The organism is Kribbella sandramycini (assembly GCF_013131805.1).
Classification (GTDB): domain Bacteria; phylum Actinomycetota; class Actinomycetes; order Propionibacteriales; family Kribbellaceae; genus Kribbella; species Kribbella sandramycini.
The window spans coordinates 620,775-676,989 of the sequence record NZ_JABJRC010000003.1; the positions used below are offsets into that span (position 1 = coordinate 620,775).

Sequence of the window (56,215 nt, forward strand, 5' to 3'; positions counted from 1 at the left end):
GACCCCGAGCACCGCGCCGACCTGGCCGATGCGCTGATCGAGCTCGGCCGCGTCGACCTGCTGATCAACAACGCCAGCTACCTCGGCCCGAGCCCGCTGCAGAAGCTTGCGGACGCCGACCTCGACGAACTCCGTCGTGTCCACGAGGTCAATGTGGTCGCGCCCATTGCGCTCACCCAGGCCGTGCTGCCGCAGCTCGCCGCATCGGCCGGGGTGGTGATCAACATCAGCTCCGACGCCGCAGTCGAGGCGTACGAGGGCTGGGGCGGCTACGGCGCGACCAAAGCCGCCCTCGACCACGCGTCGCGAGTACTGGCCGAAGAGCACCCCGCACTGGCGGTGTACGCCGTCGACCCAGGTGATCTGCGGACGGCGATGCACCAGGCTGCCTTCCCCGGTGAGGACATCTCGGACCGGCCCGAGCCGGCAACCGTCGTACCGGCGTTTCTGCGGCTGCTGGACCAGCGGCCGGCCAGCGGGCGCTATCGGGCCGCAGAGTTCGCTCCGGCGGTGACGTCATGACGATCCATCCCCATACCCGTTTCGAGCTGCCCGATGCGCTGAACGCGACCGAACCGCCGGAGGCGCGCGGACTGGCGCGGGACCAGGTGAAGCTGTTGGTCGCGGAGGGGTCGACCGTCACACACACCAGGTTCGACAAGATCGGTCAGCACCTGCGACCGGGAGACCTCCTGTTGGTGAACACGTCCGCCACCCTGCCCGCCGCAGTGGATGGAACGTGGATCACCGGCGCCGGCGTCGCGCCAGTGGTCGTGCACTTCTCCACAGCCCTGGACGACGGCAACTGGGTCGTCGAACTGCGCAACGGCGGCACACCGATGTTGGGCGGCACGTCAGGCGATCAGGTGGAGCTGCCGCGCGGGATCCTCACCCTGCTGGCGCCGTACCAGCGGGACTCCACCCGGCTGTGGATAGCGAAACCGCCAGTGCGGGATGTGGTCGGCTACCTGCAGCGCCACGGCCGACCGATCACCTACAGCTATGTGAATCGCCGGTGGCCGCTGGCGTCGTACCAGACCGTCTTCTCCAGAGATCCGGGCAGTGTGGAGATGCCGAGTGCCGGTAGGCCGTTCAGCTTCGAGCTGGTCAGTCAGCTCGCCGCACAGGGCGTACTGATCGCACCGATCACGCTGCACTGCGGTGTCTCATCGCTGGAGAGCCATGAACCGCCACTGCCCGAGCGGTACGACGTCCCGGCGCACACGGCCCGGTTGGTGAACTGGGTCCGCGCGAACGGCGGCCGGGTGGTCGCCGTGGGCACCACAGCGGTGCGGGCGATCGAGTCGGCCGTGACGGACGACGGCTCAGTCGTCGCTGCGCGCGGCTGGACCGATCTCGTCCTCGGACCCGACCACCAGGTTCGGGTCGTCGACGGGCTCGTCACCGGGATGCATGCGCCCGAGGCCTCGCATCTGCTCCTGCTGGAGTCCGTCGTCGGCGGGGAGACGGTGCAGCGTGCCTACGACGCGGCCCTGCAACAGGGATACCTCTGGCACGAGTTCGGCGACACCAGCCTGCTGCTGCGGTGACGCCGCCGGTTGGTACTGCTCATTACCGGGCCGTGCGCGTTTGTCCACATGGCGTGGGCTCATGGCTCTATTGGAGGGCGCGCACGGGTACCTGTCACCCGGTTTGATCCAACCGAGCGGAAAATGTGGCCTAGGCCGTATTAGTTACCCGCGGGTCAGCGGAAGGCCTTGTTCCGGCGGCGGTTGGTGTCCTGGAGGAAGAGCCAGCCGAGGCCGGCGCCGGCCAGGAAGCCGCCGAGGTGACCCTGCCAGGAGATGAACGGCAGCAGGAAGGTGAGCAGGGCGGTGATGCCGACGTACCCGACGATCCAGCTGACGTCGAGGTTGCGGGAGCGCTCGATCACCAGCAGCGCGCCGACCAGACCCAGGACGGCGCCGGACGCGCCGACCGTCGGCATACCGGGTGCGCTGAACAGCCAGACCACGACGCTGCCGCCGAGGGCGGCCCCCAGGTAGAGCAGCGTGAAGCGGAGCCGGCCGAGCATCCGCTCCAGGACCAGGCCGAACTGGTAGAGCGCGAGCATGTTGGCCAGGATGTGCCAGAGCTGGAAGTGGCTGAAGTCGCCGGTGATGAGCCGCCACGGCTCGGCCGCCACGTACATCGGAGTCAACGGCAGGCTCGCCCGCGCTTGTGGGCTGACCTGGAGAACGACGAACACGAAGATGTTGATCGCGATCAGCACGAAGGTGACGAGCTGCCCGTTCGCGCGCTGGATGCCGCCCAGCGACGTCCGGGTCCGGGGGATCGACTTCACGCCGTCCGAGAAGCACTGCGGGCATTGGAAGCCGACGGCCGCGCTGTTCATACAGGCGGGGCAGATCGGCTTGTCACAGCGCTGGCAGCGGACTCCGGCGGGCCGGTCCGGGTGCCGGTAGCAGACGGTCCCTGTCACGGGGCGGAGTCCTTTCAACAAGACCGAGGTGCGGGGCCGGGAAGGCCGGCCCCGCAGGTGGGATCAGGCGTTCTTGCGCTCGATGACCACGTTGTTGATCACGATCGGGTCGATCGGCCGGTCGCCCGGGGCGGTCGGCGCGGTGGCGATCGCGTCCACGACCTTCTGCGACTCGGCGTCGACGACCTCGCCGAAGATCGTGTGCTTGCGGTTCAGGTGCGGGGTCGGGACCACGGTCACGAAGAACTGCGAGCCGTTGGTGCCCTGGCCGAACTGGATGCCGGCGTTCGCCATCGCGAGCAGGTACGGACGGTCGAACTGGAGCTCCGGGTGGATCTCGTCGTCGAACTGGTAGCCCGGCGTGCCGGTCCCGGTCCCGAGCGGGCAGCCGCCCTGGATCATGAAGCCGTCGATGACGCGGTGGAAGCCCAGGCCGTCGTAGAACTTCTCGTGGCTCGGCTGCCCGGTCTGCGGGTCCGTCCACTCCTTGGTGCCCTCGGCGAGCCCGACGAAGTTCTCCACGGTCTTCGGCGCGTGGTTCGGGAACAGCCGGATGACGACGTCACCCTTCGTCGTCTGCAGGGTCGCGTACAGCTCTTCGGCCACGGGTGTCACTCCTAGTCGGTTTACCTACTGACAGCGTCGATCCTGTCATGCGACCCCAAAAATCTCCGCACCTGACCCACGGGGTTTGACAACTGGGTACGCGTACGATGCAGACAAGACCGGATTTGTCCAGAGTTGTATCCGTGGCGAGGGCCGCGCACGGCATGAGGAGGGAACCGTGGGTTTGAGGAAGTCCAAGGGCAGAGTCGAGACCGCGAAGGACCGGGTTCGGCCGTTCGCCGAGTCGGCGTCGGATCGGATCGGACCGGCCGTTGGTCAGGTCCGTGACCACCTCGGCCCGGCCGTGGGCACCGCACGGGAGAAGGTGTCGCCGTACGCCGAGAAGGCTGTCGAGCGGGGCGCGCACCTGGCCCATGTCGCGGTCGAAAAGGCCGGCCCGGTGATCGATGACGCGCTGGCCAAGGTCGGCCCGGCCACCGAGCAGGCCGCCGAGAAGGCGCGTGAGCGGTTCAACGACGACGTGCTGCCGAAGGTGACCGCCGCGCTGGCGTCGCTGGCCGCGGCCGCCGAGCCCGTCGTCGAGGAGACGACGCGCCGGGGCAAGGCCACCAAGGCCGCGCTCCGCGGTGAGATCGACGCGCCGACGAAGAAGAGCCACAAGCTGCGGACGGCGGTGCTGTTCCTCGGGCTCGGCGCGCTCGCCGCGGCGGCGCTCAAGAAGCTGCTGACCCCGCCGGAGCCGGCCTGGCAGTCGACCCCGACCAGCGGCCGCGACTACAGCTCCGCCCCGGCGCCGCGACCCGACACCGCGACGTCGAACGGGCACGCCAAGGCCGACGCCCCGAAGGCCGACGCGCCCAAGCCCGAGGCCGCCAAGCCGGCGGCTCCGAAGGCGGACACCCCGAAGGCGGCGGAGCCGAAGGCCGAGGCCAAGGCGGACGCCAAGGACGAGGCCGACGTGAAGGCGGCGTCCAACGGCGCGGCCAAGAAGACCACCACCGCCCGGAAGTCCACGGACCCCAAGCCCACGGACTCCTGAGTAGGTACCGCAACGACGAAGGCCGCGATCCCCACCTGGGGGCCGCGGCCTTCGTGTGTGTCGAAATCAGTTCGGCAGGGGTTCGTCGGCGTCGTGGTCGGGCCGGGCGATCGAGTAGCGGCCGGCCGAGAGCAGTTGGGCCGCGTAGCGGTGAGTGATACAGGGGTAGGTGCCGCCGCAGTCGGTGCAGACCGCGTGGTTGCGGTGCAGCCAGGGCAGGACGCCGAAGCGGCGGATCCAGGTCAGTGGCTCGCGGTCGGGTGCGTGCGCGTGGAGAGCCGACCGGGCGGCGTCCTGGATTTCGGGCGCGGTCCAGTCCTCGGCGCTCTTGTCCATCAGCGCGCTCAGGTCGGGGTGGAGGTGGGCGGTCGAGCGGGTCTTCGTCATGTGGGCGTCTTCCGAGGCAGGAGGTGGCGCGACTGAAACGATGGCTTGAAACGTGACGAATCAGTCGCGATTAGCAACGGTAGTCCTGTCGTGTCCAACGAGGCGCGCCGAAAGAGGCTATGTCGGTGTCAGATCTTCGTCAGGTTTCGGAGCGTGTACAGCAGATGCACACTCAGGTCCATCGGTCTTCGAAGCTGATCCGGGCTTCCAGCTCGAGCAGATGCCGCTTGGTGGGGATGCCACCGCCGAAGCCGACCATCTTGCCGCCGGCGCCGACGACCCGGTGGCAGGGCACGACGACGGGGAGCGGATTGCGGTTGCAGGCCGTGCCGACGGCGCGCGCGGCCCCGGCGTCGCCGACGATCCGCGCGACCTCGCCGTACGTCTGCATCTCGCCGTAGGGGATCTTGCTCAGCTGACCCCAGACCGCCCGCTCGAACTCCGAGCCGCTGCGCACCGAGAGCGGCAGGTCGAACTCCTGCAGCTCGCCCGCGAAGTACGCCGTCAGCTGTTCGGCCGCTCGCGACAGCAGCGGATCGGATGCCGCCGGCCGGTCGAGCCGCTGGAACGTGACCCGGCACAACCCGGCATCGTCCACCGCGAGTGACAGCTCGCCGATGGGTGAGTCGACCACTGACCAGCGCATGGGCACCATCTTCCCCGTCGGCACGGACACTTTCCGCGACAACCTGATGTCCTCGCCCGGTCACAGGGTGTTGTGCTATTTCTGATCCATGGCGACCCGGCCGCAGCAACCGCCGCTGGACCGATGGTTCTCGTCGGAGCGCACGCTGGGCGTGGCCGCGTCCGTCCTCGTCGTCGCCGTCACTCTGACCACCTGGGCGACCGCCTGGTCCGACTGGTACTCCTACCAAACAGTCGTTCGGTACGGCGACGATCACGACCAGCTGGCCGAGGCGGCGATCGTCTCCGGTCTGCTCGGGATCGTCGCGGGCGTCGTCCTGTTCGCGTCGGCCGCCGTCTTCATCGTCTGGCTGTGGCGGGTCCGCTGGAACGCCGAGATGTTCTGCCGCGGCGAGCACCGGTTCACCCGCGGCTGGGTGCTCGGCAGCTGGATCTGCCCGGTGGTGAACCTCTGGTACCCCAAACAGGTCGTCGACGACATCGTCGCGGCCAGCGATCCGCGGACGCCGCCGCGGACCGAGTCGCTGCGCGACGTCCCCGGCACCCGGCTGGTCTGGGTCTGGTGGATCACCTGGGTGGTCGGCCTCGTCACCGGCAACATCGTCCAGCGCGGTGTGCTCGGCGGCGCGACCGAGGCCCACGACCTGCGGACGAACGTGATCCTGTCCACGATCTCGGCGATCTTCACCACCGCGGCCGCCGTCCTCGCGGTCCAGCTGATCGCGCGGATCGACGAGCTGCAGACGAACCGGCCGTGGGTGCCCTGGTGGGCGGCCGGCGAGCGGGAGTCCGGCTTCCAACCTCCTGCGCGGTAAACCAAACCGTTACACGCCGTCGGATGCCTCGTTACAAGAGGTGATGGCCGTACGAAAAGAACACGTTAAGTCGATACCCTCCGTGCTGGGACCGACTCCTCAGGCGTACCTACTTCGTGGTATCAATGTGGCTCGGTCATGCGGGGGCAGGTTTTGGCCGAGACGCCGAACAGACGGAGTTCCAGCAACGCGAGGGACGCACGACGTGAGCCACCCGCAACCAGCAGTTCTGTCTGCTGTACAGAACCAAGAAGAAGAGTGGCAGCCGCACGCAGCTGAAGAGTTCCAGCAGATCGGGACGATCGGAAAGATCGCCATCGGCCTGCTCGGCGCGTCGACGGTCACCCACCTACTCTCCACCTGGTCCGACTGGAACACGTATTCCGTCGTCCACCGCTACCTCGGCGGGATGCCGAACGTCGACGACGCGGATCTGAACCGCGCCGACGCCATCGCCAAGGTCACCGCGGTCCCCAACGTCATCATCTCCGTCGCCGCCGCCGTGGTCTTCGTGATCTGGCTGTGGCGCGCCCGGGTGAACTCCGAGGTCTTCTGCCAGGCCGATCATCGCCGCAGCCACGGCTGGGTGCTGGCCAGCTGGTTCTGCCCGGGCCCGAACCTCTGGTACCCCAAGCAGATCGTGGACGACGTCTGGCTCGCCTCCGATCCGAAGACTCCGGTCTACACCGACGACCTGCGCCGATTCAGGACTCCGACCCTCACCTCTGTCTGGTGGGTCGCCTGGATCGGCGCTCTCGCGTTCGACGTGGTCGTCCGCCGCTTCCTGATGTGGATGGAGGCGACCGTCGGGTCGCTGCGCGGGATCGCCCTGGCGGGCACGGCGTCGCTGCTGCTGACCGCGGTCTCCGCGGTCGCCGCGACGATGGTGATCCGCAAGATCACCGCGATGCAGACCGAGCGCGAGTGGGTCCCGTGGTGGGACCAGCGCGAGCCGAAGCTGACCGCGGTCCCGACCTACGCGAACGACGACACCGACGAGCAGCCCGCGATCGCCGAGCCGATCGCCGCCGCGGCGCAGGTGCTGCCGTCGTCCCCGACCCGTCGGCTGGAGCGGCAGCCCGAGCTGCAGCTCGCCGGTGGTGGCGCGGCGACGCCGCCGCCCGCGGCCAGTCCGTTCGCTCCGGCCGCCAGCGCCTTCCCGGCCGAGTCCTTCCCGGGTGACGGCGCGGCCGCCGAGGAGACGCCGAAGTGGAGCCCGTTCGCACCGGTCGCGCAGAGCTGGCAGGACGACGACAAGGACGCCGGCCCGTCGACGGAGCAGTTCGACGCCGTGTCGACCTGGCAGGACGACACCGGCAGCACGGCCGAGCAGACGGCGTACCAGCCGCTGAAGCCGTCCTGGAACGAGTACCTCAGCGGCGAGCCGCAGGCGGACCCGCTGACCGCGTCGACGACGAGCCGCTGGCTCGACGAGTCGCCCGCCGTCCAGCCGGTTGCCGACCCGTACGCGTACCAGCCGCAGCAGCAGGCCGACCCCGAGCCGTCCTGGGCGAGCAGCTACTCGGAGCCGTACACCTCGTACGAAACGACTTCTGACTACCTGACCTCGACGTCCTCCCCCGCGGAGGCCGAAACCGCACCCGAGCCTGAGCCCGCGCCCGTTGCGCGCGCTGGTCGCCGGGCCGCTCGGGTCGCGGTGGACAGCCCGTCGACGGTGCAGCAGCCGGCCGCGGAGTACTACGAGCCCGCGCCGGTCCTACCGACCCACGGCGAGGACTACCTGACGCCGTCCAAGCCGCTGCCGCAGGTCCCGTCGTACGGGCCGGAGCCGTCGTCGTACCCGTCCGAGAGCCCGTCGAGCTACGAGTACGGCGCCGCCGCGTCGTACGAGTCGTCGAGCTACCAGTCGTCGTACCAGGAGCCGGCTGCGCCGTCGACGGACTACACGTCGTCGTACACCTCGGAGTACTCGAGCAGCTACGACTCCGGTCAGTACGGCTACAACTCGGACTACACGAGCACGAGCTACGAGGGCGGCTCGTACGAGTCGTACACCCCGACCAGCTACAGCGGCTCGGAGTACACCACCTCGTCCGAGACCTCCTACGACAGCTACACCCCGAGCTCGTACTCCAGCGACTCGTACACCTCGCAGTACTCCGAGCCGGCCACGGACTACTCGTCCTACGGCCAGCCCCAGCAGCCGGCCGAAGAGCCGGACCCGAATGCCCCCCGGACGCACCCGCGCCGGCGCTGGACCTGACAGATGGCCTTCGCCTTCTCCACGCTCGGCTGCCCGGGCGCACCGCTCGACCAGGTCCTGAAGCTTGCCGAAGGCAACGACATCGGCGGGTTGGAGTTGCGCGCCGCGCCCGACGAGTTCACCAACACCGCGCTGACCGCGGCCGAGCGGCGCACGCTCCGCAACCGGATCGAGGACGCCGGCCTGGAGATCCTCGCGATCAGCAGCTACGTGAAACTCTGCGCCGTCGAGGAGCAGCCGCTCGACGCCCACCTCGAACTCGCGGCCGATCTGGGCGCCCGCGGCGTCCGCGTCTTCCCCGGTGACGACCCCGGTACGCCGGATTCCCCGTCGGCCGGTGAGATCCGTGCCCTCGACCGGGTCACGCAGGCGGCCAAAACCTCCCGCATCCTGCTCGAGACCCACGACTCGCACTCGGCCGGCGCCAAGATGGCCGCGCTGCTCACGCTGATCGACAACTCGGTCTCCGACCACAACGTCCGCGTCATCTGGGACAGCGCCCACACCTGGTCCCACGGCGAGACCCCGGCCGAAGCGTTCGCCCTGCTCCGCCCCTGGCTCGAGTTCGTCCAGATCAAACAGTCCGACTCGGCACAGGCCTACAGACCGGTCGCCGTCGAAGCCGGCGACTACCCGATCCAGCAGCTGCTCGAAGCGCTGGCCGGCTCGGAGTACCCGCTCTCCCTGGAGTGGGAAACCAAGTGGCATCCCCACCTGCCGCCGCTCGAAGAGACGCTGCCGGCCGTCACTCGCTGGCTGTCAGTGGCTCCGTGAGGTAGTGATTGATCGCGGGCGCCAACGCGGCGACCGCGGCGTCGTGGCTCAGCGCCGCGACCGGTGGCAACTCGAGGATGTAGCGACAGAGCGCAAAGCCGAGGGCCTGCGTTGCGACCAGGCCGGCTCGGGTCGCGGGGTCGTCGACGGCGAGGCGGGCCAGCGCCGGCGCGAGCTGGGTGGCGAACAGCTCCCGCATCCGGTCGGCGGCCTGCGGGTTGGTGACCGCACTGCGCAGGAGCGCCTTGAGCGTGTCGTCGTCCTCCCAGCGGACCAGGAAATGCCGGACGAGCGCCTCGCCCGCGCCGGGGCCCGGCGATAGCGCCGGCAGCCGCAGGTCGAACTCGGCGGCCGCGGCGAACAGCTTCTCCTTGGTCCCGAAGTAGCGGATCACCATCGCCGGATCGATCGCCGCGTCGGCCGCGATCGCGCGAATCGTGGCGCGCTCGTACCCGTCACCGCCGAACCGCTCCCGCGCGGCCGCGAGGATCGCCGCCCGCGTCCGGTCCGATTTCCGCTCCGTCATGGTCCGCAGCATATGCCAACAAGCGTTGACTTTCTCCATCGGTCTTCCTACAGTAAAAGTCAACAAGCGTTGACAAGGGAGTTGGCCATGGATGTCGTGGTGGTGGGTGCGGGACCGGTCGGGCTCGCGGCGGCGGCCGCGCTCCGGCAGCAGGGGCGCAGCGTGCTGGTCGTCGATCGGTTGGCGGCCGGGGCGAACACCTCGCGGGCGGCGGTGATCCACGCGCGGACGCTGGAGATGCTGGAGACGATCGGCGTCAGCAAGCGGCTCGTCGAGCTCGGGTTGCCGCTGCAGGACTTCACGATTCGCGAGGGTGAGCGGGTGCTGGTCCCGGTCAGCATGCGCGAGCTGCCCAGCGCATACGCCTACACGCTGATGATCCCGCAGTCGACGACCGAGCAGGTCCTCCTCGATCGGCTCGAAGAGCTCGGTGGTTCGGTGCTCCGCCCGCGGAGCGCGGCCGCGCTGACCCAGGACGCCGACGCCGCGCATGTCACGCTCGACGACGGTCAGGTCATCGACGCCCAGTACGTCGTCGCCGCGGACGGGATGCACAGCACGATCCGTGAGCTGGCCGGGATCACGATGCCCGGTGACACGCTCTCGTTGTCGTGCAGCCTGGTCGACGTCCGGGTGGACGGCGGGCTGCACGCCGACGAGGTTGCGCTCTACTTCGCAAAGGCCGGCCTGCTCGTGGTCGCGCCGCTACCGGACGGCTCGTTCCGGCTGGTTGCCGAGGTGGCCGATGCGCCGGAGCATCCGGATCTCGCGTTTGCCCAAGGGCTGATCGATGCGCGGGGCTCGAAGGCCACGGTGACAGAGGTGGTCTGGGGATCGCGCTTCCGGATCCACGAGCGGGTCGCCGACAGCTACCGCGCGGGCCGGGTGCTGCTCGCCGGCGACTCGGCCCACACGCACAGCCCAGCCGGCGGCCAGGGCATGAACCTCGGACTCCGGGACGCGATCAGCCTGGCCGGCGCGCTGTCCACCGCGCTCGCGACCGGCGATGAGCGAGAGCTCGACGAGTACGCCGTCCGCGGGCGGGCCGAGGCGGTCCGGGTGATCGCGCTCGCGCATCGGCTGACCCGACTGGCGAACGTACCGCGGCCGGTCCGTCCGCTGCGGAACGCCGTCCTCCGAGTGGTCGCCGGCTCGACCGACGCGACCCGCGGGATCGCGCGGCAGCTTGCGGGTTACCGGTAGCGCGAAGGTTGTCCCTCGCCACCTGGACAATCGCTTCCGCCTACCCGGTGTGACCTCTACCCTCCAGTTACCGCATGCAATGCCTCAACTACTGGAGGTCATCGTGTTCCGTCCCGCCCGATGGACTCGACTTGTTCCCCTCGCGCTCGCGGCGGTTCTCGCCGTGGGCGCCGGGAGCCAACTGCCTGCTGCCGTGCAGGCTTCGGCGCCGCCGGATCGGAAGCTGGAGGCCGCCGAGGCCGGCGAGCTGATCCAGTTGCTTCGGGTGAACACCCCGACGCAGGCCGACCGGAAGCGGCTGACAAGTCTGGATCTCGACCTGGCCGAATCGGCCGGTCCCGGTTTCGTCGACGTGGTCGCCTACGGCAGCAGCGATCAGCGCCTGCTGCGGTTGGCCGGTTTCACCTGGAAGACACTCGAGGACGACCTCGAAGGCGCCGACCGGGAGCGGGAGAAGGCCGACGCGGAGTACGCGCAGGCCGTGAAGAGCCGGAAGATCCTCGCCACCTTGCCCAGTGGCCGGACGTCGTACCGGCAGCTCGCGGACTTCAACAGCAACCTGGCAAGCCTGGCGCAGCAGTACCCGACCAAGGCCAAGCTGATCACGCTCAAGGAGAAGTCGCTCGAGGGCCGGACCGTTCAGGGGCTGGAGATCTCGCACGACGTCGCGACCAGCAGCGGCAAGCCGGTGTTCCTGATGATGGGCCTGCACCACGCGCGGGAGTGGCCGTCGGGTGAGCTGACCATCGAGTTCGCGTACGACCTGCTGCAGAACGACGGCACGAACGCGCGGATCACGAACATCCTGGCCAAGTCGAAGGTGATCATCGTCCCGGTGGTGAACCCGGACGGCTTCAACCTGAGCCGCACGCTCGGCTACGAGATGAAGCGGAAGAACTGCCGGATCACCAACGGCCAGCTACCGACTGCCGGCCAGTGCGCGCAGTCGTCGAACCAGTCCCGCGGTGTCGACCCGAACCGGAACTACTCCGGCTTCTGGGGCGGCCCGGGCGCCTCGACCAGCCTGACCTCGGAGACCTACCGCGGGCCGGGCGCGTTCAGCGAGCCGGAGACCCGCAACATCCAGTCGCTGGTGTCGGCGCATCAGGTGACCACGCTGATCACCAACCACACGTACTCCAACCTCGTCCTGCGCCCGCCGGGCTACGCCAGCGCCGCGAACACCCCGGACGAGACGGTCTACAAGTCGCTCGGTGACCAGATGGCCGCGCAGAACGCCTACACGAGCCAGAAGTCCTACCAGCTCTACGACACCACCGGCACCACCGAGGACTGGTCGTACTACGCGACCGGCGGCCTCGGCTTCACCTTCGAGCACGGCGCCAGCAGCTTCCACCCGGCGTTCTCGAACGTGGTCAACTACTACTTCGGCTCCGGCAGTACGGCGGGTAAGGGCAACCGGGAGGCGTACCTGATCGCCGCCGAGTCGACGATCAACCCGGCGCGGCACTCGGTCATCACCGGGAGCGGCCCGGCGGGCGCCGTCCTGCGGCTGAAGAAGTCGTTCACCACCAAGACGTGGAACGGCACGCTGTTGCCCGACGTCCTGGAGACCACGATGACCGTGCCGGCGGGCGGCAGCTACACGTACCACGCCAACCCGTCGACCCGCCCGATCACCATCCAGAACGGCGGCGGCACCGAGTCGTGGACGCTGACCTGTGAGCGACCGACCGGTCAGGTCCTCGAGACCCGATCGATCACCGTCGCCCGCGGCGCCGGCGTCACCGCCAACCTGACGGCCTGCGCAGCAGCCTTCTAACCGGCGGTCGACTCCCGGATCTCCAACGTGTACGGGACGGTGAGGCTGCGACGTTCGGCCTCACCGCTCCCGGCGATCCGCTCCAGCAGCAGCGCGACGGTATGCTCGGCGAGCCACTCCTTGTCCGGGGAGATAGTGGTCAGGGACGGCGAGTGGTAGCGGCCGTCCTCGATGTCGTCGAAGCCGACGACCGCGACGTCGCCGGGAACTGACAGCCCGGCGTCGGCCAGGGTGCGGAGCGCGCCGAGTGCGAGCAGGTCGTTGAAGCAGAAGACCGCATCGGGCGGCTCGGGCAGCGCGAGCAGCTCGCGCATCGAGGCGGCGCCGTCGAGCCGGTGGTAGCCGGTGCCGGCCAGCTCGAGCGCCGGGTCGTGCGCGATACCGGCCGCCTTGAGCGCCTTGCGATAACCCTTCCGCCGGACGGCGCCCGTCCCCGAGGCGCCACCGCCGCCGACGCCGATCGCGGCGATCCGCTGACGGCCCAGCGAGATCAGGTGCGTGGTCGCGTCGAAAGCCGCTTGCACCGAGTCGACCGCGACATGGTCGAACGTGCCGCCGGTCGTCCGCTCGCCGAGCAGGATCAGCGGCTTACCGCTCGCGGCCGCGCCGATCTTGGCCGGCGTGCTGGTGATCGGTGAGAACACGATGCCGTCGATCAGCTGACCGCGCATGCCGTCGAGCACCAGCTGCTCGGCGGCGGACTCACCCTCGGTCTGCTCGATCAGCACGGTGATCCCGCGCTTCTTCGCCGCCCGGCTGAAGGCGGCGCCGAGCTCGGCGAAGTACGCCGAGGCCATCTCCGGGATGGCGAGCGCGATGAAATCGGAGCGGCCCTTGCGCAGCGACCGGGCGCTCACGTTCGGCCGGTAGTCGAGCGCGGCGATCGCGGCCTCGACCTTGGCCCGTGTGTGCGCGGTGATGTGCGGGTAGTCGTTGATGACATTGGACACCGTCTTCACCGACACCCCGGCCCGCGCCGCCACGTCACTCAGCCTGGTCGCCATCCGTACCTCCAGTCACAGCCCGTTGCAGTCACAGCCTGTTGCCCGAGTCTGCCACGCTCGGAAAGGCTGAGCCGTTTACAGCGGATATCAATCGTTGTAACAATCCTCGGTAATCGTTGTAATGCACCTTTCTGCAGGAGGTTTCGGGTGGCGCGGCTGGTAGTGGATCCGGCGTTCGTCGTCGGTGCGGTGGACCGGCGGTTGTTCGGCTCGTTCGTCGAGCACATGGGGCGCTGTGTGTACACCGGCATCTACGAGCCGGAGCATGTGACGGCCGACGCCGACGGTTTCCGGCAGGACGTGCTGGAGCTGGTGCGCGAGCTCGGCGTCACCGCCGTCCGCTACCCCGGCGGCAACTTCGTCTCGAACTACGACTGGGAGGACGGCGTCGGCCCGAAGGACCAGCGGCCGCGCAAACTCGACCTGGCCTGGCGGGCGATCGAGCCGAACCAGTTCGGCACCGACGAGTTCGTGGCCTGGTCGGGGAAGGCCGGCGTCGAGCCGGTCTGGGCGGTGAACCTCGGCACCCGCGGGATCAAGGAGGCCGTCGAGCTGGTCTCGTACACCAACTTGCCGGCCGGGACCGAGCTCCCCGATCGCCGGGTCGCGAACGGCCACGAGGCGCCGTACGGGATCAAGGTGTGGTGCTTGGGCAACGAGATGGACGGCCCGTGGCAGATCGGCCACAAGACCGCCGAGGAGTACGCGCGGCTGGCCGAGGAGACCGCGAACGCGATGCGCCGCGTCGATCCCGGCCTGGAGCTGGTCGCCTGCGGTTCGAGCAACTCCGGGATGCCGACGTTCGGCGAGTGGGAGCGCGTCGTCCTGGAACGGACCTACGACCTGGTCGAGCACATCAGCCTGCACGCTTACTACGAGCCGCGCGACGGCGACCAGGCGAGCTTCCTGGCCGCGGCCGAGGACATGGACCGGATGATCTCGTCGGTGATCGCGACCGCCGACCACGTCAAGGCGCTCAAGCGCAGCGACAAGGAGATCACCTTGTCGTTCGACGAGTGGAACGTCTGGCGCCAGCAGGACTTCCCCGGTGAGCTCGGCCTCGGCATCCGCGAGGTTGGCCCGCTGATCGAGGACACCTACACCGTGGACGACGCGGTCGTGGTCGGCAGTCTGCTGATCACGCTGCTCCGGCACGCCGACCGGGTGAAGATCGCTTGCCTCGCGCAACTGGTCAACGTGATCGCCCCGATCCGCACCGAGCCGGGCGGCGCCGCCTGGCGGCAGACGATCTTCCACCCGTTCGCGCTGACCGCGAAGTACGCCGGCCCGACCGTGCTGCGGACCGCGGTCGACGGGCCGGAGGTGGAGACCGCGAAGTTCGGCAAGGTCCCGGCGCTGTGGAGTACGGCGACCTACGACGAGCGCACCGGTGAGATCGCGATCTTCGTGGTGAACCGAAGCGAGACGGACAAGATCGACCTGGAGATCCCGCTCGCACCCGGCCTGACGGTGACCGAGCACCTCGCCCTGTACGACGACGACCGGGGGGCCGTGAACTCGGCCGCCGATCCGGACCGGGTGACCCCCCGGCGGATCGACGGAACCGAGCTCGTCGACGGCGTCTGCACCGCCACGCTGCCGCCGGCTTCGTGGCACCTGATCCGCCTGACTTAGGGGGTGTTGAGAAACTCCAGACCTACTGCGGGGCACTCGGCACGGCACCTCGCCGCACGGGTGCAAAGGGCACGATGCTCCGCATCGAGCCCTCCGCCCCCGCGCACCGAGCCACCGCACCGAGCACCTCCTCGCTACGGCCTGGAGTTCCACAACACCCCCTTGAGAGGAGACCCCTGCCCGTGCCTCCGAAGAGACTTCTGGCCGCCGCCGTGGCGGTCGCGACCGTCGCCGCCGGTACGTCGGCCGCCACCGCGGCGCCTGATCCCGGCGTCAAGACCACCAACGCGATCTCGTCGAGTTTCGCCGACACGTTCGCCGACCCGGCGATCATCCAGGGCCGCGACGGCTACTGGTACGCCTACGCCACCTCCGACCCGCTGGTCTCGAACGGCCCGTTCGGCCTGATGCACATGGCCCGGACGAAGGACTTCGGCTCCTGGGAGTACCTCGGCACAGTCTTCAACGAGCAGACCAAACCGGCGTGGGCGGCGCCCGGCTCGTTCTTCTGGGCGCCCGACATCCGCTACTTCGGCGGCCGGTACGTCATGTACTTCACCGTCACCGACACCGCGGCCAACCCCGGCGGCGATCCGGCGATCGGGGTCGCGACCGCGCCGACGCCGTCCGGGCCGTGGACGGCGACCGACGGGCCGGTGGTCACGCCGAAGCCCGACGGCAACGGGGGCTACTTCGGGACGATCGACCCCGCGATGCTGACCGCGGCCGACGGCAAGCGCTACATGTACTACGGCGGTTTCTACGGCGGCATCTCGGTCACCGAGCTGACCCCCGACGGTCTGCACGCGGTCGGCGAGCCGACCCAGGTGACGATCGGCGACCGGTACGAGGGTTCGTACGTCGTCTATCGCGACGGCTGGTACTACCTGACGGCGTCCGCGATGAACTGCTGCGCCGGGCCGACCACCGGCTACTCGGTCTTCGCCGGTCGCTCGCGCTCCCCCAAGGGCCCCTTCGTGGACGCCGACGGCGCCGCGCTGACCGACTCACGCGTCGGCGGGACGACGGTCATCACCCAGAACGGCAACAAGTGGATCGGGCCCGGCCACCACGCGTTCATCACCGACGCGGCCGGTCAGGACCACATCGTCTACCACGCGATCGACCGCAACAACGCTTGGCTGACCGACCCGTTCGGGATCAACCGGCGGCCGATGCTGATCGATCGGATCGACTGGATCGACGGTTGGCCGCGAACGCGAGCAGGCGCCGGGCCGTCCGAGGGGCCGGTGCCCGCGCCGACCACGGGCTCAGGGCTGGGGATCAATTCGACCGACCCGGCCGGTGGACTGCAGTTGGCCGCGAGGCGCCCTGGTGACGCGCTCGGCGGTCCGACGGCGGCGATCTCCGGAGCGGCCCAGACGCGGCGGTCCGCGCCGGCCGGTTCGCTGCGGGTCGAGGCGGATGTGAAGCTGGGTTCGTCGTTCAGCACGGTGCTCGGCGGTAACCAGGTCGTCGCTTCGGTTGCGCGGGGCAAGGTCACTGTGACGGTCGGCCGGCGGACGGCGTCCGCCGTACTGCCGGCTGACTTCGACCGGACGCAGTGGAACAAGCTGAGCGTCCAGGTCTCCGGCTCGACGGTGACCGCCCGGTTGGACGACGCCGGGCTGGCCGAGGTGTACGCCGAGGCGCGGCTCGACGTGCCGGGGCTGAAGCTGAAGGCGGCGCCGGTCCGGTGGATCGGGTCGGCGGAGGTGGACAACCTGACGGTGCGTCCGGTCGCCAAGCCGGTGCAGCGATTGGCCGCCGTACCGCAGACCGGGAAGCTGCTCGCCGGTGACGATTTCAACGGCGCGCTCGGCGCGAACTGGTCGTGGGTACGGCCGGACGCGGCGGCAGTCGTTGCCGATGGCAAGCTGTCCTGGCCGCTGCAGAACGCGGATCTGGTCGGCGGCGGGAACAACGCCGGGTTGCTGTTCCACACGCCGCCCGCGGGGGACAAGTGGATCGCGGAGACCAAACTGCACCTCGACACCGGTGCGGGCGATATCCGCAACTACCAGCAGGCCGGGATGATCGCCTACCTGAACGACAGCGACTTCGCGCGGCTCGGCAACGTGTCGATCTGGAAGACCCGGCAGACGGAGTACGGGCGGGAGCTCGTCGTCCGCCCGTCGGACGGCGCCACCAACTACGGCGCGGCCGCGATCGGATGTTCGGCGCCGACCCAGTGGATGCGGCTGGCGTATCACAAGAACGCGGCCGGCGAGCACGTCTACCAGGCCGGGACGAGCGTTGACGGCAAGCACTGGACGTGGGGCGCCGCCTGGGTGCTGTCGGCGCCGGCGAAACTCGGGCTCTACGCGCACGGCGAGTTCACCGGCGCGAACCCGGCCCCGATCGCGACGTTCGACTACCTGAAGTTCTACGAGAGTCGGTGAGATGACCAACCCGGTCTACGGCGACAACTTCGCCGACCCGTTCGTGCTCGCGGTGGGTGAGGCGTTCCTGGCGTTCGCCACGAACGGGCCGCTGGGCAACGTGCAGACACTCCGGTCGACCGATCTGGTGTCCTGGGAGCGCGTCGGCGACGCGCTCCCCGCGTTACCCGGCTGGACCGCGCCCGGCCGCGTCTGGGCGCCCGAGGTAATTGCCCACGACAACCAATATCTGCTCTACTACACCTCCGCCGACCCCGCCACCGGTCACCAGGCGGTCGGGGTTGCGACGGCTGATCGAGCCGAAGGTCCATATGTCGACAAATCTCTTTCGCCACTTCTCAGTCAGGCGGCCGAGGGTGGATCGATCGACGCCTCCCCGTTCCGCGACCCCGCCGGCGCGCTCTGGCTGTACTGGAAGAACGACGGCAACGCGATCGGCGTCGACACCTGGATCTACGTCCAACGACTGTCGGCCGACGGCCTGACCCTCGAAGGCCCGTCGTACCGGCTGATCAAACAAGACCTGCCGTGGGAAGGAGCACTCGTCGAGGCCCCCTACGTCGTCGAACGCCACGGCCTCTTCCACCTCTTCTACTCCGCCAACGCCTTCGACAAGCCCGAGTACGCCGTCGGCCACGCAACCGGCCCATCCCCCACCGGCCCCTTCACCAAATCCGGCGCCCCCATCCTCACCTCCCCCGCCGGCCCCGGCCACAACATGGTCCTCACCGCCTTCACCCGCGACTGGTTCGTCCACCACGCCTGGGACCCAACCCAGGTCGGCACCGACCCCCGCGGCCGCACCATGCACATCACCCAACTCACCTGGTCCGGCGACACCCCCGTCGTCACCTCGCACCCCCCACCGTCTGCTGGGTAAACCCAAGACAGCGTGGGTTGGCCAGCCAGTATCCGGTTGGCCAACCCACCACCCCCCGGGCAAGCCCACGCCCCGCCTTCCCTGGGTGAGCCGACGCCCCACCTTTCCTGGGTAAGCCCACGGCGAGCGGGGTGGGCCAGTCGCAGGCAGCTAGCCCACCCACCGCCGGTTGGGCTGGCCCATCAAACGCGTGGGTTGGCCCATGAAACGGGGTGTTTGGTGGGTGGGCCAGCGGCGGGGTGGGTGAGCTAGTCGGAGGCGGTTGGCCTACCCGCCGTTTGGTGGGTGAGCCCATCAAGCGGGGGCTGGGGGTGGGCGAGGAGGGTGGTGAGGATGGTGAGGGCTTTGTGGAGGTCGGGGGTGGTGGGGGTGGCGTAGCCGATGACCAGGCCGGGTGGGCCTGGGGTGGTGCGGCGGTAGTCGGAGAGGGGGGCCAGGTCCAGGCCGGCTGCGCGGGCTTGGGTGGCGAGCGTGCGGTCGTCCAGGTGGTTGGGGAGTAGGAGGGTGATGTGTAGGCCGGCTTCTTGGCCTACGACGCGGCCGTAGGGGGCGAGGGCGGCGCAGGCTTGGGTGCGGCGGTCGGCGTAGCGGCGGCGGTGTTTGCGGATGGCTTGGTCCAGGTAGCCGTCGCGGAGCATGGCGAGGAGGGCGGCCTGCATGGGCCAGCCGGGCCAGTCGCCGGAGTCGGCGCGGAAGGCGGCCAGGCGGTCGACGGTGGGCGCGGCGGCGACGAGCCAGCCGAGGCGGAGTGCCGGGCTGAGGGTTTTGGAGAGTGTGCCGAGGTGGACAACGCGGTCCAGGTCGAGTTGGGCCAGGGCGGGCAGTGGCGCGACGTCGAAGCGGAACTCGCTGTCGTAGTCGTCCTCGATCAGCAGTGCGTTCGTCCGCCGCGCCCAGCGGATCAACTCGTTGCGCCGGGCAACGGGTAGCCGACCGCCGAGCGGGTATTGATGGGACGGCGTGACGTAGACCGCGGCGAGGTCGTCGGGAAGTTCGGCGACCCGTAGGCCGTCGCGATCGACCGGGACGTCGACGATCCGCAGGCCGTGGTCGCGGGCGGCGACGACCGCGTTCAGGTAGCCGGGGTCCTCGATGGCGATCCGGTCGCCGGGGCGCTGGGTGACGGTCAGCAGCAGGCGGAGCCCGTGCACGGTGCCGTCGGTGATCAGGATGTTCTCCGGCGCACAAGCGATCCCCCGGACGCGACCGACGTGCTCGGCCAGCGCCGTCCGCAACGCGGGGAGGCCGGCGGCGTCGTCGTACCCACGCGGTGGGGATTGGGTGGAGACCTCGCGCCAGGCGCGGCGCCAGCCCGGGTCGGGCGTTGGGTCGATGTACGGGATGCCGGGCCGCAGTGTCAGCAGTTCGCGCTCGGGCTCCGGGGCGGACGCCGTCCGTCGGCGCTCGGCCGGGCGTAGCGGCGCGACGTCCGTGACGAACGTGCCCGCGCCGGTGCGACCCTCGATCCATCCTTCCGCCTGCAACTGGTCGTACGCCGCCTGTGCCACGGCCCGCGCCACGGACAACTGCTTGGCCAGGTCGCGAGTGGACGGCAAGCGATGCCCGGCCTGCAGCCGGCCGTCCAGGACGGCAGCCCGGAACTGCTCGGCCAGTTGCAGATGCAGCGGGAGCGAACCGGATCGGTCGACGACCAGCGGGAGTGAGGTCTGCACGGAATGGACTACCGATTTCCTCGATGAATGGACCGTGTCAGCATGCCACTCGTCCCTGACCCTGGAGACATGACGACCAGATTGCAGCCGACTGCCCGGACCACTCTGCGCCGTTCCAAGGAGCGCGCCGCCACCGAGCGGCAGGCCCTGTACGACGTCCTGACCGACGGCATGTTCTGCCACCTCGGTGTCGTGGTCGACGGCGACCCGCTGGTGCTGCCGACGGCGTACGGCGTCGACATCGACCGCGGGCCGGACGGGACGCTCTATCTGCACGGGTCGGTGGCCGCGCGGAGTGTGGTGGCCGCGCCGCGGCAGGCGGTCTGTGTGACCGTGACGCACGCGGACGGGCTGGTGCTGGCGCGCTCGGCGTTCCATCACTCGGTCAACTACCGGTCGGCGGTGATCTTCGGCGTCCCGCGGCTGGTCGAGGACCCGGACGAGAAGCTGCACGGGCTGAACCGGATCGTCGATCACCTCGTCCCCGGGCGGTCCTCCGCGACTCGCCCGCCGAACCGCAAGGAGCTGGCGAAGACCTCGGTCCTCGCACTCGATCTCACCGAGGCCTCGGTGAAGACCCGCTCGGGGCCTGCCAACGACGAGGAGCAGGACCTCGACCTGCCCTACTGGACAGGCGTGATCCCGCTCCACGTGATCGCCGGTGAGCCCGAGAACAACCCGGACTGCGACCTACTCGTCCCGGCGCACGTCCGCTCGCGCGCGAACCGCTTGGGCGCACCTTCTTAGGCCGCGGTCCCCTTGTTGTAGCTCTTCTGCGCCCAGAAGTAGCCGACGACGGTGATCGCGACGCACCAGCCGATCGCCTGCAGGCCCGAGCCGTCCTTGACCGGCGTACCGATCAGCAGGTGCCGCAGGGTGTCGATGATCGGCGTGAACGGCTGGTACTCGGCGAACCAGCGGACGCCGCTCGGCATCGCGTCGAGCGGGAGGAAGGTGTTGCTCAGGAAGGGCAGCACGAAGCTGATCGGCAGCACGATGTTGCTCGCGCCCTCGGCGGTCTTGCTGATCAGGCCGAGCGCGATCGCGAACCAGGTCAGCGCGATCGTGACGGCGATCAGCAGACCGGCGGCGAGCAGCCAGTCGACCACCGAGGCGTTCGGCCGGAACCCGATCAGGACGGCGAAGCCGACCACGACGGCCAGGCTGATCGTGGTCAGGACGACGTTGCCGAGCACATGCCCGGTCAGCACGGCCGGCCGGAAGATCGCCATCGTCCGGAACCGGGCCACGATGCCCTCGGTCATGTCCATCGCGGCGCCGATCGCGGGTGACATCGTGCCGGAGGCGATCGCCATCAGCAGTAGTCCCGGGGTCAGGAAGTCGAGGTAGGCGAACCCGTCGGCGCCGCCGCCGAGACCGGCCGAGAACGTGTCGCCGAAGATCAGGCCGAACAGCAGCAACATGATGATCGGCATCCCGACCGCGCCCAGCGACAGGGCCGGGTAGCGCAGGGCGTGCCGCAGATTGCGGCGCAACATCGTGGCGGTGTCGGCCACAGGGTAGGAAGCGGTGCTCATGCGCTCAACGCCTTCTCGTGAGTGGGCTGGCCCGTGACGGCGAAGAACACGTCGTCCAGGTCGGGGGTGTGGACCGTCAGCTCGCCGACCTCCAGCGAGGAGTCCTCGATGCGGGTCAACAGGTCGCGCAGCGCGAGGACGCTGCCGTCGTTCGGCACCTGCAGGGTCAGTGCTTCGGGGTTCGGTACGCCGGCCGTCAGCACCTGGCCGGCGAGCGTGAACTCCTCCGGTGAGTTGAAGCGCAGCAGCACGTGGCCACCGGGAACGAGCCGCTTGAGCTGCTCCGGCGTCCCCTCGGCGACCAGCTGCCCGTGGTCCAGGACGGCGATCTGGTCGGCGAGCTGATCGGCCTCCTCCAGGTACTGGGTGGTCAGGAAGACCGTGACGCCGGTGGCGACCAGCGCGCGGATCGTCGTCCACATGTTGTGCCGGCTGCGTGGGTCGAGGCCGGTGGTTGGCTCGTCCAGGAAGATGATCCGCGGGCTGCCGACCAGGGTCATGGCCAGATCGAGCCGGCGCTTCATCCCGCCGGAGTACGTCATGGCGAGTTTGCCGCCGGCCTCGACCAGGTCGAACTGCTCAAGGAGCTCGTCGGCCCGGGTCCGCGCCGCGCGGCGGCCGAGATGGCCGAGGTCGGCCATCATGATCAGGTTCTCCCGACCGGTCAGCAGGCCGTCGACGGCGGAGAACTGCCCGGTGACGCCGATTGCCGCGCGGACGGCGTCCGGCTCGGCAGCCAGGTCGTGACCGGCCACCCGGATCGCTCCGGCGTCGGCGGTGATCAGCGTGGAGAGGATCTGGACGGCCGTGGTCTTACCGGCCCCGTTCGGGCCGAGCAACGAGAAGATCGTGCCTTCGGCAACGGTCAGGTCGATCCCGGCGAGCACGACTTTGTCGCCGTAGGACTTGTGCAGTCCGCGGGCCTCGATCGCTGTGGACATGGTTCCTTCTTTCGGATTTCGGGCAGGGTGAACCGACCGGCCGACCGCGCGCTGGTCGCCGGGAGGTGAATCAGGGATGCCGGGGACGGACTAGATGTCGAGGTCCTCCACCGCGGGCTGGTCGGCGGCTTCTTCGACCAGGGCGTACAGGTCTTCGGGGATCAGGGCGCGTAGCTCTTCGACCGTCTCGACGACCGCGAGGGTCGCCTCGCCCTGCGCCATGCTCCAGGACTGGTCGCTGCTCCAGTTGCCGACCCAGGAGCGCCACCCGGTCAAGTAGCGCTCGTCATCGGCGTTCTGGACGAACTGCTGACGGCGATCGGCGTGCAGCACGAACTTTCCGCTCCGGCTGCGGTACACCTTGAAGGCCTCGTACCCGTTCGCGCTGGACCGACCGCCCTCGGCGATCAGCACACCCGAGAACCGCTGCTTGCGACCGGTGCCCCGGCCGACCCGCACGGTGATCTCGTCGTACCCCTCGAGGCGGCCCTCCTCCATCTCGACGTACTTGCGCAGTGCGATCGAGATGGCCGAGGAAAGGTTGCCGGCGAGCTCCTGGGCGCGTTTGTACACCGGCAGGTCGTCGTCCGACACGTAGATCGTCTTGTTCGGCATAAGTACAACTATACATACACCTCTACGTACAGCAAGAGCAGCAGGTGAACGATGTGGAAACTGGCTGCTTCAAACCGGACTTATCCACAGATTTCGGGCAGTTTTCGGTGGATACCGTGGATAACTCGGCCACAAGTTGGGGATAAGTCGGCCGAAACGGTGTGCACAGCTGGGGATACGGGTGTGGATAACTTCGGCTTTCGCCGGATCCGCCGTCCAGGTTTAAGGTAAGCCTTGCCTTATTTTCTGACGATGAAGGAGTCCGGCGGTGCTGACTCGGCGCAGTCTGTTACTCGGAGCGGGGGCCACGCTGGCGCTCGCCGCCTGTTCGAAGTCGGAGTCGCCCACCGGCGGCGCGACCGGCGGACCGTGGGAGTTCACCGACGACCGCGGCGTCAAGATCAGCCGGCCGACCCGCCCGACAGCGGTGGTCGCGCAGATCCAGGCGGCGGCCGCGCTGTGGGATCTTGGGCTGCGCCCGGTCGGCGCGTTCGGGAAGGCGACCAAGGCCGACGGCAGCGCGGACATCCTGGCCGGCAACGTCGACCTGACCAAGCTCACGCTGTTCTCGGAGACCTGGGGCGAGTTCGCGGTGGAGAAGTTCGCCGCGCTGAAGCCGGAGCTGCTGGTCGCGCCGATCCAGGTGCCCAAGGAGCTCTGGTACGTGTCGAAGGAGTCCGTCGCCGCGATCGAGGCGATCGCGCCGACCCTCGGTATCGACTACGTCGGGGTGCCGGTCGACAAGGTCATCGACCGGTACGCCGAGCTGGCGACCGCGCTCGGCGCCGACCTGAATGCCGAGCCGGTGGTCAAGGCCAAGGCGGAGTTCGCGGCCGCGTCGAAGGCCGTCGCCGATCAGGCGGCCCAGCAGAAGGGGCTGAAGGTCCTGTTCGTCTCCGGCACGCCGGACAACCTGTACTTCGGAAACCCGGATGCCTTCTCGGACATCGCGCTGCTCAAGCAGCTCGGCGTCGGGTTCGTCGTCCCGAAGTTCGACCCGAAGCAGCCGCACTGGGAGACGGTCTCCTGGGAGCTGGCCGACAAGTACCCGGCGGACGTGATCCTGTACGACGTGCGGAACGCGGCGCCGTTCACCACGGAGCTGGCGAAGTACCCGACCGTCGGCCGGCTACCCGCCGTCAAGGCAGGCCAGGTCTACGCGTGGAACCCGGAGACACCGACCAGTTGGGCGCAGTTCGCGCCCGCGCTGCGGCAGCTGACCGCGGACCTCGCCAAGGTGCGCCCGATCACCGGCTGAGGCCCGCGGCGCCCGCGGTCAGGAGGCGGTCAGACCCACTGGGTCGAGACGACGAAGCCGAGCGCGATCAGGCCCATACCGACCAGCAGGTTCCAGTTGCCGAGGTCGCGCATACCCGGGATGTCCTGGCCGGCCACGTAGAAGACGACCAGCCAGGCCAGCCCGAGCAGCCAGGAAGCCAGCATCAGCGGCGCGACCCACACGCGGCTGGTGGTGCGCGGCTGCTTCGGCGTCTTCTCGGCCTTGACCTTCTCGGTCTTCTTCGTCTTGCGGCTACTCGACTCGGGCACGGCTGAACTCCTTGTAAGGACGCATAAGCTGACCTCTGTCGGTCAGGCAGGCCCAGACCTGTCGGGTCCGGTCCCGGGTTAGCGTAGTGCAACGTAGTCCAGACAGCAGGTCGGAGAGCTTCCGTGCGGAAATTGAAGCGGATTTCGCTGTGGCGCGCAGGCGTGCCACTGGCGCTGCTGTGCGCCGGTCTGCTGTTCGCGACCAGCGCCACGAGCGCCCGCGGCACCGATCTGCGCCCCAGCCGGAACACCACGCTGGCCGGCCTGGTCGAGGAGCAGAGCCGCCGCAGCGCGACGCTCGTCCGCCAGCACGCCGCCCTCACCCAGGATATCGAGCGCCTCCAGACCCAGCAGGGTTCGATCGACCCCAAGCTGTCCAAGCGGCTCAAAGACCTCTCCCTCGCGGTCGGGACGACGCCGGTCACCGGCTCCGGGCTGACCGTCACGCTCAAGGACGCCCCGCGTGAGGTCGTCAAGGACAACCCCGACGTGGACGCCGACTGGCTGGTCATCCACCAGCAGGACATCCAGGCCGTCGTGAACGCGCTCTGGGCCGGCGGCGCCGACGCGCTGTCGATCCAGAACCACCGGGTGATCTCCACGACCGGGATCAAATGCGTGGGCAACTCGGTCGTCCTGCACGGCGTCCCGTACCTGCCGCCGTACAAGATCACCGCGATCGGCGACCGGCGGAAGCTGCAGAAGGCGCTCGACGAGTCGAAGTACATCAAGAACCTGCAGGACTACGTCGTGAAGTTCCAGCTCGGCTACGACGTGAAGAACGAGTCCCAGATCGCGATGCCCGCCTACGAGGGCACGCTCGATCTGCAGAGCGCGACCGTCCCCGGTTTCGAGCGGACGCCGTCGGTCAGCCCGTCCGCGACCGGCGGCCGCTGAGCCAAGAGGGTGTCTGGCGGCTCCCCGCCTACTGCGCTGCACTCGGCACGGCACCTCGCCGCACGGGGGCACAGGTGACGATGCTCCGCATCGACCCCTCCGCCCCCGCACACCGAGCTACCGCACCGAGCACATGCTCGCTACGGCGCGGAGCCGCCAGACACCCTCGCTCTGCCAGAATGGGCCGCATGCCGCGGATCCTCGTCGTCGACAACTACGACTCGTTCGTCTACAACCTGGTCCAGTACCTGCAGCAGTTGCAGGCCGAGACCGTCGTGCTGCGCAACGACGAGGTCACGCCTGACCAGGTCACGGCGTACGACGGCGTGCTGCTCTCGCCCGGCCCGGGGACACCCGAAGAGGCCGGCGCGTGTGTGGACATCGTCAAGGAGGCCGGTGGCCAGGTGCCGATCTTCGGCGTCTGCCTCGGGCTGCAGGCGATCGGCGTCGCGTACGGCGGCGTCGTGGGCCGGGCCGACGAGCTGCTGCACGGCAAGACCAGCCAGGTGTTCCACGAGGGCGCCGGCGTCCTGGCCGGGCTGCGGTCGCCGTTCACCGCGACGCGGTACCACTCGCTGGCCATCGCGCAGGACTCCGTCCCCGACGAGCTGCAGGTCACCGCGCGGACCGAGGCCGGCGTGATCATGGCCGCCCGGCACCGGGATCTGCCGGTCGAGGGTGTCCAGTTCCACCCGGAGTCGGTGCTCACCGAGGGCGGCCACCGGATGCTCGCCAACTGGCTGGAGATGTGCGGGGACGCCGGCGCCGTCGAGCGCTCGGCCGGTATGGCCCCGCTGGTCAGCTAGTCCGAACGCAACGAAGCCCCCGCCGGCTTGGCGGGGGCTTCGGCGTTCCGGGATCAGCCGCCGATGATCGGCGGGGTCTCCGACTCCGGCGGCGGGGTGTTCGACGGCGGCGGGCTCTGCGGGTCCTCCGGCAGCCGGTTGATGGTCAGCGTGATCTTGGTGCCCTTCGGCGCCTTCGTCCCCGGCTCGACGCTCTGCGCGAGCACGGTGGCCTCCGGGGCGTTCGTGTCCTCGCCCCACTTCTGGCCGGCCACGAAACCGAGCTCCTTGAGCTTGGCCATCGCCTCCTCGGCCGAGACGTTGACCAGGTCCGGCACCTCGACCTTGACCTCGCCGGTCGAGACCGTGAGCGTGAACGTCGTCCCTGAGGCGTGCTTCTCGTCCGGGTTCGGGCTGACGGCCAGGACGATCCCGGCCGCCTTCTCGGAGTCCTGTTTGACGGTCTTCGAGGCGACCTTGAAGTTGCCGGGCACGCTCTCGATCTTCTCCCGGGCCTGGTCCTCGGGCAGGTCGACCACCTGCGGTACCGAGAACGCCTGCTTGCCGGTGGAGAAGACCACGGTCACGGTCGAGTTCTCCTCGGCCTCCGACCCGGCGGCCGGCGTCGACGAGATCGCCTTACCGCGGTCGACCGTCTCACTCGGCGCCGAGGAACCCTGGGCGAACTTCAGCTTGGCCGCGGTCAGCGCCGCCTCGGCCTGGGAGGCGGTCATATTCGAGACGTCGGGGACCTGGACCTTGTTGGCCACCGGAGCGGAGGTCTGGCCGCCGCCGGCGTTGTTCCCGCTGTCGCCGTTCAGGTTGTTGATCAGCGCGTAGGCGCCGATCGCGACCGCGACGATCGCCAGGCCGAGCAGGAAGTAGGCCAGCCCGCGGTTGCGGCGGGCCCGGCTGTCCAGCTCGTCGTCGTCACCGGGCGGCAGCAGGTCGTCGCCGGTCTGCCGGAAGGCCTGCGTCGCGGCGGCGGGCGCCACCGCGGTCGGGGCCATCGCGCGGGTCTCGGAGAACGCGGCCATCGGCGCGGTCACCTGCTGACCGGCCAGCACACGATGCAGGTCCTGCCGCATCTCGTTGGCGCTCTGGTAGCGCTCGTCGCGGTTCTTCACCAGCGCCTTGAGGACGACGGCGTCGACCTCCGGCGGGATGTCGGGATCGAACGACGACGGCGGCAGCGGCTGCTCCCGCACGTGCTGGTAGGCCACCGACACCGGGGACTCGCCGACGAACGGCGGCCGGCCGGTGAGCAGTTCGTACAGCAGGCAGCCGGTCGAGTACAGGTCGGAGCGGGCGTCGACGGTCTCGCCGCGGGCCTGCTCCGGGGACAGGTACTGCGCGGTGCCGATCACGGCCGCGGTCTGGGTCATGTCCGAGGTGGTGTCGGCGACCGCGCGGGCGATACCGAAGTCCATCACCTTGACCTGGCCCTGCGGGGTCAGCATCACGTTCCCGGGCTTGATGTCGCGGTGCACGATGCCGGCCCGGTGGCTGTAGTCGAGCGCCTCCAGGACACCGGAGGTGATCTCCAGCGCGCGCTCGGGCATGATCTTGCGGCCCTCGCGGATCAGATCGCGCAGGGTCTTCCCGGTGACGAGCTCCATCACGATGTACGGGATCGTGATCCCGGAGCCGTTCGGGTCCGGCTCCTCGCCGGTGTCGTAGACCGACACGATGGTCGGGTGGTTCAGCGAGGCGGCCGACTGGGCCTCCCGCCGGAACCGGGCCTGGAAGGTCGAGTCGCTGGCCAGGTCGACGCGCAGCCGCTTGATCGCGACCGCCCGGCCCAGCCGGTTGTCGATACCCCTGCGCACTTCGGCCATGCCGCCGCGGCCGAGCGGTTCGCCTTCTTCGTACCGGCCGCCGACGAGACGTGCCTGCGATGTCATGACTTCAGCCTTCCAACCTGTCCGGAAAAACACTCAATTTGCCCACGGTAGCTGCCGCTGCCCATGGATCCCCGTTGGAAAGACGCGCTGTGAGCGCATCATTCCGTATCGTGCTCATTGGCTGAGCACCGCCTCCATCACCGACTTGGCGATCGGCGCCGCCAACTTGCCGCCGGCGATGTCGTTCCGCTCGACATTCGCCTTCTCGATCATCACCGCGACCGCCACCTGCGGGTTGTCGGCGGGTGCGAAGGCGGTGAACCAGGCGAACGGCGGCCGCTCCGGCGACGTCTGCGCCGTACCGGTCTTCCCCGCGACCTGGACGCCGGAGATCCGGGCCGGCTTCCCGGTGCCGTCGTTCACGACGGTGACCATCATCTGCGTCAGCTGCTGCGCGACCTCGGGGGTGATCGCCTGGTGCAGCGACTCGGGTTTGGTCTCCGAGACGGTCTTGAGGTCACTGCCCTTCACGTTCTGGACCAGGTAGGGCTTCATCACCTCACCCTTGTTCGCGATCCCGGCGGCGACCATCGCCATCTGCAGCGGCGTCGCCCGGACGTCGAACTGGCCGATCGCGGACTGCGCGGTCTGCGGCTTGTTCGGGTCGCCGGGGAACTGGCTCGCCACGCCGGACAGCTCCGGCAGGTGCCGCTCGCCGAACCCGAACTTGGCGGCCTGATCGCGCAGCACGTCCGGGCCGAGATCCAGACCGATGGTGCCGAACGCGGTGTTGCACGAGTCGCGCAGCGCGACCGTCAGCGTCGCGTTGTCGCTGCCGCCGCAGTTGCGGCCGTTCTCGTTCACCAGCGGCGTCGTCGTCTCCGGCAGCGGCAGCTCGGCCGGCGAGTGCACCGGAGTCTCCGGCGTGTATTTCCCACTGGAGAGCGCGGCCGCCGACGTGACCAGCTTGAACGTCGAGCCGGGCGGGTAGGTCTCGCGGACCGCCCGGTTGGTGGCCGGCTTGTTCTCGTCCTTGTTCAGTTTGTCCCAGGCGTCGCGGACCTTGCCCAGGTCGTGCGAGGCCAGCTCGTTCGGGTCGTACGACGGGCGGGTCGCCAGCGCGAGCACCTTGCCGGTCTTCGGGTCGAGCGCGACCACCGCGCCGATCTTGCCCTTCAGGCCGTTGTACGCCGCCTGCTGGGCCTTCGGGTTCAGCGTCAGCGTGACGCTGGCGCCCTTCTGCGGCCGGTTGCTGATCACGTCGATGATCCGGCGGAAGGCGAGGGACGGGTCCGAGCCGTTCAGCTCGGAGTTCATGTTCAGCTCGATCCCGGCCCGGCCGTACACGTAGGAGTAGTACCCGGTGACGGGCGCGTAGACCGGCCCGTTGGCGTACGAGCGCTGGTACTTGAACCGGTCGTCGACCGGGTCGCTCTTCGCGATCGGGGTGTTGCCGAGCAGGATCGCGCCGCGATCGACCGAGAACTGCGAGTCCCGGACGCGGCGGTTGTCGTTGCGCCCGTTCAGCTCGTCGGAGCGAAAGGCCTGCAGATACGTCGAGTTCGCCATCAGGGCGAGCATCAGGACGATCGCGGCCACGGCCAGTCGTCGAATTGCCGAGTTCACTGCTTCTGCACCGCCATCGCGATCGTTTCGTCGGACACTGGGGCGGCTGGAGTCTGGGGGCGGCGGGCCTGGTCGCTGATCCGGAGCAGCAATCCGATGATGGCCCAGTTCGCGACCAGCGACGTACCGCCCAGCGCCATGAACGGCGTGGCCAGACCGGTCAGCGGGATCAGCCCGGTGACACCGCCGACGATCACGAACACCTGCAGGGAGAACGACATCGCCAGACCGGTGGCGATCAGCTTGCCGAAGATGTCCCGGCAGCCGAGCGCCGTCCGCAGACCGCGCTCGATGATCAGGGTGTAGACGAGCAGGATCGCGATCAGGCCGGTCAGCCCGAGCTCCTCGGCCAGCGAGGAGATGATCATGTCGCTGTTCGCGTACAGGGTGAACTCGGGCCGGCCCTGGCCGAGGCCGCGGCCGAGGACGCCGCCCCACGCCTGGCCCATCAGGCCGTTGGCGATCTGGCCGCCGTCGATCGAGAACGGGTCCAGCCAGTCGGTGATCCGGCGGTGCACGTGGCCGAAGGTCGAGTAGGCGAAGAAGGCGCCGCCGACGAACAACAGGCCGCCGATGATCAGCCAGCCGGCCCGCTCGGTGGAGACGTACAGCAGGAACAGGAACAGGCCGAAGAACAGCAGCGAGGAGCCGAGGTCGCTCTCGAAGACCAGGACGCCCAGGCTGACCAGCCAGGCGACCAGGATCGGGCCGAGGTCGCGGGCGCGCGGCAGGTCGAGACCGAGGAACCGGCGCCCGGCCAGCGTCAGCACGTCGCGCTTCAGGACCAGGTAGCCGGCGAAGAAGATGACCAGGCAGACCTTGGCGAACTCACCGGGCTGGAACGACATCCCGGCGACCCGGATCCAGATCGAGGCGCCGTTGACGTTGATACCGAGACCCGGGACCAGCGGCAGCACCAGCAGCACCAGACCGACCAGGCCGAGCGTGTAGGTGAACGCCTGCAGCCGGCGGTGGTCGCGGATCACCACGATCACCGCGAGGAACAGCACCACGCCGACCGCCGTCCAGGTGATCTGCTGCGGGGCGAACGGAACGCCCTTCTCGCGCCCGATCGCGGTCAGCCCGAGGTCGACCCGGTGGATCATCGCGACGCCGAGCCCGTTCAGCAGGACGGCACAGGGCAGGATCACCGGATCGGCGTACGGCGCGCGGAAGCGGAGCGCGAGATGCGCGATCAGCGCGAGCAGGCCGATACCGGCCGCGTACAGACCGGTGCTGGCCGGGACGCCGCCCTGGGCGGTGATGCCGATGTTGACGTAGGCCCCGACCGAGACGCCGATCGCGATCAGCAGCAGGAACAGCTCCACCCCGCGCCGGGTGCGCGGGATGATCTGGATGACGGAGGTCGACGCGATACTCATCGGACGCCGTCGCAGTCGTCGGGGTCGGTCTGACCGCCCGGCGGCGGGCTGGACGGGGGCGGCGTCTTCGAGGCCGGCGGGGTGGAGACCGGGGTCGACACCGGCGGCTTGCTCGGCGGCGGCGTCGTCTTCACCGGCGGGTTGGTCTTCTTCGCGCACTCGTCCGCGGTGCGCTGCAGCTCGCTGACGATCGCGCGGGCGCCGGCCAGGTCGTCGGCCTGAATGTTGCCCTCCACCTGCTGACGGTTGTACGCCGGCAGCTTGTCGACCTGCAGCTGCGGCTGCAGCTCGAAGACCTTGGTGAGCGTGATCCCCGGGATATCGGCATCCACGCCCTGGAAGATCGCGACGAAGTCGCCGTCGGTACCGACGTAGTACTGGTCCTGCGTCCAGCGGTAGCCGAACCAGCCGGCGCCGCCGATCAGCGCCAGGATGACGACCACGACGGCGATCCGGCGCGGCCAGAGGAACCGGCGCGGCGGCCGGGGCGCGTAGCGCAGCTCTTCGGGGTCGATGTTGGCGTGGCGGCCACCGCCGCCGTGCCCGCTGCCGCCGTGGCCCGCTGCGGAGGCGATGCCCGGGCCGGTGCTGCCCTGGGCGAGCTCGGCCGCGGCGCCGACCAGCTGCGGCGCGCTGCCGCTCGCGGGCGCGGTCTCGACCACATCGGCCACGACACAGGTCACGTTGTCGTTGGAGCCGGCCTCGAGCGCATGCGTGATCAGCTCGACGACGACGGAGTCCGGCGTACCGGCGGCCATCGACGCGGCGATCACCTCGTCGGCCACGTAGTCCGGCAGGCCGTCACTGCACAGCATCAGCCGGTCGCCGGCCTGGACGTCGAGGATCTGCAGGTCGGGATCGGAGTCGGGGCGGCCGTCCAGCACCCGGAGGATCAGGTTCCGGTGCGGGTGGGTGAAGGCCTCCTCCTGGGAGATCCGGCCTTCGTCGACCAGCGACTGCACGAAGGTGTGGTCGTGGCTGAGCTGGTAGAGCACGCCCTCACGCATCCGGTACGCGCGGGAGTCGCCCAGGTGGGCCAGGCCGAGCCGCTGCCCGTCGAACATCAGCGCGGTGACGGTCGAGCCCATCCCCTCGCGCTCCGGGTCCTCCTCGACGAGCTCGGACAGCCGCTCGTTGGCCCGGTGGACGGCGCCGGCCAGCGCCTCGATCATGTCGTCGCCGGAGATCTGGGCGGTGTCCAGCCGCCGGATCACCTGGACCGCCGCCGAGCTGGCCACCTCGCCGGCTGCCGCGCCGCCCATTCCGTCGGCGAGCAGCAGCAGGTGCGGACCGGCGTACGCCGAATCCTCGTTGTTGCGGCGCACGCGTCCGACGTCGGACAGTGCGGCGTAGTCGAGCGACAGGGTCATCGAGGCAGGCCTACTTCGCGATGTTCAGCGTCGTGCGGCCGATCCGGATCGAGCCGCCGATCTCGGCCGGGACCGGGCGGGTCACCCGTTGGCCGTCAAGGTACGTGCCGTTCGTGGAGCCGAGGTCCTCGACCCACCACTGACCCTCGGACAGGAAGAGCCGCGAGTGCCGGGTGGAGGAGTAGTCGTCGTCGAGCCGGATCTGACAGTCCGAGCCGCGGCCGATCACGATCGGCTCCTCGACCAGGGTCGCGCCGACCCCGGCCTGCGGCCCGTCGGCGATGGTCAGCGAGCCCGGCAGGCCCTTCCGTTTCTTGACCGGTTTCGGGGCCTTCGGCGTCCGGGTGGCGGCCGGCACGGCGGGGGCCGCGGCCCGGCTGTCCACCTTGGCGCCGAACAGGTCGGACCTGATCACGGACAGCACCGCGAGGACGAACATCCACAACAGGGCCAGGAACCCCAGTTTGATCAGGGTCAGGGTCAGTTCCGACATGAGGGGCCGGTCACCACCCGCTGCTCGGCGGCTGGACCATCGGCTCGTCCGCCAGCCGCAGCGTCATAGTGGTGTTGCCGATCCGCACGGTCGAGCCGTCGACCAGCTCGACCTCGGCGGCCCGGCGGCCGTTCACCAGCGTTCCGTTGGTCGACCCGAGGTCGACCAGCACGACGCGGATCCCGCCGTTGCCCTCGGGCATCAGCCGGATCTCCGCGTGCCGCCGGGAGACGCCGGGGTCGTTGATCTGGATGTCCGCGTCGGTGCCGCGGCCGAGGACGACGCCGGGCGGGTTCACCGGGCGCCGGCGTCCGTTGACCTCGAGCATCACCTGCGGGTGGCCGCGGCGCGGCTGCTGCGGTGCGGGCGGTGGGGTGACCGGGGCGCTCTGCAGCACCGTCTGGCCGTCGTTCGGCGGCACGTAGGGCTCCTGCTGGTAGGGCTGCTCGTAGGACGGAGTACGCCGTTGCGGCGTCCCGACGGTCGCACTGACCACCCGGAACTTACCGGTCGGGAGGTCGTCCTGCTGACTCAGCTCGATCTCGATCGGGCCGGAGAAGGTGTAGCGCTGGATGTCGGCGTGATCGCGCAGCTCGTTGGCCAGCTCGTGATTGAGCGTCCGCCCGTAGGCGTTCAGCCGCTCGAAATCACCCGGCCCCAGCTCGATGGTGAAGTGATTCGGCACCAGCCGGCGGTCCCTGGACAGGATCCGCGCGGTGTTGTCGATCTCACGCTTGAGCGCCGCCGCCAGCTCGATCGGCTCGACGTCGCCCTTGAACGCACGCGCGAAGACACCGCTCACGATGCCCTCCAGACGTCGCTCGAAGCGCTGCAGCGGTCGCACGCCTCCTCCTCCACGGTCGGTCCACGGTCCCTGGTCCACCGGTCGTGGCGGACACACCGGGTACGACGATCGATCGTATCGGGAGGTTCGACCGAACCCGCAATGTGAAGCACCGGACATTCCCGTGCTAATGTTCCTTCTCGTCGCCAGGACATCGTCCGAACGACAGCGCGCGGGTGGCGGAATAGGCAGACGCGCACGGTTCAGGTCCGTGTGCCCGAAAGGGCGTGGGGGTTCAACTCCCCCCTCGCGCACGCAGCAGATCCCGGTCGAAAGACCGGGATTTTTGCTTTTCCAGGGGTGTGCCCGGTCACAGTGCCGTTCGGTTGGTCGAGCGGGGGTCGGTGACGGCGTGGGCGCGGTAGAGGTCGCCTTTGGCGGCCGTGGCGCGCCAGGGGCGGGCGTGCCGGAGGGCGGTGCTGAGGGCCGGGTCCTGGCGGTCGATGGTGGCGAAGGTGAGCTCGGCGGGGCCGGCGGCCTGGGTGGTGTAGAGGCCGGCGGGGGTGATCAGGCCGGCCGGGGTGGGTTCGTCGGGGAGCGCGGGGACCGAGACGGCGACCCAGTAGCAGTTGATCGCGGCGTGCGCGGCGGCCTTGGTCTCGAAGGAGTCGTCGGCGCCGTACGTCGACAGCAGCAGGCACTCGACGCCGAGCCGTTCGTACTGCGCGAAGAGCTGCGGGAAGTTGACCTCGATACAGATCAGCGTGCCGAAGCGGTAGCCGTCGACGTCGAAGACGACGGGCTCGAAGCCGGGGCTGTAGAAGTGCGTGATCTCGGTGTGTGAGCAGTAGCGCTTGTCGTAGCGGTCGACGAGCGCGCCGGTGTCGGAGATGACGTAGAGACTGTTGTGCGGCCGGTTCGGCGGGGTGAGCGGATGCGCCGAGCCGAGCACGACCCAGACGCCGAGCTCGCCGGCCAGCGCCATGATCTCCTCGAGCTCGGCGCGGACCAGCCGCCAGTCGACGTCGGCCCAGTCGGCGATCTGGGCCTTCGCATAACCGCTCAGCATGCCCTCGGGGAACTGTACGAGCCGGGCCCGCCCGGCCGCTGCCTTACGCATCAGCGACCGGACCTTCTTGCCGTTCGCCGCCGGATCGGCGGTGATGGTCGGTCGAGCGATGGCCGTGCGGATCCCCGTCATCGCCCTACCGTCTCAGCCCTCGCCGACAGATTCGCGGACCGGCGCGGAAATGTTGTCCAGGACAACCAATTCGCAATCCTGGCTGGACCACTTGGGCCGGGTCAGGCGCGGGTTCGGCGGTGGCGGGCGGTGGGGGTGGGGCGGAGGTCCGGGGCGCCCAGGAGCATCCAGAGGGCGAGGGCGGCCGCGGTGATGAGGCCGGCGAGGCCGGCGTAGTCGGTCAGGCTCATGGTGCTTCTCTCTTCACTGGCGGGTGACTCGGCGGCGGCGAGGTCCGCGAACAACTGACGACAAGGGACGCGGGGGTGTCGGAGGTGTGATGGCAAATAGGTGCCATGTCCGATTGGTGCCAATAGGAAAACCGTCGCGCTGCTGGGGAATCGTTTGCTTAGGTGGTCTACGGAGGTGGCTGACGATGCAGGAAGGTGTGTTACTCGACGCCCGGGAGGAGCGCGCTTACCGGCTGCTGGTCGGGCTGGCGGCCGCGCGGGCGACGGACCTGGCCGAGGTGGCCGAGCTGCCGGCGCCGGAGGCCGCCGAGGTGTTGCAGCGGTTGCAGGCGAAGGGGCTGGTCGCGGTGACCGCCGCGGACGATCCGGTGTTCCGTCCGCTGCCGCCGGACGTCGCCCTTGGGACGACGCTGCTACGTCGTCAGGAGTCTCTCGAAGCGGCCCGGAAGACGGTCGCGGCGCTGAGTGAGGAGTTTCGCGCCAGTGCGAGCCGCCGGGACGCGCATCACCTGGTCGAGGTGGTCGTTGGCGCTACCGCGCTGCGGGAGCGGCTGCGGGACCTGCAGGAGTCGGCGCGGCAGGAGATCCTCTGGTTCTGCCGTGCGAACCCGCTGGCGATGCAGGGTGCGGACAACACCGAGGAGTACGGCGCACTGTCCCGCGGCGTCCGCTATCGGGCGATCTACGAACGGGCGCTGCTCGCCACTCCTGGAGAGCTGGACAGCATCGCCGAAGGAGTCAGCTGGGGCGAGGAGGCGCGCACCCTACCCACGCTGCCCGTCCGGCTCGCGATCGTGGACCGGGCGACCGCCGTCTGCCCGCTGGTCCGGGACGACGAGCTGGGGATCGGTGAGCCGACGGCTGCGGTGATCAACCGCGGTCAGCTGCTCGATGCCTTGCTGGCGCTGTTCGAGAGCCACTGGGAGCAGGCAACGCCAGTGGCACTGCAGCCGAGTGACCAGACCGACCCCGGCGCCCTGGACGAGCATGAACGCTTCCTGCTCTCGCTGCTCGTCGCAGGGGTGCCGGACAAGTCGATCGCGTCCCAGCTCGGGATCAGCCGGCGTACTGTGCAGCGCCGACTCGACCGGCTGATGACACTGGCCGGTGTCGACACCCGCACCGGTCTGGCCTACCAAGCCGCCAAACGCGACTGGCTCTGACCGGTGCGGGTTCTCTCGACTACTTCACGCCGTACGCCCGGATGACCGTCTGCGTGAACTTCGTACCGTTCGGGCCGGTGGCCTGAACCTTCAGGGACACCGTGCCGCGCGCATTGCCGACAACTGCGACGTAGTGCCCGAGCGCCCCGATCACCGGGAGCTTCTGCCAGCTGGTGCCTTCGTCGAACGACGCCCAGGCCTGCAGCGTGTGTGCTCGCGGTGCGTCGAAGCCGAGCACGTGCGTACGAGGTGCACGGCCGGTCGCGTCGGTCGGCGCCTGGTACCCGACCTGCAGCAAGGACAGCGGCGTCCCCTTGTCCTCAGCGGTCTTGGCCGAGCGGAACTCCCAGGCGGTCTGAGTGCGCGTGCCCCAGAGCCACTCGGTGTCCTCACGGGCCGTGTTGAGCTCCAGCCGGTACGCCGCGTCCGCACTGGTGGTGATGACGTCGTTCCACGCGTCAGGCAGCTCAGCGATCTGCTGTCCGTTCCGGGAGACCGTTGCGGACGACGCCGTGGTCTCACCATTCGCGGAGTGGCCGGCCGCGTCCACGAACGACGGGATGCGGAACGACAACCGGTCACCGGTCCGAGTGGAGACCGAGCCGGGGACGACGGCCGGTCGGACGACCGGACCGAACCAGGTCTCCTTCGACGTACCGCTGCGGTAGCTGCGCGGCGGCGACGTCAGACCGGAGCGGAGCGGGCCCATGATGTCCCAGGTGTAGAGGTGGTGCACGCGCTGCTGCCAGAGCGAGTCACCGGCGCTGACCCACTCCTCGCGGGTCTTCGGAGTCTCCACGAACCGCTGCTGGTCGTTCCAGGAGTACTCCTGCCACGGACGCCAGCCGAACCGCTGCTCCTTGGCCCAGTTGAAACCGCCGTTGTCGTTGTACTGCGTGCTGATCCGCGCGCTGTTCGCCGCGGTCACCTTGTGGACGATGCGGGCCGGGATCGATCCGCTCGACACCTGCTGGACGTCGTACAGGTACGGGCTGGACGTCGTCAGTGTCAGGTCGATCGTCGCATTCGCACGCCGGGCGCGATCGATCAGCTTCTGGCCGTCCTTCGCGATCGTCACCATCGCCGGGATCGGCTCGCGGTCCCCAGTGGGCCGCCAGACCGTCCAAGCGCTCCAATCCGCCGGCCGGACCAGGATGATCGCCGCTGCGCCCGCTTTCGCGGCCGCCGCGATCTGCTCCTGTTCGCTGACCGCGTCACTCGTCCGCTGGACCACCAGCGCGCCCTTGACCCGCCTGAGGTCGGATTCGGCGTACACGAGCGGGAAACGACGCTTACCGGTGTAGGACGGCGACTGGTGCAGCAGGTTGATGTCCAGCGGACCGCTCACCCCAGGCACCACGGCCTGGACCATCGGCGCGACCAGCTGCCAGCGGGACGAGAACTCGAACTTGCCGTCGGTGACCGGCTTGGTCGGGGTCACGTTGACCTGCTTGACCGTGCTGAAGTGCATGACGCCGTGGCTGATCGAGCGGCCGTTGCCGAACTCGCGGTGCGCGTAGTAGCTCAGGATCGCCTGCTGCTCCGCGGGTTTCGGCGTCTCGATCGTGATCGGAACCGCTCTCCGGGCGTCGATCACGTACTCCAGATCCTTGGTCACCGCGATACTCGGATCGGTGTAGAGGCTGGCCTGCTCGTTCTGCGGGTCGCTGTTCTCGACCAGCGAGTGCATGAAGTAGGTGCCTTCTTCGACCTCGGCCTCGATGGTGTCGCCGTCACCGATCCAGGCCAGCGTGTCCGAGCGCGGGTTCGAGCCGAACAGCGTGACCACCGGGACGCCGGTCGGCCGTCCGTCGAGTCCGATCGCTCGCAGCTTCACAGTGTGCTTCGGCCCCTGCTTGAAGGTGCCGACCGCGGTGTGGGTGACGACTCCGCTCGGACCGGTCGCCACGACCCATCCGCTGTGCAGACCGCGCTCGAGCTTGCCGTCCGTCAGTGTCAGCGGGACGTCGGTGCTTCCGTGCGCCGGAACGGTCACACTGGCCGGCAGACCGAAGGCATCCGTCTCCGGCTTGTTGGTGTCCAGGTTGGTCACGGCAACGGACAGCGCCAGTGTGACTGGGGCCGAACTGTCGTTCCGGTAGGTGATCGTCCGGCTGGCTCCGCCGCCGGTGAAGTCGGCGACACCGCTCGCAGTCACCTGCTGGGCGATCGCCCGGGTGAGGTCGACGCGGCCGGCGCCCTGTGCGTAGACGGACTGGCTCGGCTGGGTCTTCGCCGTACTGGTCAGCGCGTCCTTCAGCCGGTCGGCCTTCCAGTCCGGGTGCTGCTGGGCAAGGAGCGCTGCGGCACCGGCGACGTGCGGCGTCGCCATCGACGTACCGGAAGCGGCGGTGTAGTTGTTGTCGATCGGGCTGCCCATGGCCGTGCCGGCAGCGCGGGCAGCGACGATGTCGACGCCCGGCGCGGTGATCTCCGGCTTCAGACCGCCGTCGCCGAAGCGCGGTCCGCGGCTGGAGAAGTCGGCCAGCTTGTCGGCCCGGTCCACTGCGCCCACGGTCAGCGCCGCGGCGGCGGCGCCCGGCGTACCGACGCTCTCGTCCCGGCCTTCGTTGCCCGCGGCCACGACGAAGAGCGTCCCGGTCCGGGCGGTGAGGTCGTTGATGGCCTGGCTCATCGGGTCGGTCCCGTCGGTCGGGCCGCCGCCGAGGCTCATGTTGACCACCTTGGCGCCCTTGTCGGCGGCCCACTCCATCCCGCCGATGATCCAGGACTCGTAGCCGATGCCGTCGTCGCTGAGCACCTTGCCGATCAGCAGCTCGGCCTGCGGGGCGACGCCCTTGCGGGTGCCGCCCGCGCCCGCACCGGTGCCGGCGATGGTTGCTGCGACGTGCGTCCCGTGTCCGAAGTGGTCGGCCGGGCCGGTCGCACTCTGGGAGAAGTCCTGGCTCTCCTTGATCTTGCCGACCAGGTCCGGGTGCTGTGCGTCGACGCCGGTGTCCAGAACGGCCACCTGGACGCCGGAGCCCTGGTAGCCGGCCTTCCAGGCATCCGGCGCACCGATCTGCGGCACGCTCTTGTCCAGCACCGGACGGACCTTGCCGTCCAGCCAAACCTTGGTGACACCGCTGTTCAGCGTCCGGGCGCCAGCAGCGGGTCGCAACGACTTCCACAGCTCGGCCAGCTGATCCTTGGTCGCCGACACCGCTGCGGCGTCGATCGACGGCAGTTGGCGAGTGGTCGTCGTACCGGCGAGTGTGCCGGCGCTGCGCGCGCCTTCGGCGTACTTCACGATCAGCGGCAACTGCTGGACGGCGGAGTCGCCGTAGCCGTCGGCAATCAATTCGTCGACGTCGAACAGGTCGGCGTCGATCACGCCGGAGGCGATGTACTGGACGGCGTCACTCGGCAGGACGCGCAGCCCGCCGTCCGCCTCCACGGTGTGGAACGTGATGCGCTCGCGACCGGGTGCGGGCTGGACGCTGGCGGCCTTCCGGCCGTTACCGGCGTCGCTGATCGAAACGACGTCACCGGTGATGAGGGTGACGGAGGTGGTGCTGGGGGTGACTGTTGGGCGTGGCGGCGGTGCGGCGGCTGCGGGGGTCGCCGTCAGCGCGCCCAGCGTCAGAACCGCCGCGAGGGTGGCGGCAGTGGTCCGGGTGGAAGGCATGGACAGGTCTCCTCTTCCAGAGGCAGGGGGCATGCACCTCTTCCGACCGAGTTTGCAATCTCGTCACGGACCTCCGCCCTGTCCATCACTGCCGTCCCTGCGACATGGCGCAAGCGCGCCACGACCCGTCACCATCAGCTCATGAGTGCACAACAGGTGGTCCGTAGGTGGGCGTGGGTCGCGACGCTGCTGGTCGGCGGAGCGTTGTACCTCGCCGTCCTCGCGGTGCTCACCGACACGAACAACCCCAATCTCTTCCCGACGATGATCCTGCTTGGAGCGCTCGTCGTACCCCTCACTTTCGTCACATTCGCGGCCGGCCGCTCCGGCCGCTGGCTGATCGACGGTCCGACGCTGGGCGGCTGCCTGCTGTTCGGCGGGGTCGTGGGCGTCGTGGTGGCCGGGCTGCTCGAGTACGACGCCATGCGGCGGCTGGGCACGCTGCCGATGCTCGGCGTCGGGCTGATCGAGGAGGCAGCCAAGCTGGTCGTCCCGGCGATTCTGGTCGTCTTCTTCGGCCGCCGGTACCGGACGTCGGTCGGTCGCGGCATCGTCATCGGCGTCGCGGTCGGGACCGGCTTCGCCGTCCTCGAAACGATGGGCTACGCCTTCGTCGCGCTCCTCCAGTCCGGCGGCAACGTCGGCGCCGCCGAGCAGACGCTGTTCATCCGCGGCCTGCTCTCCCCGGCCGGCCACGCCGCCTGGACCGGCCTGACCTGCTGGGGCCTGTGGCGGTTCGTCAGCGCACCGAACGGCAAACACCTGGCCGGCTTCGCCGGTATGTACGCACTCGCCGTCGCCCTGCACACCGCCTGGGACGGCATCGGCGGCAAGGTCACGTACGCCGTCGTCGGCGCGATCTCGATCGGCCTCCTGCTCGTCGGCCTGAAGCAGGCCGCGCGCCTGGATGCGGGTCCGCAGGAGCAACTGGTTCGTTAATTGGTGTTATCAGGTGCGGAAGTGGTGCGGTTGCGCCATGTGCAACCGTGGCTGCACAGATTGACCGGTTTAGTCACTGGACAGCGATGAATCCCGCGTGAAGACGCTCTCACAGAATAATAACGGACACTTCTGAACTATTGACCGGTCAGTCATGCCTGGGGAATTCTCGGGGCCTCTGCAGGAACAGGTTCATACCAGGGGTGATCCATGAAGTTCCGTTCGCTTGCCACGGCCGCGGTCGCGGCGCTGTCCCTCACCACCCTCGCGGCGTGCGGCGGCTCCGGTGGCCAGGACGACGCGAGTTCCGGGCCGAAGACGATCGACGTGTGGCTGATGAAGGGGAGCGTCTCGGACGACTTCCTCAAGCGGTTCACCGACGACTTCGCCGCCAAGCACACCGACGTCAAACTCAACGTCCAGATCCAGGAGTGGAACGGGATCGGCGCCAAGATCATCGGCGCGCTGGCCAGCAAGGACGCGCCCGACGTGATCGAGGTCGGCAACACGCAGGTCGCGCAGTACTCGGCGTCCGGCGGCGTCCGCGACCTGTCGGACAAGAAGGCCGACCTGCAGGGTGACGACTGGATCGAGGGGCTGGCCGGCCCGGGGAACTTCGAGGGCAAGCAGTACGGCATCCCGTACTACGCGGCGAACCGGGTCGTGGTCTACCGCAAGGACCTGTTCGCGGCGGCCGGGATCACCACCCCGCCGAAGACGCGCGAGGAGTGGCTGGCCGCCACCGCGAAGGTGAACACCGGCGGCAACCAGGGCATCTACCTGCCCGGCCAGAACTTCTACGTGCTCTCCGGGTTCATCTGGGACGAGGGCGGCGACCTGGCGGTCCAGGAGGGCGACAAGTGGAAGGGCGCGCTGGGCACTCCTGAGGCGCTCAAGGGGATGGAGTTCTACAAGCAGATCCAGGCGCTCGGCAAGGGCCCGAAGGACTCCGACGAGGCGAAGCCGACCCAGACCGACGTGTTCGCGCAGGGCAAGGTCGCGCAGATGATCGCCGTCCCGGGCGCCGCCGAGCTGATCGTCCAGGCGAACCCCGCGCTCAAGGACAAGCTGGGCTTCTTCCCGATCCCGGGTAAGACGGCCGACAAGCCGGGCGCGGTCTTCACCGGCGGCTCGGACCTGATCGTCCCGGAGGCCTCGGACGCCCCGGATGCGGCGTACACCTTCATCAAGGAGCTGGCCGGCGAGAAGTGGCAGGTCGACCTGGCCAAGTCGATGAAGTACGTGCCGAACCGCAAGGCGCTGGCCGCGCAGGTGACCGGCGACGAGGGCACCACCGCGATGGCGGCCGGCGCCGCCAACGGCAAGGCGACGCCGAACTCGCCGAACTGGGCCGCGGTCGAGGCGAAGAACCCGATCAAGGAGTTCCAGACCAAGGTGCTCACCGGCGGTGACCCGGCCGCGGCGGCCGCGGCGGCCGACGCGATCATCACCGAGGCCCTGAACAGCGGTAAGTAGCCGTGGCTGTCGCTCAACTCGAGCGGACCGCCCCCGCCCCCGAGCCGGAACCCCCGGCTCGGGCCCGGCGGGGGCGCCCGCGTTTGCTGCCCTATCTGCTGATCGCGCCGACCGTCCTCGGGATGGCGTACCTGCTGATCTACCCGCTGATCCGGAACCTGGTCATCTCGTTCCAGAAGTTCGGGATCGCACAACTGATCCGCGGCGGCGCCGACTTCGTCGGGATCGACAACTACCGGGCGATCTTCACCGACGACAAGTTCTGGTCGGTGGTCGGCCGGACGTTCGCGTTCACCGCGATCAACGTCGTCCTGATCATGGTGCTGTCCACGCTGGTCGCGCTGTTGATCGATGCCCTCGGCAAGTGGATGCGGCTGACCCTGATGGGCGGCCTGGTGCTGGCCTGGGCGATCCCGGTGCTGGCCGCGACCACGGTCTTCCAGTGGTTGTTCCAGTCCCAGCTCGGAGTCGTGAACTGGGTGCTCGTCGCACTCGGGTTCGAACAGTACGACGGGTACGCCTGGTTCGCCGACGGGACGTCGACGTTCGCGATCATCGTGATCATGATCGTTTGGCAGTCGGTGCCGTTCGCGGCGCTCACGCTGTACGCCGCGATCACCACGGTGCCGAAGGAGATCTACGAGTCGGCGGCGATCGACGGCGCCGGGCCGGTCCGGATGTTCGGGTTGATCACGTTCCCGATCCTGCGGCCGATGTTCGGCCTGATCCTCTGCCTGGAGGTGATCTGGGTCTTCAAGAGTTTCGTGCAGATCTGGGTGATCAGCCAGGGCGGTCCGGGCGACGCGACGCTGACGCTGCCGGTCTACGCCTACCAGATCGCGCAGTCGCTGAACCGCTACGACCTCGGCGCCGCGATCTCGATGGTCACGGTGCTGCTGCTGACCGTCGTCCTGCTCGCCTACTTCCGGCAGCTGTTCAAGGAGGAGGGGGAGCTGTGAAGCCGAAGCGGATAGTCCTGAACGTGATCGCCCTGGGCGTCTTCGCGTTCGCGGTCTTCCCGGTCTACTGGATGGTGCTGACGGCCTTCAAGCCGACCAAGGAGATCCAGGCCGAGACGCCGTCCTTCCTCCCGACGCACATCACGTTCACCCACTTCAGCACGGCGGTGAACGCGGACGGGTTCTGGTCGTTCTGGCGGAACTCGGCACTGGTCGCGATCTCCGGCGTCCTGCTCGCCCTGATCGTCGCGTGCCTGGCGGCGTACTCGGTCGCGCGGCTGAAGTGGAAGGGCCGGCAGGGGTTCATCGTGATGGTGTTCGTCGCGCAGATGACGCCGTGGGAGGCGTTGCTGATCCCGATGTACGTGATCGCGCGCGACACCGACATGCTCGACAAGCTGCCGATGCTGACGCTGATCTACTTCATGATGACGCTGCCGTTCACGATCGTGACGCTGCGCGGGTTCCTGAACGCGATCCCGCCCGATCTCGAGGAGGCCGCGCAGGTCGACGGGTGCAACCAGTTCCAGGCGTTCCGGCGGATCGTCTTCCCGCTGCTCGCGCCGGGGCTGCTGTCGACGTCGCTGTTCGGCTTCATCACCGCGTGGAACGAGTTCGCGTTCGCGAACCTGCTGATCATCAAGGAGCAGGACCAGCGCACGCTGCCGGTCTGGCTCTCGTCGTTCAGCAACACCTTCGGCACCGACTGGGGCGCGACGATGGCTGCGGCCACGCTGTTCATGCTCCCGGTTCTGCTGATCTTCCTGGTCCTCCAGGGCCGTGTCACCTCCGGCGTCGCCGCGGGCGCGGTGAAGGGCTAGTCGAACGTCAGCCGCGTCGTGATCCGGTACCGGTCTCCGCGATAGATGGAGCGGGTGTACTCGATCACGGCGCGGTCCGCGTTCCGCGTCGTCCGCTCGAAGAGCAGGGCGGGTGAGTGCAGCGGGACGCCGAGCAGCTCGGCCTCCTGCGCGTCGGTGACCGTCGGCTCGGCCGTCTGGACGGCGTCCTTCGGGGCGACCTGGTAGCGGCTGCGGAGCAGGCCGTAGAGCGAGCCGAGCTCGAAATCGCGGCCGGTGATCCCGGGGACGAACGCCGCGGGGATCCGGATGTGCTCCAGACACATCGGCGCGCCGTCGACGAGCCGCAGCCGCAGCGCGGTGACCAGGTCGTCGACCGGGGACATCTCCAGTTTGTGCCCGAGCCGCGCGCCGGCCGGGCCGATGTCGAAGCTGAGCAGCCGGCTGGGCCACGGCGACCCCTCGGCCAGCGGCGCCTGGTAGTCGCCGGACGCCGTCGGCTCCAGCTCCTGCTGGATCTTGCGGGCGCTGGTGAACGTGCCGCGGCCGTGCTCGCGGACGACGAGGCCGTCGCGGGCCAGGTCGTCGAGCGCGGCGCGCAGGGTCGGGCGGGAGACGCCGAGCTCCTCGCTCAGCGAGCGCTCCGACGGCAGCGGCTCGCCGGGGTTGCGCTCCTCGATCAGCCGCAGCAGCTGATCGCGCGCCTCAGTCCTTCGCATCGGAAGATCTTACCAGTGGTAAACCTTTCCCCGCATTTCTGAACCTGTATTACGCATTGACTTTACCAATTGGATAGACCACTCTACGAGGAGATTGCCCGCCCCGAGATAAAAGGTGTGAACCTCGATGACTCGATCGCGCACGATCCGCTTCACCGCCGCTGCCGTCGTCCTGGCCGCGCTCGCCGCTGGTACGGCGACCACCGCGAACGCCCGGGAGGACGCCGTCCGAGGGCCCGCGGCCTGCGGCGCCTTCTTCGACGACTTCAACTACAGCTCGCGCACCGACCCGAACTTCACCGGTCACGACTGGAGTGTCCGGACCGGCGCCGGCGGCCCTGGCATCCCGAACACCTGGAGTGCTGCGAACGTCAGCTTCCCGACTGTCGACGGGCAGAAGTCGCTGCAGTTGCGGGCGACGACCAACGGCACCGCGGCCGGTACTACGCAGGCGCAGGTGCAGCAGAACCGGCTGCGGTTCTTCGAGGGCACCTATGCGACGCGGTTCAAGTTCAGCGACACCCCGGTCAGTGGGAACGACGGCGACCACGTCAACCAGACCTTCTACACGATCTCGCCGCTGGACTACGACTGGGAGCCGACGTACTCCGAGCTGGACATCTCCGAGTACCTGCCGAACGGCGGCTGGGGTGAGACCGGGCCGGTCAACTTCATCACCAGCTGGAACACCTACCAGGTGAACCCGTTCGACGGCTGGCGTAAGACGACCGTGCGCCCGTACAGCCACGCCGGCTGGCACACGCTGGTCGCCGTCGTGGCCGGTGGGCACGTCCGGTACTACATTGACGGCGCGCTGGCCGCCGACCACACCACGGACGACGCCGGCCGCAACGTCTACCCGCGGCGTCCGATGACGCTCAACTACAACCAGTGGTTCATCGACCTGGACGGCCACACCGGCGGCGCCAGCTCCTATGTCCAGTCGGCCGACTGGGTCTACTACGCCAAGAACGAGACCCTCACCCCCGCCCAGATCGCCACTCGCGTCAACAACTTCCGCTCCGGCGGCACCACCCACCAGGACACCATCAGCTGCTGAGTCAGCTATCGGGTCGAACTGTGAGATGACCCCCTGGCCCATGGACAACCCGTGCCGTTCTGAGTACGGTCCGTAAACGGCGTCCGCACCACGCCACACGCACGGAGGACGCCTCCGTACTCAGAAACGGTGAGGTACCGCCCGCCAGTGGCACCTCACTGGTGGTTGGGCAAGCAGCCCGCGGCGCAGGCCGCGGCCTGATGGGGGCCCACCCACCTAGGTGGGGCGGCGAACGACACTCACTCGTTCCCCGCCCCACCGACTCAATCTCCTCCTGCCCTTCTCGGCCCTCAACGGTTCAACCTGCTGCGTCGTCTGTAGGGGTGACAGGTGAACCGGGAGAACGGGTGCGGATGGCTGAGTGGGAGCGGGCCTTCGAGGAGTTGCTGGCGGGGCGAGGTGGGGCGCTGCGGTCGTACGGGTTGTTGTTGACGGGGGAATCGGCCGCAGCGGCGGACCTGGTGCAGGAGGCGTTGCTGCGGGTGTTCAGCCGGCTGCGGGTCGGTGGGGATGTCGCCCAGCTCGAGGGCTACGTACGACGCGCCATGCTGAACCAGTTCGTCGACGGACGCCGACGCGCGGGGCTGTGGCGCGCCAAGCGGCACCTGCTGGTCCAGCCGGTCGAACACCACGACAACGACCATCTGCTCGCGGACGACGTCCGCCGGGCGCTCGGCACCCTCTCGCCCAAGCAGCGCGCGTGTGTGGTCCTCCGCTACTACGAGGACCTCACCGTCCCCGAGATCGCGGATCAGCTGGGCTGCGCGCAGGGCACGGTCAAACGCCACCTGTCCGATGCCCGCGTGAAGCTCGCCACCCAGCTCGCCGTACCCGAGGAGACGATGACATGACCGACCTGAAGAACCTGCTCCAGGCAGTCGCCGACCAGGGCGACAGCGTGAAGGTCGACCAGACCGCACTGGTCCCCCGCATCCGCAGACGACGCCGCGTGCGCGCAGCGGCCGTCGGGCTCGGCAGCGTCGGCGCTGCGAGTGCGATAGCGATCGGTGCGTACGCCGTACTCCCCGGAGCGCCCGCAGTCGTCGAGACGCCGCCGGTCAGCAGCAAGCCGGCCGCCAAACCGACAGCAACGGCCAACGGGCTCACCTGCGGCAGCACCGTCCCCGCAACCGTCCACACCGGCTCGAAGGAGCTGCTCATCAGCCAGAGCATGGTCGAGCTGGGCATGCGCCGCGACGGCGACGGCTTCACCGGTACGTTCGCCGCCCGCGTCACCAACCGATCAAAGGTGAAGCAGTACGGCGCCAACCCGCCCACCGACTACCTGGTCGTTCACGAGACCGGCACGCGCAACACCGTGATCGGCCGTGGCAAGGCGACGCCGGCCACCACCCACGTCGTCCTGGAGCCAGGTAAGTCGAAGTGGCTGGACGACGTGCCGTTCGCCGTCACCAGCTGCGACGGACAGCGGATGCCGGCTGGCTGGTACCAGCTTTACCTGCCCGGCAAGAACCAGAAACTCGCCGTTGGCCGCCTGTATCTGGAGTGAGGGTTTCGGTGCACCGAACGGGTGGGCAGACTGACAGCGACCGATCCCAACCGCCCTGGGAGTCGCTGTGGCCCGCCCGTACCGCCCAGCCCTGATCGTCACCGCAGTCCTCGCGCTGCTCGGCTTCGGCGTCACGCCGTCGACCGCGGCGACGCCGATCAACGTCAGTACGGCGATCGGCCGGCAGGACAACTCCACCGCGTCCGTCACCGGGTACGTCGTCGGTCAGCCGACCGCGACGAACACCGTCGTCCGCAGCAACTTCCCCGACGACTACGCGCTCGCACTGGCGGATTCGGCGAGTCAGACGAGCACCTCGGCCATGCTGTACGTGCAGATCCCGGCCGCGTTCCGGGCGTCGTACGGGCTGAAGAGCAACCCGAGCCTGCTCGGGAAGCAGATCACCGTCACCGGCACGCTGGCGGCGTACTTCTCCCACCCGGGCCTGAAGAACGCGACTGCCTTCACCGGTGGCGGCGGATCGGACCCGGGCGACCCGGGCGATCCCGGCGACTACTACGCGGCGGCCGCCGGTAAGACCGGCCCGGCGCTGAAGGCGGCGCTGCACACGATCATCAGCAACCAGACCAAGCTCAGCTACGACCAGGTCTGGAATGCGCTCAAGGACACCGACCAGGACCCGGCGAACGCGAACAACGTCATCCTGCTCTACTCCGGCCGCTCCCAGAGCAAGACCACCAACGGCGGCGGCGTCAACGACTGGAACCGCGAGCACGTCTGGGCCAAGTCCCACGGCGACTTCGGTACGGCGACCGGCCCGGGTACCGACATCCACCACCTCCGCCCCGAGGACGTATCGGTCAACTCGGCCCGCGGCAACCTCGACTTCGACAACGGCGGCGCCGCCGTCGCCGAGTGCTCCGGCTGCACCGCCGACGCCGACTCCTTCGCCCCCCGCGCCGCCGTCCGCGGCGACGTCGCCCGGATGATCCTCTACATGGCCGTCCGCTACGACGGCGGCGACGGCTTCGCCGACCTCGAGCCCAACAACTCCGTCAACAACGGCAGCGCCCCCGCCATCGGCAAACTCTCCGTCCTCAAGGCCTGGGCCGCCGCCGACCCGCCCGACACCTTCGAAAAACGCCGCAACGACCGCATCTACACCACCTACCAACACAACCGAAACCCTTTCATCGACCACCCCGAATGGATCCAATCCATCTGGCCCTGACCAGCTGCCCCGATCTGCCCCAGGTTGCCTCGCCATCTGGCCTTCCCAGCCGCCGAAACCTGCCTTCACAGTGGGTGAAGACACAAATTGTGGCTAATATCGAAGGAGGAAATGTGGCCACCGCAGGACTGGTTGAAGGAGATCTGATGGATATCGGCATTCGGGAGCTCCGCGACGGTCTCAGCCGCCACCTCGCGTACGTCCGCGAGGGGCACACGATCACCGTCACCGACCACGGCAAGCCGATCGCAAAGATCGTCCCGGTCGAGGGACAGACGAATCTGCAGAAGCTGATCGCCGAGGGAGTGGTTCGTCCACCGCTCCGGCCGAAGCGTCCGGCGCGGATCCCGAGCAAAGCCGACGGCATCGTCAGCGATCTGATTCCGGAGCAGCGCCGATGATCTGCTACTTCGACACCTCGGCGTTCGTCCCGTTGTTGATTCCCGAGCCCAGTTCGCCCGTCTGCCGGCAACTGTGGGATGACGCCGACGATGTGCTGACTACGCAGTTGACGTTCATCGAGACGGCCGGGGCGCTGGCACAGGCCGCGCGCCGTGGGCGGATCAGCAAGGCCCGAGAGACCGAGGCGCTCGAGGAGCTCGATGCCTACTGGCGCGAGCTCAACACCATCGACATCACCAACGCGCTGGTACGCAGAGCAGCGGGGCTGACCTCGTTGGAGGTGTTGCGTGGGTACGACGCGGTGCACTGCGCGTCGGCCGAGAGCGTCCGGGAGCGGGATCTCATCTTCGCTTCAGGAGACAAACAGTTGTTGAAGGCCAGCGCCAACATCGGTCTGCACGTTGCTGACGTGAACGAGCCAGTTAGCGATTGAGGTCCAGTGGGCGGCCGCTGCGCTCCAGTTTTCTGGGGGTGTGGCGGTCGTTTGCGGTGGGGGTGGGTTGGGGTGGGGTCAGGCCGGTTTGGCGGAGGCGGGATTGGAGGTAGGTGGCGAAGGCGGGGTCGGGGAGGGTGAGGTGGGTGGGGGTTTGGCGGAGGAGGCCTTGGGTTAGGGGGCGGGAGGCGGTGGATTCGAGGGTCCAGCGGGCTTGGGTGGCTGGGGGGAGGGGGATGCCGGTGGGGTGGAGGTGGGCGGCTTTGGTGAGGAGGGACTTTTCGGCGGGGGTGCAGTTGTGCCAGGCGGCTTCGTAGTGGGGGCGGGAGATGGCTGCGTGGTGGGCGGTGGCGGCTTTGGCGGTGGTGAGGGTGAGGGGGACGTCGGCGGTGGCGGCCAGGGCGCGGAGGCGGGCTGGGTTGCCGTTGGCCGCGGTGAGGAGGTGGTCGACGGCCTCGGGGGTGTGGGGGATGCCGGCCTGGCGGAGGGGTTCGGTGAGGGTGGGGCGTAGTTCGGCGTCGGTGAAGGGGGCGAGGGTGCGGATGTCGAAGCGGGTGACGACATCCGACTCGACGCCGGAGCGGCCGCCGGAGGCAGCCAGTAGCCGACTGGTCAGCTGCTCCCCGCCGGCGCCGACCAGGAAGACCGGCTGCCGGTTCTGTTCGAGGCGAGCGGCCAGCTCGGTGAAATCGATCAGGTCGCGTTCGGACGCCGCATCGAGGTTGTCGATCATCAGCACGATCGGTTCGCCCTTGGCCTTGGCCAGAGCGCCGAGGCGGTCGGCCAGATCGTTCAGCGAGCCGCCGACCGGGTCCGGACGTTCGCTGTCGTGCTGCTCCTTGGCAACGAACTGAAAGGCACCCGGTACGCCGATGCGGACCTCGTTACCCGACTGCGGGTTCCGGCTCCGCGAGGCCAGCTTGTCGAGGTCCTTCTTCAACCCGCGGGCCGCGACGAACCCGTAGTGGTCCCGAAAGCTGTCCAGGTCCTGACTGATCGCGCGCACCAGCCGGTTCTCCAGCGGCTCCCGAGGTGAGGCGTCGACCCGGAGCGACTTCCACCCCTGGCGCGCGGCCAGCTCGGCAGTGCGGTCCAGCTCATGGCTCTTCCCCATCCCCGGCGCACCGGTGAACAGCACGGTCGTCGACGTCGGCGTCCGCTGGTGGAGCGAGATGGGCCGCCCCTCCCCGTCCCGCCGGTCAACCCGGTACGCCGGCTCCCGCGTCGCCCCGAATACGCCAACCGCGCGTCTGGCCACCGGTACGGCGACCTGCTGCCGCGCAGCCGCAGCAACCAGAGCAGGCGCGGCTGGAGTCTGGTCCAGCTGACCGTTGACCCAGTCGCGCATACCGCCTTCGGCGAAGTCGACGTACTCGCCCCGCTCCCGCAGCAGCCCGCGTGCGACCAGCTCCTGCCGGGCCTGGTCGATCGGCTGCCAGTTGGCCGTCGCCTCGGTCTCCGCCGGCATCGACAGCCCATTGACACCCTGAGCCGCTACGCGAGCCAGCAGCTCCTTCTGCCCATCAGTGCACTTCTGCCACCGCCCCTGATACAGCACCGCAGACCGTGCCTCGACCCGCGCAGCGGCCGCAGCAGCCACCGCGCCGGTCAAACCGGTCCGCGGATCAGTCAGCTCAAGCGCAGTGTCCGCAAGCGTGCGCAGCCGACTCGGATCGCCGTTCGCCGCCCGCAGCAGCCCCTCAACCCCCGCACGCTCGTACGGCACCCCAGCCCGTTCCAGAGGCACAGTCAGCGCGGGCCGCAGTTCGTCGGCCGACATGATCCCCAGCTCGCGGATGTCGAAGCCCACCCGCCCGGACACGGCCTGAATCCGACTCGCCGTCAGAGCCCCACCCGCCGCGACCAGCCAGACCGGCTGGCCACGCTGCTGCAGATGTCCCGCCAACTCGTTCAGCCCAGCCAGATCGGACGCCGATGCCGCGTCGACGTTGTCGACCAACAGCAGCACCGGCTTGTCGGCGAGCTCCCCCAGCTGATCAGCGACGTCGGTCAGCGTCGTACCGGGCGGTGCGGACGGCGTAGCGTCCCACTGGCGCTTGGTGACGAACTGGACCGGCCCGCCGCCGATCCGCACCTCAGCGCCGTGCTGAACCTTCCGATGCCGCTGTGTCAGCTCCCGGACCGCTCGCTTCAGCTTCCGGACCTGAAACCGGCCGAACTGCTTCCGCAGCGTGCCCATGTCATCCGTGATCGCCCGCGTCAGCCGATGCTCCAGCGGCTCCCGCGCCGACGCCTCGACCCGGATCGCCGTCCAGCCGCGCTGCGCGGCCAACTGCTGCGCCCGGTCCAGCTCCAGCGTCTTCCCCAAGCCGGGCGCTCCGGTGAACAGAACCGCCCGCTGCGCAGGTAGCGCTGCCGACAACGACACAGGTCGCCCTAGCCGGTCGGTCCGACTCGCTGCGTACGCCGGGCGTCGCGGCGTCCCGAACACCTGGCTCATGCGGCCAAGCCTGCGCACCTCAGCTGAACGCCGCCCCTCCAGCACCTGAACGGCAAGGGCGTTCATTCTGGTCTAGTCGTCATCGCGAAGTCTGACAGCCTGTCACCATGAAGACTCGAATCCTCGCGGCGCTCTGCGCCGTTCCGCTGGCGGCCGGCGTCCTCGGCGCGGCCCCGGCCTACGCCGAACCCGATCCCCTCCTCTCGGTCACCAGCGTCCAGCTGAGCAAGACGTCGGTGACCGTGACCGGGCTGCAGACCGAGAAGATCGACGTCACGGTCAAGGGCGGCTACGACTCGGACAACCCCGGTGACGAGAACACCACGCTGAACGTCTACCTGAAGCGGACCAGCGGCTCCGGCGACCTGACCCGGGTCGTCTCCACCGACCTGAAGCGGACCGCCGGCACCGTGCAGAACGGCACCTGGACCGGCCCGCTGAACGTGCCCTCGACCGCGGACGGCACCTTCACCGTGTTCGGCGTCGGCACCGGCCCGTACGGCTCGCCCGGTAGCGGTATGCCGTACGACATCACGCCGTACGCCGGTCAGAACGTGCTCGTCAAGGGCAGCCACCAGCCGAAGATCACCTGGACGGTCTCGCCCGCGGTGGTCCCGGTCGGCAAGCCGTACAAGATCACCTGGAAGGTCACCGACTCGGCGACCGGCAAGCCGTTCGGCGGCAAGGTGCGCGTCGGGGCGGGCGTCGACAACGTCTGCGCCGAGGGCGGCCCGGCCCAGACCTTCACCGACGCCAACGGCGTCCTGACCAAGTCGTACGCCGCCTCCGACGCGGCGTTCCTGCACTGCTTCGAGGTGCCGACCGAGCCGTACGCGATCGTCTCCGAGAGCTTCTTCGTCAAGCGCCAGGCGGGCGTCTCCGCGACCCCGGCCAAGACCAGCGCCAAGGTCGGGACTGTTGTCCCGGTCAACGGCTCGGTCTCGGGCGCGCCGTACAAATGCGCGGTGCACTTCCAGCGGCTGCAGGGCGCGAGCCAGTGGCGTACGGTCAGCTCCTCGACCGTCCGCTCCAGCGGCCGGTTCACCGTCGACGGCAAGGCTGTTGCCAAGGGCAAGCTCTCGTACCGGGTGCTGCTGTCCGCCTGTGACAACTTCGCCGCCGCCTCCAGCAAGTCGTTCGCGATCACCGGAGTCTGACCGATGACCAGACGCGTCCTGGCGGTTCTCCTGGCCGCACCCCTGGCCGGAGCGGCCCTGACCGGTACGGCGCACGCCGCCGACCCGGATTTCAGCGCCGAATCGATCGTCGTCGACCGCTCGAGTGTCGCGGTCGCCAGTCTGAACACCGTCGCAGTCACCATCACCGTGAAGGGCAAGGTCAACGTCGGGAATCCGGCCGCGACCGACGTTCAGCTGTACGCGAACCTGAAGCGCACCGGCGCGGCGCCGGCCGGGATCAGCTGGGTGGTCTCCGACAACCTGAAGCAGATCTCCGGCACCGCCGCGGACGGCGTCTGGCAAGGCAAGGTCAACGTGCCGTCCACCGCCAACGGCACGTTGACGATCGACGGGATCGCCCTCGGCCGCTTCGACCCGGCGTCGGGCTCCAACATCAGCCCGACGCCGGTCGACGGCCCGGTCATCGACGTCAAGGGCGTCCATCAGCCGAAGTTCACCGCGACGCCGACCCCGGCCGTCTCGGCACTCGGCACACCGGTCTCGATCCGCTGGCAGGTCACCGACTCCGAGACCGGTCAGCCGTACGGCAGCAAGCTGAAGGTCATCGTTGCGGACGACAACGGCTGCGTCGAGCGCGTCGGCGCGGCCGGCTCGGTGCTGACCGACACCGCCGGGGTCATCGTCCAGAAGGCCGTATCGGACGACGCGGTGAAGTGCTTGCTGATCCCGGGCAGCCAGGCGCCGATCGGCGGCACGTCGACCGTCCTCGACCACCCCGGCGTCGTCACCGCCGTCCCGGCGAAGACCAGCGCCAAGGTCGGGACGATCGTCCCGGTCAACGGCGTCGTCAAGGTCGCGCCGCTGTACTGCCCGGTCAACCTGCAGCGACTGTACGGCGCGAGCCAGTGGCGCACCGTAGGCACCGTGAAATCGGACTCCCGAAAGCGGTACACGCTCCAGGCCCAGCCGGCCTACAAAGGCCGGATTCCCTACCGTGTGCAGTTCCCCACATGCTCGAACTACCGGACCGCGGTGAGCCCCACGTTCCACATCATGGGCACATGAAGACTCGAACCATCTTGACCGCCCTGGGCGCCGTGCCGCTGGTCGGCGCGGTGCTCACCGGTCTCCCGGCGGCGGCCGGGCCCGTGGCGTGGGGCCTTCAGGTCCAGAGCGTCGAACTGAACAAGGCGTCCGTCGCGGTGGCCGGGCTGAACACCGTCCCGGTGACGATCGTCGTGAAGGCGACGTACGACGAGGGTAAGCCGGGGCAGGTGATGCACGCCGAGCTGAACGCCGATGACACGTACCCGGGCACCCAGGTGTTCTCGGAGCCGTTGACGCTGATCGCCGGCTCGGGCACCGACGGCACCTGGCGGGGCACGGTGAACGTGCCGTCGACGGCGAACGGCAAGTTCGTGGTGAGCAAGGTGCGGGCCGGCGCGTGGGATCCGAAGGTCCAGTCCCCGGACATGGGCTTCGTCGAGAACGTCTCGATGACGGTCAAGGGCGTGCACATCCCGAAGATCACCCACCAGGTCGACCAGGATCCGGTGCCATTCGGGAAGCCGTACAAGATCACCTGGCGGGTCACCGATTCCGCGACCGGCAAGCCGTACGGGACCAAGCTGAAGGTGATGTCCTTCAAGGGCGTGACCTGCCTGGAGACCAAAGGCCTCAAGAGCCCCGTCCACACCAACACCGCCGGTGCGCTCGTCGTGTCCTACCAACCGAAGGATGCGGACAGCCTGAACTGTCTGCTGCTGCCCGGCACCCAGGCGCCGATCGACAGCCGCGTGATTGCGCCCAACCGCCCGGGTGTGGTCAGCGCGACGCCGGCGAAGACCAGCGCCAAGGTCGGCACGAGCGTCGACGTCAAGGGCAACGTGCTGGGCTTGAACATGGACTGCTCGGTCTACCTGCAGAAGCTGCACGGCGCCTCGCAGTGGCGCTCGCTGCGCAGCACCAAACTCGGGCAGAGCGGCCGGTACACGTTGCAGGCGCAGCCGACGGCCAAGGGGAAGGGCACCTACCGGGTCCAGTTCCCGAAGTGCCGGGAGACGCTCGCGGGCGTCAGCAAGAGCTTCAGCATCACCGGTGTGTGATTCCGGTCCATCCGTCGCGCCCGATCGCGCAGTAGTTCGGCGCGCGTCTTGGCGCGACGGGTGGATCAGCCGCACGCTCAGCAGTATGCGGAAGACACGAGTGGTTGCGGCGCTCCTCACGGCGTCGCTGGTCGGGCTGGCGCTCAGCGCCCCCGCCGCGCAGGCAGATCCGGACCCGCACCTCACGGTGACGCAGGTTCGGGTGATCAGGACGACGCCGGTCGCGGTGTCGTCGCTCAACACGGTCCCGGTCACCCTTGAGGTCGACGCCAAGTACACCTGGCCCGACGCCGAGCCGAACATGACGCTGTTCGCGATCCTGAAGCGTTCCGCGGGCACCGGACAGGTCGGCTACCTCTACTCGACACCGCTCAAGCGGTACTCCGGTACCACGCAGAACGGGAAGTGGCGGGGCGTCGTCAACGTGCCCTCGACTGCGAACGGCAAGTTCAAGGTCACCGGGATCATGACCGGGCAGTTCTGGCCCGGCAGCGGTGACATGACCGACCCGACACCGGTACCGGACCCGCAACCCGTGGAGCTGACGGTCAACGGCACCAACCAACCGCGGATCACCGCCCGCGTGCTCCCGGACCCAGTGCCCTTCGGCAAGGGCTACACGATCCGCTACTCGGTGATCAACGGTCAGACCGGTAAGCCGTACGGCAGCAGGCTCCGGGTCTGGCTGCGGGACGACAACCAGTGCGTCGAGGCCTTCGGCGGCCCTGGTGAGCTCACCGACACGAACGGCTACATCAACAAGGTCGTGCCGGCCGGCCCGAACGCCGGTGAGTACCTGAACTGCCTGCTCCTGCCAGGCGACCCGGCCCCCAATGGCTGGCTGTCCATCTTCGTCAACCGCCCCGGCATCGTCTCGGCGACGCCGTCCAAGACCAGCGCGCCCGTCGGCTCCCTGGTCCCGGTGACCGGCTCCGTCGCCGGCGCGCCGTACCGGTGCCCGGTCAACCTGCAGCG

At 69.0% G+C, this 56,215-nt stretch carries 52 protein-coding genes and 1 tRNA gene (2 of these 53 only partly in view); 31 read left to right on the top strand and 22 right to left on the bottom strand.

Annotated elements, in window-relative coordinates; all coding sequences use genetic code 11:
* Positions 1 to 522, top strand: partial view of an SDR family NAD(P)-dependent oxidoreductase gene (locus HPO96_RS16480; RefSeq protein ID WP_171674317.1) — the 3' portion only. The gene continues 198 nt to the left of window position 1, outside the view; only the last 522 of its 720 coding nucleotides appear in the window; the start codon falls outside the window, past its left edge; it ends in the stop codon at positions 520 to 522.
* Positions 519 to 1,550 carry an S-adenosylmethionine:tRNA ribosyltransferase-isomerase gene (locus HPO96_RS16485; protein WP_171674318.1) on the top strand — a complete coding sequence of 344 codons (1,032 nt, stop codon included), beginning with the start codon at positions 519 to 521 and terminating at the stop codon, positions 1,548 to 1,550. Before HPO96_RS16480 ends, HPO96_RS16485 begins: the two co-directional genes overlap by 4 nt.
* Before the next feature lie 155 nt (positions 1,551 to 1,705).
* Here the strand turns inward: HPO96_RS16485 and HPO96_RS16490 are convergent, their stop codons facing one another.
* Together HPO96_RS16490 and HPO96_RS16495 are read right to left on the bottom strand one after the other, a co-directional pair.
* Complete coding sequence (locus tag HPO96_RS16490; protein WP_171674319.1) at positions 1,706 to 2,443, bottom strand: rhomboid family intramembrane serine protease; 738 nt, start codon at positions 2,441 to 2,443, stop codon at positions 1,706 to 1,708.
* 63 nt (positions 2,444 to 2,506) lie between these two features.
* Positions 2,507 to 3,049 carry a peptidylprolyl isomerase gene (locus HPO96_RS16495; RefSeq protein ID WP_171674320.1) on the bottom strand — a complete coding sequence of 181 codons (543 nt, stop codon included), beginning with the start codon at positions 3,047 to 3,049 and terminating at the stop codon, positions 2,507 to 2,509.
* 178 nt (positions 3,050 to 3,227) lie between these two features.
* Between HPO96_RS16495 and HPO96_RS16500 the strand changes: the two genes are divergently transcribed.
* Positions 3,228 to 4,049 (top strand): DUF5324 family protein, encoded by an 822-nt coding sequence (locus HPO96_RS16500; RefSeq protein ID WP_171674321.1) that lies wholly within the window; start codon positions 3,228 to 3,230, stop codon positions 4,047 to 4,049.
* 66 nt (positions 4,050 to 4,115) lie between these two features.
* On the opposite strand, the gene HPO96_RS16505 is transcribed toward HPO96_RS16500, so the two are convergent.
* Entirely contained in the window at positions 4,116 to 4,436 is a 321-nt protein-coding gene (locus tag HPO96_RS16505; RefSeq protein ID WP_171674322.1) for a hypothetical protein, read from the bottom strand.
* A 172-nt stretch (positions 4,437 to 4,608) separates the two neighbouring features.
* Positions 4,609 to 5,082, bottom strand: a complete 474-nt coding sequence (locus HPO96_RS16510; protein ID WP_171674323.1) for a methylated-DNA--[protein]-cysteine S-methyltransferase — start codon at positions 5,080 to 5,082, stop codon at positions 4,609 to 4,611.
* A gap of 88 nt (positions 5,083 to 5,170) precedes the next feature.
* Between HPO96_RS16510 and HPO96_RS16515 the strand changes: the two genes are divergently transcribed.
* The 3 genes from HPO96_RS16515 (at position 5,171) to HPO96_RS16525 (ending at position 8,894) form a co-directional block, all read left to right on the top strand.
* Positions 5,171 to 5,896, top strand: a complete 726-nt coding sequence (locus HPO96_RS16515) for a DUF4328 domain-containing protein (RefSeq protein ID WP_171674324.1) — start codon at positions 5,171 to 5,173, stop codon at positions 5,894 to 5,896.
* A 205-nt stretch (positions 5,897 to 6,101) separates the two neighbouring features.
* Positions 6,102 to 8,120: a DUF4328 domain-containing protein gene (locus HPO96_RS16520; RefSeq protein WP_171674325.1), complete on the top strand. Its 2,019-nt coding sequence runs from the start codon at positions 6,102 to 6,104 to the stop codon at positions 8,118 to 8,120.
* Positions 8,121 to 8,123: 3 nt separating this feature from the next.
* On the top strand, positions 8,124 to 8,894 hold the full coding sequence (locus HPO96_RS16525) for a sugar phosphate isomerase/epimerase family protein (protein WP_171674326.1): 771 nt from the start codon (positions 8,124 to 8,126) through the stop codon (positions 8,892 to 8,894).
* Here HPO96_RS16525 and HPO96_RS16530 read toward each other — a convergent pair.
* Positions 8,866 to 9,420: a TetR/AcrR family transcriptional regulator gene (locus HPO96_RS16530; RefSeq protein WP_171674327.1), complete on the bottom strand. Its 555-nt coding sequence runs from the start codon at positions 9,418 to 9,420 to the stop codon at positions 8,866 to 8,868. The genes HPO96_RS16525 and HPO96_RS16530 overlap by 29 nt on opposite strands.
* Positions 9,421 to 9,507: 87 nt before the next feature.
* Between HPO96_RS16530 and HPO96_RS16535 the strand changes: the two genes are divergently transcribed.
* Together HPO96_RS16535 and HPO96_RS16540 are read left to right on the top strand one after the other, a co-directional pair.
* On the top strand, positions 9,508 to 10,623 hold the full coding sequence (locus tag HPO96_RS16535; protein WP_171674328.1) for an FAD-dependent oxidoreductase: 1,116 nt from the start codon (positions 9,508 to 9,510) through the stop codon (positions 10,621 to 10,623).
* A gap of 163 nt (positions 10,624 to 10,786) precedes the next feature.
* A complete protein-coding gene (locus HPO96_RS16540; protein ID WP_171674329.1) occupies positions 10,787 to 12,406 on the top strand; it encodes a M14 family zinc carboxypeptidase in 1,620 nt (539 codons plus the stop codon).
* On the opposite strand, the gene HPO96_RS16545 is transcribed toward HPO96_RS16540, so the two are convergent.
* Positions 12,403 to 13,410 carry a LacI family DNA-binding transcriptional regulator gene (locus HPO96_RS16545; RefSeq protein ID WP_171674330.1) on the bottom strand — a complete coding sequence of 336 codons (1,008 nt, stop codon included), beginning with the start codon at positions 13,408 to 13,410 and terminating at the stop codon, positions 12,403 to 12,405. The genes HPO96_RS16540 and HPO96_RS16545 overlap by 4 nt on opposite strands.
* A 147-nt stretch (positions 13,411 to 13,557) precedes the next feature.
* Here HPO96_RS16545 and arfA point away from each other — a divergent pair, with 147 nt between their 5' ends.
* From arfA to HPO96_RS16560, 3 genes are all read left to right on the top strand, one after another.
* Positions 13,558 to 15,045, top strand: a complete 1,488-nt coding sequence (gene arfA, locus HPO96_RS16550; protein ID WP_171674331.1) for an arabinosylfuranosidase ArfA — start codon at positions 13,558 to 13,560, stop codon at positions 15,043 to 15,045.
* 182 nt (positions 15,046 to 15,227) lie between these two features.
* Positions 15,228 to 17,447, top strand: coding sequence for a family 43 glycosylhydrolase (locus tag HPO96_RS16555; RefSeq protein WP_337796663.1), 2,220 nt, complete (start codon positions 15,228 to 15,230; stop codon positions 17,445 to 17,447).
* A gap of 1 nt (position 17,448) precedes the next feature.
* Positions 17,449 to 18,327, top strand: a complete 879-nt coding sequence (locus HPO96_RS16560; protein ID WP_171674333.1) for a glycoside hydrolase family 43 protein — start codon at positions 17,449 to 17,451, stop codon at positions 18,325 to 18,327.
* 248 nt (positions 18,328 to 18,575) lie between these two features.
* Here the strand turns inward: HPO96_RS16560 and pdxR are convergent, their stop codons facing one another.
* Positions 18,576 to 20,000: a MocR-like pyridoxine biosynthesis transcription factor PdxR gene (gene pdxR, locus HPO96_RS16565; protein ID WP_171674334.1), complete on the bottom strand. Its 1,425-nt coding sequence runs from the start codon at positions 19,998 to 20,000 to the stop codon at positions 18,576 to 18,578.
* A gap of 69 nt (positions 20,001 to 20,069) precedes the next feature.
* Between pdxR and HPO96_RS16570 the strand changes: the two genes are divergently transcribed.
* A complete protein-coding gene (locus HPO96_RS16570) occupies positions 20,070 to 20,747 on the top strand; it encodes a pyridoxamine 5'-phosphate oxidase family protein (protein ID WP_238355145.1) in 678 nt (225 codons plus the stop codon).
* Here HPO96_RS16570 and HPO96_RS16575 read toward each other — a convergent pair.
* The 3 genes from HPO96_RS16575 to HPO96_RS16585 form a co-directional block, all read right to left on the bottom strand.
* Entirely contained in the window at positions 20,744 to 21,538 is a 795-nt protein-coding gene (locus HPO96_RS16575) for an ABC transporter permease (RefSeq protein ID WP_171674336.1), read from the bottom strand. The genes HPO96_RS16570 and HPO96_RS16575 overlap by 4 nt on opposite strands.
* Entirely contained in the window at positions 21,535 to 22,479 is a 945-nt protein-coding gene (locus HPO96_RS16580) for an ATP-binding cassette domain-containing protein (protein ID WP_171674337.1), read from the bottom strand. Before HPO96_RS16580 ends, HPO96_RS16575 begins: the two co-directional genes overlap by 4 nt.
* A 90-nt stretch (positions 22,480 to 22,569) precedes the next feature.
* The gene (locus tag HPO96_RS16585) at positions 22,570 to 23,094 is read right to left on the bottom strand and encodes an EXLDI protein (RefSeq protein WP_171674338.1); all 525 of its coding nucleotides are present in this window, start codon (positions 23,092 to 23,094) and stop codon (positions 22,570 to 22,572) included.
* A 268-nt stretch (positions 23,095 to 23,362) separates the two neighbouring features.
* On the opposite strand from HPO96_RS16585, the gene HPO96_RS16590 reads away from it, so the two are divergent.
* The gene (locus tag HPO96_RS16590) at positions 23,363 to 24,352 is read left to right on the top strand and encodes an ABC transporter substrate-binding protein (protein WP_171674339.1); all 990 of its coding nucleotides are present in this window, start codon (positions 23,363 to 23,365) and stop codon (positions 24,350 to 24,352) included.
* 29 nt (positions 24,353 to 24,381) lie between these two features.
* On the opposite strand, the gene HPO96_RS38270 is transcribed toward HPO96_RS16590, so the two are convergent.
* Positions 24,382 to 24,642 (bottom strand): cell division protein CrgA, encoded by a 261-nt coding sequence (locus tag HPO96_RS38270; protein ID WP_171674340.1) that lies wholly within the window; start codon positions 24,640 to 24,642, stop codon positions 24,382 to 24,384.
* Positions 24,643 to 24,765: 123 nt separating this feature from the next.
* Here HPO96_RS38270 and HPO96_RS16600 point away from each other — a divergent pair, with 123 nt between their 5' ends.
* Positions 24,766 to 25,539 carry a DUF881 domain-containing protein gene (locus HPO96_RS16600; RefSeq protein WP_171674341.1) on the top strand — a complete coding sequence of 258 codons (774 nt, stop codon included), beginning with the start codon at positions 24,766 to 24,768 and terminating at the stop codon, positions 25,537 to 25,539.
* Positions 25,540 to 25,727: 188 nt separating this feature from the next.
* A complete protein-coding gene (locus tag HPO96_RS16605; protein WP_171674342.1) occupies positions 25,728 to 26,345 on the top strand; it encodes an aminodeoxychorismate/anthranilate synthase component II in 618 nt (205 codons plus the stop codon).
* A 53-nt stretch (positions 26,346 to 26,398) separates the two neighbouring features.
* Here the strand turns inward: HPO96_RS16605 and pknB are convergent, their stop codons facing one another.
* From pknB to HPO96_RS16635, 6 genes are all read right to left on the bottom strand, one after another.
* Positions 26,399 to 28,228: a Stk1 family PASTA domain-containing Ser/Thr kinase gene (gene pknB / locus HPO96_RS16610; protein ID WP_171674343.1), complete on the bottom strand. Its 1,830-nt coding sequence runs from the start codon at positions 28,226 to 28,228 to the stop codon at positions 26,399 to 26,401.
* A gap of 114 nt (positions 28,229 to 28,342) precedes the next feature.
* A complete protein-coding gene (locus tag HPO96_RS16615) occupies positions 28,343 to 29,794 on the bottom strand; it encodes a penicillin-binding transpeptidase domain-containing protein (RefSeq protein ID WP_171674344.1) in 1,452 nt (483 codons plus the stop codon).
* Complete coding sequence (locus HPO96_RS16620) at positions 29,791 to 31,176, bottom strand: FtsW/RodA/SpoVE family cell cycle protein (RefSeq protein ID WP_171674345.1); 1,386 nt, start codon at positions 31,174 to 31,176, stop codon at positions 29,791 to 29,793. Before HPO96_RS16620 ends, HPO96_RS16615 begins: the two co-directional genes overlap by 4 nt.
* Positions 31,173 to 32,546, bottom strand: coding sequence for a PP2C family protein-serine/threonine phosphatase (locus HPO96_RS16625; RefSeq protein WP_171674346.1), 1,374 nt, complete (start codon positions 32,544 to 32,546; stop codon positions 31,173 to 31,175). Before HPO96_RS16625 ends, HPO96_RS16620 begins: the two co-directional genes overlap by 4 nt.
* A gap of 10 nt (positions 32,547 to 32,556) precedes the next feature.
* Positions 32,557 to 33,039, bottom strand: coding sequence for an FHA domain-containing protein FhaB/FipA (locus tag HPO96_RS16630; RefSeq protein ID WP_171674347.1), 483 nt, complete (start codon positions 33,037 to 33,039; stop codon positions 32,557 to 32,559).
* 10 nt (positions 33,040 to 33,049) lie between these two features.
* A complete protein-coding gene (locus tag HPO96_RS16635) occupies positions 33,050 to 33,883 on the bottom strand; it encodes an FhaA domain-containing protein (protein ID WP_171674348.1) in 834 nt (277 codons plus the stop codon).
* Positions 33,884 to 34,053: 170 nt separating this feature from the next.
* Between HPO96_RS16635 and HPO96_RS16640 the strand changes: the two genes are divergently transcribed.
* Positions 34,054 to 34,137 (top strand) — tRNA-Leu (locus HPO96_RS16640).
* A 56-nt stretch (positions 34,138 to 34,193) separates the two neighbouring features.
* Here HPO96_RS16640 and HPO96_RS39085 read toward each other — a convergent pair.
* The gene (locus HPO96_RS39085; RefSeq protein WP_171674349.1) at positions 34,194 to 35,024 is read right to left on the bottom strand and encodes a carbon-nitrogen hydrolase family protein; all 831 of its coding nucleotides are present in this window, start codon (positions 35,022 to 35,024) and stop codon (positions 34,194 to 34,196) included.
* Between the two features lie 101 nt (positions 35,025 to 35,125).
* On the bottom strand, positions 35,126 to 35,254 hold the full coding sequence (locus HPO96_RS39090; RefSeq protein WP_272954610.1) for a hypothetical protein: 129 nt from the start codon (positions 35,252 to 35,254) through the stop codon (positions 35,126 to 35,128).
* Positions 35,255 to 35,439: 185 nt separating this feature from the next.
* Here HPO96_RS39090 and HPO96_RS16650 point away from each other — a divergent pair, with 185 nt between their 5' ends.
* On the top strand, positions 35,440 to 36,417 hold the full coding sequence (locus tag HPO96_RS16650) for a helix-turn-helix domain-containing protein (protein WP_171674350.1): 978 nt from the start codon (positions 35,440 to 35,442) through the stop codon (positions 36,415 to 36,417).
* Between the two features lie 19 nt (positions 36,418 to 36,436).
* Here HPO96_RS16650 and HPO96_RS16655 read toward each other — a convergent pair whose 3' ends face one another.
* The gene (locus HPO96_RS16655) at positions 36,437 to 40,045 is read right to left on the bottom strand and encodes a S8 family serine peptidase (protein ID WP_238355146.1); all 3,609 of its coding nucleotides are present in this window, start codon (positions 40,043 to 40,045) and stop codon (positions 36,437 to 36,439) included.
* 141 nt (positions 40,046 to 40,186) lie between these two features.
* Between HPO96_RS16655 and HPO96_RS16660 the strand changes: the two genes are divergently transcribed.
* The 4 genes from HPO96_RS16660 to HPO96_RS16675 all read left to right on the top strand — a co-directional run bounded on the left by HPO96_RS16660 (position 40,187) and on the right by HPO96_RS16675 (position 44,240).
* Positions 40,187 to 40,984, top strand: coding sequence for a PrsW family intramembrane metalloprotease (locus HPO96_RS16660; protein ID WP_171674352.1), 798 nt, complete (start codon positions 40,187 to 40,189; stop codon positions 40,982 to 40,984).
* Between the two features lie 210 nt (positions 40,985 to 41,194).
* Positions 41,195 to 42,460 carry an extracellular solute-binding protein gene (locus tag HPO96_RS16665; RefSeq protein WP_171674353.1) on the top strand — a complete coding sequence of 422 codons (1,266 nt, stop codon included), beginning with the start codon at positions 41,195 to 41,197 and terminating at the stop codon, positions 42,458 to 42,460.
* 2 nt (positions 42,461 to 42,462) lie between these two features.
* Positions 42,463 to 43,419, top strand: coding sequence for a carbohydrate ABC transporter permease (locus tag HPO96_RS16670; protein WP_337796664.1), 957 nt, complete (start codon positions 42,463 to 42,465; stop codon positions 43,417 to 43,419).
* Positions 43,416 to 44,240 (top strand): ABC transporter permease subunit, encoded by an 825-nt coding sequence (locus tag HPO96_RS16675; protein ID WP_171674354.1) that lies wholly within the window; start codon positions 43,416 to 43,418, stop codon positions 44,238 to 44,240. Before HPO96_RS16670 ends, HPO96_RS16675 begins: the two co-directional genes overlap by 4 nt.
* Here the strand turns inward: HPO96_RS16675 and HPO96_RS16680 are convergent.
* Positions 44,237 to 44,938, bottom strand: coding sequence for a GntR family transcriptional regulator (locus tag HPO96_RS16680; protein WP_171674355.1), 702 nt, complete (start codon positions 44,936 to 44,938; stop codon positions 44,237 to 44,239). The genes HPO96_RS16675 and HPO96_RS16680 overlap by 4 nt on opposite strands.
* A gap of 127 nt (positions 44,939 to 45,065) precedes the next feature.
* Here HPO96_RS16680 and HPO96_RS16685 point away from each other — a divergent pair, with 127 nt between their 5' ends.
* The 6 genes from HPO96_RS16685 to HPO96_RS16710 all read left to right on the top strand — a co-directional run bounded on the left by HPO96_RS16685 (position 45,066) and on the right by HPO96_RS16710 (position 49,535).
* Positions 45,066 to 45,998, top strand: coding sequence for a glycoside hydrolase family 16 protein (locus tag HPO96_RS16685; protein WP_171674356.1), 933 nt, complete (start codon positions 45,066 to 45,068; stop codon positions 45,996 to 45,998).
* Positions 45,999 to 46,351: 353 nt separating this feature from the next.
* The gene (locus tag HPO96_RS16690) at positions 46,352 to 46,849 is read left to right on the top strand and encodes a SigE family RNA polymerase sigma factor (protein WP_171674357.1); all 498 of its coding nucleotides are present in this window, start codon (positions 46,352 to 46,354) and stop codon (positions 46,847 to 46,849) included.
* A complete protein-coding gene (locus tag HPO96_RS16695; RefSeq protein ID WP_171674358.1) occupies positions 46,846 to 47,508 on the top strand; it encodes a hypothetical protein in 663 nt (220 codons plus the stop codon). The genes HPO96_RS16690 and HPO96_RS16695 overlap by 4 nt, the downstream gene beginning before the upstream one ends.
* A gap of 67 nt (positions 47,509 to 47,575) precedes the next feature.
* The gene (locus tag HPO96_RS16700; protein WP_337796665.1) at positions 47,576 to 48,700 is read left to right on the top strand and encodes an endonuclease; all 1,125 of its coding nucleotides are present in this window, start codon (positions 47,576 to 47,578) and stop codon (positions 48,698 to 48,700) included.
* Between the two features lie 146 nt (positions 48,701 to 48,846).
* Positions 48,847 to 49,101 carry a type II toxin-antitoxin system Phd/YefM family antitoxin gene (locus HPO96_RS16705; RefSeq protein ID WP_171674359.1) on the top strand — a complete coding sequence of 85 codons (255 nt, stop codon included), beginning with the start codon at positions 48,847 to 48,849 and terminating at the stop codon, positions 49,099 to 49,101.
* Positions 49,098 to 49,535, top strand: a complete 438-nt coding sequence (locus HPO96_RS16710; protein ID WP_171674360.1) for a type II toxin-antitoxin system VapC family toxin — start codon at positions 49,098 to 49,100, stop codon at positions 49,533 to 49,535. The genes HPO96_RS16705 and HPO96_RS16710 overlap by 4 nt, the downstream gene beginning before the upstream one ends.
* On the opposite strand, the gene HPO96_RS39095 is transcribed toward HPO96_RS16710, so the two are convergent.
* Positions 49,525 to 51,996, bottom strand: a complete 2,472-nt coding sequence (locus HPO96_RS39095) for an AAA family ATPase (RefSeq protein WP_171674361.1) — start codon at positions 51,994 to 51,996, stop codon at positions 49,525 to 49,527. The genes HPO96_RS16710 and HPO96_RS39095 overlap by 11 nt on opposite strands.
* A 107-nt stretch (positions 51,997 to 52,103) precedes the next feature.
* Here HPO96_RS39095 and HPO96_RS16720 point away from each other — a divergent pair, with 107 nt between their 5' ends.
* From HPO96_RS16720 to HPO96_RS16735, 4 genes are all read left to right on the top strand, one after another.
* On the top strand, positions 52,104 to 53,153 hold the full coding sequence (locus tag HPO96_RS16720) for a hypothetical protein (protein ID WP_171674362.1): 1,050 nt from the start codon (positions 52,104 to 52,106) through the stop codon (positions 53,151 to 53,153).
* Positions 53,154 to 53,156: 3 nt separating this feature from the next.
* Positions 53,157 to 54,200 (top strand): hypothetical protein, encoded by a 1,044-nt coding sequence (locus HPO96_RS16725; protein WP_171674363.1) that lies wholly within the window; start codon positions 53,157 to 53,159, stop codon positions 54,198 to 54,200.
* Entirely contained in the window at positions 54,197 to 55,240 is a 1,044-nt protein-coding gene (locus HPO96_RS16730) for a hypothetical protein (RefSeq protein WP_171674364.1), read from the top strand. The genes HPO96_RS16725 and HPO96_RS16730 overlap by 4 nt, the downstream gene beginning before the upstream one ends.
* A gap of 85 nt (positions 55,241 to 55,325) precedes the next feature.
* On the top strand, positions 55,326 to 56,215 hold the 5' portion of the coding sequence (locus HPO96_RS16735) for a hypothetical protein (RefSeq protein ID WP_171674365.1). It continues 178 nt past the right edge of the window; only the first 890 of its 1,068 coding nucleotides appear in the window; it begins with the start codon at positions 55,326 to 55,328; its stop codon lies beyond the right edge, outside the window.

Bases quoted from the DNA above. Each gene is read 5' to 3' on its own strand.
- HPO96_RS16685 (WP_171674356.1), top strand. From the start codon at position 45,066: ATGACTCGATCGCGCACGATCCGCTTCACCGCCGCTGCCGTCGTCCTG.
- HPO96_RS16605 (WP_171674342.1), top strand. From the start codon at position 25,728: ATGCCGCGGATCCTCGTCGTCGACAACTACGACTCGTTCGTCTACAAC.
- HPO96_RS16660 (WP_171674352.1), top strand. From the start codon at position 40,187: ATGAGTGCACAACAGGTGGTCCGTAGGTGGGCGTGGGTCGCGACGCTG.
- HPO96_RS16695 (WP_171674358.1), top strand. From the start codon at position 46,846: ATGACCGACCTGAAGAACCTGCTCCAGGCAGTCGCCGACCAGGGCGAC.
- HPO96_RS16650 (WP_171674350.1), top strand. From the start codon at position 35,440: ATGCAGGAAGGTGTGTTACTCGACGCCCGGGAGGAGCGCGCTTACCGG.
- HPO96_RS16485 (WP_171674318.1), top strand. From the start codon at position 519: ATGACGATCCATCCCCATACCCGTTTCGAGCTGCCCGATGCGCTGAAC.
- HPO96_RS16655 (WP_238355146.1), bottom strand. From the start codon at position 40,045: ATGCCTTCCACCCGGACCACTGCCGCCACCCTCGCGGCGGTTCTGACG.
- HPO96_RS16690 (WP_171674357.1), top strand. From the start codon at position 46,352: ATGGCTGAGTGGGAGCGGGCCTTCGAGGAGTTGCTGGCGGGGCGAGGT.
- HPO96_RS16560 (WP_171674333.1), top strand. From the start codon at position 17,449: ATGACCAACCCGGTCTACGGCGACAACTTCGCCGACCCGTTCGTGCTC.
- HPO96_RS16585 (WP_171674338.1), bottom strand. From the start codon at position 23,094: ATGCCGAACAAGACGATCTACGTGTCGGACGACGACCTGCCGGTGTAC.
- HPO96_RS16510 (WP_171674323.1), bottom strand. From the start codon at position 5,082: ATGCGCTGGTCAGTGGTCGACTCACCCATCGGCGAGCTGTCACTCGCG.
- HPO96_RS16505 (WP_171674322.1), bottom strand. From the start codon at position 4,436: ATGACGAAGACCCGCTCGACCGCCCACCTCCACCCCGACCTGAGCGCG.
- HPO96_RS16570 (WP_238355145.1), top strand. From the start codon at position 20,070: ATGACGACCAGATTGCAGCCGACTGCCCGGACCACTCTGCGCCGTTCC.
- HPO96_RS16580 (WP_171674337.1), bottom strand. From the start codon at position 22,479: ATGTCCACAGCGATCGAGGCCCGCGGACTGCACAAGTCCTACGGCGAC.
- HPO96_RS16730 (WP_171674364.1), top strand. From the start codon at position 54,197: ATGAAGACTCGAACCATCTTGACCGCCCTGGGCGCCGTGCCGCTGGTC.
- HPO96_RS16535 (WP_171674328.1), top strand. From the start codon at position 9,508: ATGGATGTCGTGGTGGTGGGTGCGGGACCGGTCGGGCTCGCGGCGGCG.
- HPO96_RS16575 (WP_171674336.1), bottom strand. From the start codon at position 21,538: ATGAGCACCGCTTCCTACCCTGTGGCCGACACCGCCACGATGTTGCGC.
- HPO96_RS16530 (WP_171674327.1), bottom strand. From the start codon at position 9,420: ATGACGGAGCGGAAATCGGACCGGACGCGGGCGGCGATCCTCGCGGCC.
- HPO96_RS16625 (WP_171674346.1), bottom strand. From the start codon at position 32,546: ATGACCCTGTCGCTCGACTACGCCGCACTGTCCGACGTCGGACGCGTG.
- HPO96_RS39090 (WP_272954610.1), bottom strand. From the start codon at position 35,254: ATGAGCCTGACCGACTACGCCGGCCTCGCCGGCCTCATCACCGCGGCC.
- pknB (WP_171674343.1), bottom strand. From the start codon at position 28,228: ATGACATCGCAGGCACGTCTCGTCGGCGGCCGGTACGAAGAAGGCGAA.
- HPO96_RS16620 (WP_171674345.1), bottom strand. From the start codon at position 31,176: ATGAGTATCGCGTCGACCTCCGTCATCCAGATCATCCCGCGCACCCGG.
- HPO96_RS16680 (WP_171674355.1), bottom strand. From the start codon at position 44,938: ATGCGAAGGACTGAGGCGCGCGATCAGCTGCTGCGGCTGATCGAGGAG.
- HPO96_RS16525 (WP_171674326.1), top strand. From the start codon at position 8,124: ATGGCCTTCGCCTTCTCCACGCTCGGCTGCCCGGGCGCACCGCTCGAC.
- HPO96_RS16630 (WP_171674347.1), bottom strand. From the start codon at position 33,039: ATGTCGGAACTGACCCTGACCCTGATCAAACTGGGGTTCCTGGCCCTG.
- HPO96_RS39095 (WP_171674361.1), bottom strand. From the start codon at position 51,996: ATGAGCCAGGTGTTCGGGACGCCGCGACGCCCGGCGTACGCAGCGAGT.
- HPO96_RS16545 (WP_171674330.1), bottom strand. From the start codon at position 13,410: ATGGCGACCAGGCTGAGTGACGTGGCGGCGCGGGCCGGGGTGTCGGTG.
- HPO96_RS16515 (WP_171674324.1), top strand. From the start codon at position 5,171: ATGGCGACCCGGCCGCAGCAACCGCCGCTGGACCGATGGTTCTCGTCG.
- HPO96_RS16720 (WP_171674362.1), top strand. From the start codon at position 52,104: ATGAAGACTCGAATCCTCGCGGCGCTCTGCGCCGTTCCGCTGGCGGCC.
- HPO96_RS39085 (WP_171674349.1), bottom strand. From the start codon at position 35,024: ATGACGGGGATCCGCACGGCCATCGCTCGACCGACCATCACCGCCGAT.
- HPO96_RS16710 (WP_171674360.1), top strand. From the start codon at position 49,098: ATGATCTGCTACTTCGACACCTCGGCGTTCGTCCCGTTGTTGATTCCC.
- HPO96_RS16725 (WP_171674363.1), top strand. From the start codon at position 53,157: ATGACCAGACGCGTCCTGGCGGTTCTCCTGGCCGCACCCCTGGCCGGA.
- HPO96_RS16705 (WP_171674359.1), top strand. From the start codon at position 48,847: ATGGATATCGGCATTCGGGAGCTCCGCGACGGTCTCAGCCGCCACCTC.
- HPO96_RS16665 (WP_171674353.1), top strand. From the start codon at position 41,195: ATGAAGTTCCGTTCGCTTGCCACGGCCGCGGTCGCGGCGCTGTCCCTC.